The organism is Stutzerimonas urumqiensis (genome assembly GCF_003640395.1).
In the GTDB taxonomy this organism is placed as follows: Bacteria; Pseudomonadota; Gammaproteobacteria; order Pseudomonadales; family Pseudomonadaceae; genus Stutzerimonas; species Stutzerimonas urumqiensis.
Genome location: NZ_RBZQ01000005.1, coordinates 224,947 through 282,133 on the forward strand (window position 1 = coordinate 224,947; position 57,187 = coordinate 282,133).

The window sequence follows — 57,187 nt, forward strand, 5'->3', positions numbered from 1 at the left end:
ATCACCCCGCCGAGGGTCTCGATGCCGAGCGTCAGCGGGCTCACGTCGAGCAGCAGCACGTCCTTCACGTCACCGGCGAGCACCGCGCCCTGGATGGCCGCACCCATGGCCACGGCTTCGTCCGGGTTGACGTCCTTGCGCGCTTCCTTGCCGAAGAACTCCGCGACACGCTTCTGCACCAGCGGCATGCGGGTCTGACCGCCCACCAGGATCACGTCGTTGATCGCACCGACGTCGATGCCGGCATCTTTCAGGGCGATACGGCATGGCTCGATGGTGCGCTCGACGAGGTCTTCGACCAGCGATTCCAGCTTGGCGCGGGAGATCTTCACGTTCAGGTGCTTCGGACCGGACGCATCGGCGGTGATGTACGGCAGGTTGACATCGGTCTGCGTGCTGGACGACAGCTCGATCTTGGCCTTCTCGGCCGCTTCCTTCAGGCGCTGCATGGCCAGCGGATCGCCCTTGAGGTTGATCCCGCTTTCCTTCTTGAACTCGTCGACGAGGTAGTCGATCAGACGGATGTCGAAGTCCTCACCACCGAGGAAGGTGTCGCCATTGGTGGCGAGTACTTCGAACTGGTGCTCACCGTCGACTTCGGCAATTTCGATCACCGAGACGTCGAAGGTACCGCCCCCCAGGTCATAGACGATGATGGTGCGGTCGCCCTTGGCCTTGTCCATGCCGTAGGCCAGCGCAGCCGCAGTCGGCTCGTTGATGATGCGCTTGACGTCCAGACCGGCGATGCGACCGGCATCCTTGGTGGCCTGACGCTGACTGTCGTTGAAGTAGGCCGGAACCGTGATGACAGCCTCGGTCACCGACTCGCCGAGGTAGTCTTCGGCGGTTTTCTTCATCTTTTTCAGAATTTCCGCCGAGATCTGCGGCGGCGCCATCTTCTGGCCGTTCACTTCGACCCAGGCATCGTTGTTGTCTGCCTTGACGATCTTGTAAGGGACCATCTGGATGTCTTTCTGCACGACTTCCTCGTCGAAGCGACGACCGATCAGACGCTTCACCGCGTACAGCGTGTTGTGCGGGTTGGTCACCGCCTGGCGCTTGGCCGACTGGCCCACCAGGATCTCGCCATCGTTCGTGTAGGCGATGATGGACGGGGTCGTGCGAGCGCCTTCGGCGTTCTCGATGACCTTGACGTTGCCGTTTTCAAGGATGGAGACACAGGAGTTGGTGGTCCCCAGGTCGATACCAATGATCTTGCCCATGTAACGCTCTCCGAAATTCTCGAAATCTTCAGATTGATGCGCGCCGATGCTCGGCCGCGACTAGCAGAAACGCTTGACTCCCAAATGGGGGTCGCTGGCTGGAATTCAAGCCTTCTCGTCGATGGTCGGTGGCGCCTCTGCCGGCGCCTTGCTGACAACCACCATCGCCGGACGCAGCAACCGTCCATGAAGCAGATAGCCCTTCTGGAACACCCGGAGCACGGTGCCCGGCTCGGTGTTGGTGCTTTCTTCCATGGCCATGGCCTGATGATGCTCGGGATTGAAGGGCTCGCCATGCGGATCGACCGAGGCCACCTGGTAGCGGGCCAGGGTATCGATGAGCAGCTTCAGCGTCAGCTCCAAACCTTCACGCATGGGCTTGATCGATTCATCGCCCGGGCTGGACAACTCCAGGCCACGCTCGAGACTGTCGACCACGCCCAGCAGGTCGCCCGCGAACTTCTCGAGCGCGAACTTGTGTGCCTTTTCGACATCCTGCTCGGCCCGGCGGCGAATGTTCTGCAGCTCGGCTGCGACACGCAGGGATTGATCCTGGGCGGCGGCGAGCTGCTCCTCTAGCGATTGCACACGTGCCGCGAGATCTTCATTGACGCCGGCGTCGCCGCTCTCGTTCAGCTCGGCACCCTGGTTATCCAGCTTCTGCTCGTCTGCCATGCATTCCTCCTGTCGATACGATACGGGTGTGACCAGCCCGCGCATGGCGGCTATATGGGGATGGGTTTGTCCGGTTCAAGGGCAACGGACGAACGAGCCGCCCCGGCCAGCCGTCGACACGATCGCAAGACGCTTGCGAGGAAAAAGAAAAGGACTGTATAAATAGCCAGTCATCGATACGGGAGCCCGGCCATGCTGGTCCATCTGTCCGTTCAGAATTACGCCATCGTCGAACACCTGGATCTCGAGCTCGAGCGCGGCATGACCGTGGTCACCGGTGAAACGGGCGCGGGCAAGTCGATCATGCTCGATGCGCTCGGCCTCGCGCTTGGCGATCGCGCCGACAGCGGCGTCGTACGGCCCGGCGCGGACAAGGCCGATATCCTGGCCAGCTTCGATCTGGACGACATTCCCAGCGCACGCGAATGGCTTCAGGAGCGAGACCTGGAAGGCGATGGGCCGTGCATCCTCCGCCGCGTGATTACCGCAGAAGGCCGTTCGCGCGGCTACATCAACGGCACGCCATGCCCACAAAGCGACCTGAAGGCGCTCGGCGAGCGCCTGATCGATATCCACAGCCAGCACGAACACCAGTCCCTCCTCAAGCCCGATACCCATCGTCGCCTGCTCGACGAGTACAGCGGCAGCCAGGAACTGGCCCGACAGGTGCAATTGGCCGCGCAACGATGGCGCCAGACGCGGCAGTCGCTCGAGCGTTTGAGCAGCAGCAGTGACGAACAGCGCGCCCGGCATCAGTTGCTGAGCTATCAACTCGAGGAACTGGAAAACCTGGCCCTTGGCGAGAACGAGCTCGACCAACTCGAGCATGAACACAAGACGCTGACCAACAGCGAGCAGTTGCTCGGGGCCTGCCGCCAGGTCATCGAGCTTTGCGGCGAGAGCGATGCGGGCAACGTACTGTCAGCCCTCACCTCCAGCTTGCAACGCTTGACCGCTTTTCGCCAACCTCCCGCCGCCCTGGCCGAAGCCGTCACGCTATTGGGCAGCGCCCAGATCCAGGTCGAGGAAGCGATGGGCGAGCTGAATCGCTTCGTTGACCACTTCGATGCCGATCCCGAGCGCCTCCAGGCACTCGAGGAGCGCCTGGACGCGATCTACACTCTGGCCCGTAAACATCGGGTACAGCCATTCGAGTTGCCCGGCCTGCAACAACGACTGCTGGAGGAGCTGGAAAACCTGAACGCCGATGACGAGGCGATCGGCCGGCTGGAGGAAGAGCTCACGTCCTACAAGCGGCATTACGATGAAAAAGCCGAGCAATTGTCGGTCGAGCGCCAAGCGGCGGCGCAGCGACTCGCCGCCGCCGTGGAAGCCGAAATTCAGCGGCTCGGCATGCCAGGCGGACGGCTCGGCATCGATCTCAAGCCAGCCAGCAACGACGAGCCACAGCCCTATGGCCGCGAGCAGATCGAATTCCTTGTCAGCGCCAACCCTGGCCAACCGCTGCGGCCGTTGAGCAAGGTCGCCTCGGGCGGTGAGTTGTCGCGGATCAGCCTGGCCATCCAGGTCATCACCGCCCAGACCTCACGCGTCCCGACCCTGGTGTTCGATGAAGTCGACGTTGGTATCGGGGGCCCAACCGCAGAGATCGTCGGCCAGCTTCTACGGCGGCTTGGCGAGCGCGGCCAGGTGCTGACCGTCACACACCTCCCACAGGTCGCAGCACAGGGGCATCATCATCTCTTCGTGCACAAGGCACGCGGGACCTCGGAGACCCGAACAGCCGTCTCTACCCTCGATGAGGCCGGGCGCATAGAAGAAATAGCCCGCATGCTGGGCGGCGTAGACCTGACGGAACAATCGCTTGCTCACGCCAGACAGATGGTGATGGATGCCAACGCTTGATGAGGCGGCCTATGCCCTACCGTGCAATGCGTGATGGGAATAAAGGCGACCCGAACAGACCATGCGGCGGCAGGCCGATACGCTGACCCTTTAGATCGGTGACCGAGATCAGCGCTGGTGGTCGGGAAAGGTGTATTCGCGCTGGGTGACAGGCTGATTGTTTCGCATCGGCGACCGCGGCTGCGGTCTCCAAGAGCATCGCCCGCAAGCGGGCTCCTACGAACGTGGTGTATGTGCCCGATGGTTGCCGGGTCCTACGGTGAGTACCTGGCAAGCTGACGAAGCGGCAGCCAAAAATACCCGTATCAATCGATGCAGGCGTTTTTCTATACGTCATCTCCAAGGTGCGCTACGCAGCCAGAGTGCCTGTTTCCGTCAACCTGAAACGTGCAATCAACGTGCTCGGCGCCCACCGGATAATTGGCCTCTTGAGCCAAAACGGATGTGAGCGGTTTTCCGCTCCGATAAAAGCAAACGCCCCGATAAATATCGGGGCGTTTGCTGAATACCGAGGCCTGTGCAGGCTGGTTTTCACACAGCTTGCAAGGCTGTTTCTTATTACCGGATCACTTAACTTTTCTTACGCACATAAAGAACGAGATTGTGATCCACCAGCTCGAAGCCATGCTTCTTGACGATCGCTTTCTGCAGTTCTTCGATGTCCGAATCGAAGAACTCGATGACATCGCCCGTATCGACACACACCATGTGATCGTGATGGCCGCTATCGGCCAGCTCGAAAACCGCGTGGCCGCCATCGAAGTTATGCCGAACTACCAGCCCCGCCGCTTCGAACTGAGTCAGAACCCGGTACACGGTCGCCAGGCCGACATCCTCGCCGGCTTCCATCAGCGCTTTATAGACATCCTCAGCGCTCATATGGCGCTGCTCGGTCGTATCCAGCATCTGCAGGATCTTCACCCGTGGCAACGTGACCTTGAGGCCTGCTTTACGTAGTTCGCTATTCTCAACCATGTCTGCTTTCTCGCCGCTGCTGTTTCGCAGGCTCCTTCATTGCAGGTATCATCCGGGGCTTCGTTGCCCAGCCAAGATAGTGGAAGTCACCTAGCGATGCAAAAAACCAAGTTCCTGCTGGCCAGCCTCACACTCGTGGGCCTGTTCGGACTCGCCGGTTGCTCATTCCCCGGGGTTTACAAGGTCGACATTCAACAAGGCAATGTCGTAACGCAGGACATGATAGACCAGTTGCGTCCTGGAATGACCCGCCGCCAAGTGCGGTTTATCATGGGCAGCCCGCTCATTACCGATACCTTCCATGCCAACCGCTGGGATTACCTGTACAGCATCCAGCCGGGCGGCGGGCAGCGCTTCCAGGAGCGGGTGAGCCTTCAGTTCAACGAGGATGATCAGCTGATCGGACTCAGTGGCGACTTCATGCCCGGCGTCAGCCGCGACGAAGCCATTCTGGGCGAAGACGGAGCCGCCAACCCGACCCCGACAGCCCCCGCGCAACCAACCGACGAGCGTCCCGAGCCCGGTTCGCTGCTGGAACAGATTCAGCAGGACGTGGACGATGTTCGTGCGATTCCGGTTCCCAGCCCAGCGCCGATCGAAACGGAGCCGCGCTAAGCAACCACCGAAGCCCGACGATGTCGGGCTTTTCTTTATGCCGTATCGGCTTCAGCTAGTCGTCGCGACCGCCCCGTATCCGTGCGCGCGCAGCGCGCTGCTTGCGAACCTCCTTGGGATCGGCCCGCAGGGGTCGATAAAGCTCGATGCGATCGCCCGGCTCGAGCACATGCGTCTCGGGACTCGGGAGACGCTTGCCAAATAGCCCGAGTGGCATCGTCGACAGTTCCAGCCCAGGGAACTCGTCCTCCAGCCCGGATCGCTGAACGGCCTCCCTCGCCGTCGTGCCTTGGGGCAGTTGCAATTTCAGCAGCGCCTGTCGATCCGGCAAGGCGTACACCACCTCGATCGCAATCTCAGCCATACAGGGCCCGTGCACGCTCGCAAAAGGCATCGACCAGCGTATTGGCAGCCTGATTGAACAGCGGGCCCAGCGTCATCCGCACCAGGGGGCCGGCATAGTCGAAGCGCAAATCCAGATGAATCTTGCAGGCCTTCTCGCCCAGCGCCTTGAATTCCCAGATGCCGTGTAGCTGCTTGAACGGCCCCTCCTCGAGGGTCATCTCGATTCGCTTGCCCGGCTCGAGCGTATTGCGGGTCAATAGCTTCTGCTTCAACCCGGCCTTCTCGACCGTCATCTGGGCGCGCATGGTCGTTTCGCCGCTTTCCAGCACCTGGGTCGCCGAACACCACGGCAGGAACTCGGGGTAGCGCGCCACGTCGTTCACCATGTCGTACAGCGCCTCGGCCGAGTACGGCAGCAACGCAGAGCGTTGGATATGAGTCGTCATCATCGATCGCCTTATTGCTTGGCCAGTTCGGCCACGAACACCACCAGCACGCCTACCGGCGCCACCACGCGCATCGACCAGTAGACCAATGTGAACGCCAGAGGGCTTCGCATGTTCAGCTCGTCGCGTACGGTATCGCGCGTCAGCACCCAGCCGGCGAAGAGAACGAACGCCAATCCTCCCAGCGGCAGAAGGATGCGGCTGGTCAGGTAGTCGATGCTATCGAAGAAGTTACGTCCCCCTTCGGCGCCCCACTGGAAAAAGTGGAAGCCGTCCTCGGCGAACACGAAGAACTTCGCAGGCGCACCGACATTGAACGACAACACGGTCCCCATGCCGACCAGCCAGCACAGCATCGCCAGGACGGTGGTGATCGCCACTCGGCTCCGGCCGGTGCGCTCGACGAGATAGGCAACCGCAGGCTCGAGCATGGAAATCGACGACGTCCAGGCAGCGATGAGCACCAGCACGAAGAATACGGTGCCCATCACCTGACCGAAGGGAATGCTTCCAAACGCCACCGGCAGCGTGACGAACATCAATCCGGGGCCGGCACCTGGCTCCAGCCCTCCGGCGAAGACGATCGGGAAGAGCGCCATCCCCGCCGTCAGCGCCACCAGCGTGTCGAGAATGCCTACCGTCAGCACCGTCGCCCCGATGGAGGCCTGCCGCGGCATGTAGGAGCCGTAGACCATGATCGAACCGACGCCCACGCTCAGCGTAAAGAATGCGTGGCCCATCGCAGCGAGCAAGCCGTCGAGCACCTTGTCGGGCTGGAAATTGAAGAGGAAATGGAAGCCCTGCATGAAGTGACCGGTCGTGACGCTATAACCCAGCAGCATCAACAGCAGAACGAACAGCAGCGGCATCATCACCCGCAGGCTTTTCTCGAGCCCCGCGACCACCCCCCTGGCAATCACGAACCCGGTCAGCGCCATGAACAGCGTATGCCAGATCGTCAGCCGCCACGGATCGGCAGTCAGCCCCGCGAAGAGTGCGCCGGCTGCGTTGGCGTCGACCGATTGGAAGCGGCCCGTGCCCATGCCGAGAATGTAATCCAGCGACCATCCGGCGATCACGCTATAGAACGACAGGATCAACAACGCAGCGACCATGCCAATGAGAGCCGGCCAGGCAAATCGGGGTGACGCGCCGGCTTCGACCGCCAGGCTGCGCATCGCATTGACCGGACTCATGCGCGCCCGCCTGCCGATCAGCGTTTCCGCGATCATGATCGGCATGCCGACCAGGACGATGCACACCAGGTACATCATCACGAAGGCGCCGCCGCCATACATGCCGGTCATGTAGGGGAACTTCCAGATGTTGCCCAGCCCGACGGCCGAACCCGTGGCCGCCAGAATGAAGACCCAGCGGCTGGTCCAGGAGCCGTTGAGGGAAATCGCGTTGCGCGTCATGACCGGTCCAAAGGAAAAAGGAGCGCCATTCTCCGGAATTACCGACACCGCCTCAAGTTGACACGGTGGCACGGGGCCTTATCGCCAGCGCACGCGCGACTCCCTATAATGCGCCGCCTATGGCCAAACAGAAGAAACATCCCTCCGGGACGATCGCGCTCAATAAAAAGGCGCTACATGATTACTTCATCGAGCAGAAGTTCGAGGCTGGGCTCGCGCTTGCCGGCTGGGAAGTGAAAAGCCTGCGCGCCGGCAAGGCGCAACTCGTCGACAGCTATGTGCTGCTCAAGGATGGCGAGGCCTGGCTGCTGGGCGCGCACATCACGCCGCTGACCACAGCCAGCACCCATGTCATCGCCGACCCCACCCGCACCCGCAAGCTGCTCCTGCACAAGCGAGAGCTTGGCAAGCTGTTCGGGGCCGTCCAGCAGAAAGGCTACGCGTGCGTCGCCCTCGCGCTGTACTGGAAAAAGCACCTGATCAAGTGCGAAATCGCGCTTGCCAAGGGCAAGAAGGAATTCGACAAGCGCCATACCGAAAAGGAACGCGACTCCGCCCGGGAGATTCAGCGCGCGATGCGGACCAAGGGCAAGGAAGACTGATCCGTTCGCGCCCGCTCATGCAGGCGGCCGCGAGCAATGCCTTTCGATCGCAACCACTGTCTTCGACTCTGCCTCTATGAGTCGACCTTCGCCCCGCCTCGACGCAGGGCACGCGCCACCCGTTGCGCCTCCATCTGGCCCTGCGCCAACACTTCCTGTACGTAATCAATGTGCCGGTGCGAAATGGCCCGCGCCTCGTCCGCGCGCCGCTCGATGATGGCCTCGTAGAGCTCGCGATGCTGCTCGATCAGCATGTCGCGGGTTTCTTCGCGCAGTGCGTACATGCCGCCGATGTTCGTGACCACATTGCGCTTGAGCAGGTCGAACAGGCCGCGAATGGTGTGTAGCAGCACCGCGTTATGACTGGCCTCGGCAATGGCCAGGTGGAACCGAGCGTCTGCTGCCCCCTCCTCCGCCCGGGTTGCGGCGCCCTTGGCCGAATAACATGCCTGCAGCGCATCGAAGGCTGCGGTCAGACGCTCGTGATCCAGCGCCGTGGCGCGCAAGGCAGCGTAATACGCACAGGCGCCTTCGAGCGTGTGCCGAAACTCGAGCAGGTCTCGCTGCGCTTCGCTGTTGTTTTCCAGCAAATGAAGCAGCGGATCGCTGAAAGTACTGCCGAGCGATTCCGCCACGAAGGTTCCGCCGCCATGGCGACTGACCAGCAGCCCCTTGGCGGCAAGCTTCTGTATCGCCTCACGCAATGACGGTCGGGACACGCCGAACTGTTCCGCCAGTGCCCGCTCCGCCGGCAACCGTTCGCCCGCCCTGAGCGTGCCCTCGAGGATCATGGTTTCCAACTGCACGACGATGTCATCGGCCAGCCTTCGCTGGCGGACCAAGCCCACTTCCATACGCACCCACTGGTCTTACCACTACGATTGAGGGCGAAGCCTAGTCATCGCCCAGGTACTGCGCAAGCCTGACCGATCGCTACCAAAGTCTAGAGAGGCACTATTGACGCATGAATGACGAGACTCTTACCCTGACGCCTACCTGTTGTTAAGTGGTATTACCAATTTAGCGGCAGGCTTCAAACAAGAACGAAGAGGACTCCCTATGTCAGCTCATGCAACCTGCCACGCTCACAAACACAGACGACAGCCGTCGCGACGGGGAGCCTGACCATGTCCAGCGGCCTACTCGCCTTTCTCGCCTTCGCTCCCATTCTTCTCGCCGCCGTTCTGCTGATCGGCCTGCGCTGGCCCGCCAGCCGGGCGATGCCAGTCGTTTACCTGGCCAGCGCCCTGATCGCGCTGCTCGCCTGGGACATGTCCTTCGGCCGGGTCCTCGCCTCCACGCTGCAAGGCTTGGTCATCACGATCGGCCTGCTGTGGATCATCTTCGGCGCCATCCTGCTCCTGAATACGCTCAAGCATTCGGGCGGCATCACCGCCATTCGCGCGGGCTTCACCACCATCAGCCCCGACCGGCGCATCCAGGCCATCATCATCGCCTGGCTGTTCGGCTGCTTCATCGAGGGCGCCTCGGGCTTCGGTACGCCGGCCGCGATCGCCGCACCACTGCTGGTCGCCATCGGCTTCCCGGCGATGGCCGCGGTGCTGATGGGCATGCTGGTACAGAGCACCCCGGTCTCCTTCGGTGCGGTCGGCACGCCGATCATCGTGGGCATCAACAGTGGCCTGGACACCGCCACGCTCGGCGCGCAGCTGGCGGCGCAGGGATCGAGCTGGCCGGTCTTCCTCCAGCAGATCACCACCAGCGTCGCCATCACCCATGCGCTCGTCGGCACGGTGATGCCGCTGATCATGGCCGCGATGCTGACCCGCTTCTTCGGCAAGGAGAAAAGCTGGAAAGCCGGGTTGGAAGTAGCACCGTTCGCGCTCTTCGCCGGGCTGGCATTCACCCTGCCCTACGTGGCCACCGGCATCCTGCTCGGCCCGGAATTCCCGTCCCTGCTGGGCGGACTGATCGGCCTGGCGATCGTCACCACCGCCGCACGGTTCAAGTTCCTGGTACCCAAGACGGTCTGGGATTTCGCTCCCGCCGACACCTGGCCGAGCGAGTGGGTCGGCAAGGTCGAGATGAAACTGGACGAGCTGGCCGCCCGCCCGATGAGCGCCCTGCGCGCCTGGATGCCATACGTGCTAGTCGGTCTTCTGCTGGTTCTCAGCCGGGTGTTCCCGGAGGTCGGCAGCGCGTTGAAATCCGTTTCCATCGCATTCAAGGACATCCTTGGCCAGAGCGGCATCAGCGCCAGCATCGAGCCGCTCTACCTGCCGGGCGGCATCCTGGTCGCGGTCGTGCTGATCACCTACTTCCTGCATGGCATGCGTCCGCGTGAGCTGGTCGCCGCCGTCAAGGAGTCGAGCCAGGTCCTGCTGAGCGCCGGATTCGTCCTGCTGTTCACGGTTCCGATGGTGCGCATCCTGATCAACTCCGGCGTCAATGCCAGCGACCTGCCGAGCATGCCGATCGCCATGGCGCGCTACGTCGCCGACAGCGTCGGTGCGATCTACCCGCTGCTGGCGCCCTCCGTCGGTGCGCTGGGCGCCTTCATCGCCGGCTCGAACACGGTCAGCAACATGATGTTCAGCCAGTTCCAGTACGGCGTGGCCCATAGCCTCGGCGTTTCCGGCGCCATGATCGTCGCGGTCCAGGCCGTGGGAGCGGCCGCGGGCAACATGATTGCGATCCACAACGTCGTCGCCGCCTCGGCCACGGTCGGCCTGCTCGGCCGGGAAGGCCTGACCTTGCGCAAGACCGTTTGGCCTACGCTGTATTACGTGCTGATGACCGGCATCATCGCGATGATCGCCATCTACGCGATGGGGGTGACCGATCCCCTGGTCGGCATCTGAGGCGCAGCCCCTCGCGGCGACGCGAGGGGTGGTGGCGCGGTCGAGACGCCAGGAGCCGCTGGCACGCGAAACATCATCGGGGCGATCCAACCGCTCGCCCCGCTCATCCTGAAACCGGTGTGACTACATGATCATTTCATCCTCAACCGATTACCGCGCCGCGGCCAAGCGCAAGCTGCCGCCGTTTCTCTTCCACTATGTCGACGGCGGCGCCTATGCCGAATACACGTTGCGCCGCAACGTCGACGACCTGGCCAGCATCGCCTTGCGCCAACGCGTGCTGCGCAACATGTCCGAGCTGAGCCTGGAGACCGAACTGTTCGGCGAGCGGCTGTCGATGCCGGTGGCCCTGGCCCCGGTCGGCCTCACCGGCATGCTCGCCCGGCGCGGCGAGGTCCAGGCGGCGCGCGCGGCCGATGCGAAAGGCATTCCCTTCACGCTCTCGACCGTCTCGGTCTGCCCGATCGAGGAAGTCGCGCCCGTCATGCAGCGACCGATGTGGTTCCAGCTCTACGTGCTCAAGGACCGCGGCTTCATGAAGAACGCGCTGGAGCGGGCCAAGGCGGCGGGCGTCACCACCCTGGTGTTCACCGTCGACATGCCAACCCCGGGCGCTCGCTATCGCGACGCGCATTCCGGGATGAGCGGCCCGAACGCCGCCATGCGTCGCATGTTGCAGGCGATGACGCACCCCTTCTGGGCCTGGGACGTCGGCCTGCACGGCAAGCCCCATGACCTCGGCAACATTTCCACCTACCGGGGCCACCCGACCGGCCTGGAGGATTACATCGGCTGGCTCGCGGCCAACTTCGATCCGTCGATTTCCTGGAAGGACCTCCAATGGATTCGTGATTTCTGGGACGGCCCGATGGTGATCAAGGGCATCCTCGACGCCGAGGACGCCCGCGATGCGGTGACCTTCGGCGCCGACGGCATCATCGTCTCGAACCACGGCGGCCGGCAGCTCGACGGTGTGCTGTCCAGCGCCCGGGCGATGCCGGCGATCGCCGATGCCGTGAAGGGTGACCTGAAGATCCTCGCCGACTCAGGCATCCGCAACGGCCTGGACGTGGTGCGAATGATCGCGCTCGGCGCCGACGCCGTGATGCTCGGTCGCTCCTTCGCCTATGCGCTGGCGGCCGATGGCCAGGCGGGCGTCACCAACCTGCTGAACCTGATCGAGAAGGAAATGCGCGTGGCGATGGTGCTGACCGGCACCAAGTCCATCAGCGAAATCGGCCTCGATTCGCTGGTTCGCGAGATCGACCAATACCAGACGATCCGCCACGTCGACTGACCTGGGGCCGCGCGCTGCCGCGGCCCCATGCCTACCTTCCCCGGAGAGTCCGCATGCATGCTCCTGCCCTGCCGGCCGCCTTTCTGGCCGGTGTCGAACGGTCGATCCCGCGCGAACGACGCTTCGACGATCACCTGTCCACACTGGCCTACGGCACCGATGCCAGCTTCTACCGGTTGATTCCCAAGCTGGTGGTGCGGGTCGAATCGGAAGACGAGGTGGTCGCCCTGCTGAAGCTCGCCGGCGCCCAGGGCGTACCCGTGACGTTCCGTGCCGCCGGTACCAGCCTCTCCGGGCAGGCGGTCAGTGACTCGGTCCTCATCGTGCTCGGTGAACACTGGAATGGCCGGGACATTCGCGACGACGGCGCGCGCATCCGACTGCAGCCGGGCGTCATCGGCGCGCAGGCGAATGCCTGGCTGGCGCCGCTGGGCCGCAAGATCGGACCGGACCCCGCCTCCATCGCCACCTGCAAGATCGGGGGCATCGTCGCCAACAACGCCAGCGGCATGTGCTGCGGCACCGCGCAGAACAGCTACCACACCCTGGCGGGCATGCGGCTGGTGCTGGCCGACGGCACCGTGCTGGACACCGAGGATGCAGCCAGCGTCGCGCGTTTCAGAGAATCCCACGCTTCGCTGCTCGACCAGTTGGCCACGCTGGGCCGGGAGACCCGCGCCAACACGCCACTGGCCGACCGGATCCGGCACAAGTACCGGTTGAAGAACACCACCGGGCTGTCACTCAATGCACTCGTCGACTACGACGAGCCACTCGACATCCTCACCCACCTGATGGTCGGGTCCGAGGGAACCCTCGGTTTCATCAGCGCGGTGACCTACGACACCGTGCCGGAGCACCCCTTCAAGGCCAGCGCCCTGATCGTCTTCCCGGACGTGGAAACCTGCTGCCGCGCGGTGCCGGTGCTCAAGCAGCAGCCGGTGGATGCGGTCGAACTGCTCGACCGTCGCAGCCTGCGTTCGGTGCAGGACAAGCCGGGGCTCCCGGCCTGGGTGAAGGCACTTTCCCCGACCGCCTGCGCGCTGCTGATCGAGTCCCGCGCGGCCACCCACACGCTGCTTCACGAACAGCTCGACCAGATCCGCGCCGCGCTGGCCGGGTTTCGCGTCGAGCAGCAGGTCGATTTCAGCGAAGACCCGGTCGTCTGCGGCCAGCTGTGGGCGATTCGCAAGGGAACCTTCCCGGCCGTCGGCGCGGTGCGCCCGACCGGCACCACCGTCATCATCGAAGACGTGACCTTCCCGGTCGAACGGCTGGCCGATGGCGTCAACCGCCTGATCGGTCTGCTGGAAAAGCACCGGTACGACGAAGCGATCATTTTCGGCCACGCGCTCGAAGGCAATCTGCATTTCGTCTTTACCCAGGGGTTCGAAGACCCGGGGCAGATCGACCGCTACGACGCCTTCATGCAGGACGTTGCCCACCTGGTCGCCGTTGAATTCGGCGGCTCGCTCAAGGCTGAACACGGTACCGGGCGCAACATGGCGCCCTTCGTCGAGCTGGAGTGGGGCAGCGAGGCCTATCAGCTGATGTGGCGCATCAAGCGCCTGCTCGACCCGAGCGGCCTGCTCAACCCGGGCGTGGTGTTGAGCGATGACCCGCAACTGCACCTGAAGCACCTCAAGCCCATGCCTGCCGCCGATGAAATCGTCGACAAGTGCATCGAGTGTGGCTTCTGCGAACCGGTGTGCCCGTCCAACGGGCTGACGCTGACCCCGCGCCAGCGCATCGTGATGTGGCGTGACCTGCAGGCGCGGCATCGCGCCGGCCTCGATACGACGCAGCTGGAGGCCGACTACGCCTACCGCGGCCTCGAGACCTGCGCGGCAACCGGGCTCTGCGCGCAACGCTGCCCGGTCGGTATCAATACCGGCGACCTCGTGCGCAAGCTGCGCAGCACAGGGGCCGACAGGACGCACACGGCGAACTGGCTCGCCGATCATTTCGCGACGGCGCTCAAGGGCACGCGATTGATGCTGCACGTCGCCAACGGCGCGCACCTGCTGATGGGCACGCGCCTGCTCGGCCGGGCCTCGGCGACCGTCACGCGTGCAAGCGCCGGCAAGGTCCCCCAGTGGACACCCGCCATGCCGCAACCGCTCTACAAGCTGGCGCTGCCGCGTCCTGTCGAGAACGACAAGCCCCGCGTCGTCTACCTCGCCTCCTGCGTGTCCCGTGCCATGGGCCCGGCGGCGCGGGACCCGGAGCAAACGCCCCTGATCGACAAGACCCGCGCGCTGTTGGAGAAGGCCGGCTACCAGGTGGTCTTCCCCGACAACCTGGACAACCTCTGCTGCGGCCAACCCTTCGCCTCCAAGGGTTATGCCGAGCAGGCCGACCGCAAGCGGCAGGAGACCCTCGACGCCTTGCTCAAGGCGACGCGCGGCGGACTCGACCCGGTCTACTGCGACACCAGCCCCTGCACGCTGCGCCTGGTCCAGGAACTGGCCGACGAACGGCTCGACGTCTATGACCCGGTGCGCTTCATTCGCATGCACCTGCTCGATCGGCTGGACATCACGCCTCAGGACGCGCCGGTAGCGGTGCATGTCACCTGCAGCACCCAGCACCTCGGCGAAGGGGCTGCGTTGGTCGAGATCGCACGGCGGTGCGCACGGACGGTCGTGGTACCCGAAGGCATCCATTGCTGCGGTTTCGCCGGCGACAAGGGTTTCACCACGCCGGAGCTCAACGCCCATGCGCTGCGCAGGCTAGACGAGGCGGTCAAACAGTGCAGCGAAGGCATATCCACCAGCCGCACCTGCGAGATAGGCCTGACCCGCCATGGTGGCGTGGATTACCACGGGCTTGTCTACCTGCTCGACCGCGTCAGCAGCCCGCGTGCCGCACCGGCCGGCTGACCGAACGGTGTTGCGGCTTACACAGGAATGAAACACTCGCGGCGCGCGGCAGTCCCATTCTGTGAGCCCAGCACGCGAGGGCTCCATCCGCCCTTCCGATTCGCGCCATTGGCGCCGGCGAGGGTTCCCGAAATGCATGGAGGACTCACGATGAACCGTTTAGCCTTGCTCGCAGCCGCCGCGCTGCTCGCCAGTCCAGCCGCCTTCGCCGCAGACGAAAACCTCTGCCAACTCAACATGCAGGAGCTCGACGATGCGCTGGCCACTGACGTCACCATCGGCACTCCCGTTGAAGGCGAAGTGAAGGAATTGATGAAGCAAGCCAAGCAAGCCCAGCAAAGTGGCAACATCGAGGAATGCATCGTCCACACCACCAAGGCGTTGCAGTTGCTCGAACTGCCCGGCAGCAGCAGCGACACCGCCGGCGCAGGGTCAGGCGCCGGTAGCTGATCCGTAAAAGGCCTAGGCCAACGCACCGTTGGCCTTGCGTCTTGAAAACCGACGAGACGATGCCATCTTCACCTCTACGGATTCGACGCAGCCTTCTCATTGCCGTAGACTGCGCCGCCTGAACACCACCGCTTTTGGGGCCGATTAGGATTCGACGCCGGTAACGAAGCTCTAGGTGCATGCCGAGTTGGTAACAGAACTCGTAAATCCACTGTTGCAAACTTATAGTTGCCAACGACGACAACTACGAAGGGTACGCGCTAGCCGCCTAACCTTCATCTGGTCGCTTCGGCGCCAGCGGTCACTAGGGGATGCCTGTAAACCCGAAATGACCGTCAGATAGAACAGGATCGCCGCCAAGTTCGCTGCAGACGTAACGGCTAAATCTCATGCAGCTCGCCCAAAGCGCCCTGCCCATCGGGCCGCAATGGGTTAACTCAATAGATCGGGCTAAGCATGTAGTACCGACAGTGGAGAGCTGGCGGACGGGGGTTCAAATCCCCCCGGCTCCACCAAATAGCTGTTTAGATTTGTCTCAGACAGTCTGAGAAATACCCCAAGAAGCCCGCCCAGCGCGGGCTTTCTTGTTTTTGGCTATATCCCCTACTCCTATGCCTTCCTTTCGTGCGTCCCGCAGAGCGCATTAAATTACGGGACCTCTATACGCGCGCACCTGAGCGCGCGAATAGCGCGATGGTTAACACGACAATAAGCGGGTTAAAACGGTAGACCCTGCTGTTCGGAGGGTTGCTGGCGCTTCATGTCCTCCCCAAAGCCGGCCAACAGCGCGGCAGCTATTGTGCCGACAAGGTAGCTCATTGTCCGGCTCCGGAAATCACTGACCAACGATATGGAACTCATCACATCCAGCCTGCGCAGAGCGTCTCCGCCTGAGCTAACACAAGCTGGGCAGCCTCTTCCTGCTGGTCCGGCGGATATTTGTATTTGCGCAGGATGCGCTTGACCAACAGCCGCAGCTTGGCGCGTACGCTCTCGCGGTTGCTCCAGTCCACGGTCACGTTCTGCCGCAGGTTGCTAGTGAGCTCGTGGGCGATTTTGGCCAGGGTTTCGTCACCGAGTTCGCGTACAGACGCCTCGTTGTTGGCGAGCGCGTCATAGAAGGCCAGTTCGTCTTCACTGAGGCCAAGCTGCTCACCGCGGCGGGCGGCCGCAGCGAATTTCTTGGCCATTTCGATCAGCTCTTCGATGACCTGAGCGGTTTCGATGGAGCGGTTCTGGTAACGAGTGATGACGTTGCCCAGCAGCTCGGAGAACTTCTTCTCCTGCGCCAGGTTACTGGCAAAGCGGCTCTTGATCTCTCCTTCCAGCAAACGCTCCAGCAACTCGACGGCCAGGTTACGCTCCGGCAGGTTGCGCACCTCGGCGAGAAACTCCTCGTCGAGCAGGCCGATGTTGGGCTTGTCCAGCCCGACCGCCTCGAACACATCCACCACTTCACTCGATACCACGGCATTGCCGATTATCTGCCGTACGGCCAGGTCGCGCTCCTCGTCACTGTGCTTCTTCCGGCTGAAGTCGCGCTTGGTCAGCATCACCTTGATCGCCTGGAAGAACGCCACCTCCTCACGCACCGCCTTGGCTTCATCCAGCGTGCTGCAGAGGGTGAAGGCCTTGCTCATGGCCAGTGCGGTATCGGCGAACCGCTTCTTGCCATCCTCGAGGCCAAGTACGTGGTTGGCGGCGCCGGCCAGCAGCTTGTGGCCGCCGGTGAGGTAGTCGGAATAGTCGAAACCGAACATCAAGCCACGCAGCACGTCGAGTTTTTCTTCCAGCACCGCGTAGGCTTCATGCGCATCGACCGTGGGCCGGCCGCGGCCCTTGCTCGCGGTGTATTCCTTCAGCGCCGCCTTCAGCTCGTTGGCGATACCGATGTAGTCGACCACCAGCCCGCCCTGCTTGTCCTTGAACACCCGATTGACCCGGGCGATCGCCTGCATCAGGTTGTGGCCCTTCATGGGCTTGTCGACATAGAGCGTGTGGACGCAAGGCGCGTCGAACCCGGTCAGCCACATGTCACGGACGATCACCAGCTTCAGGGAATCGGTCGGGTTCTTGAAGCGTTTTTCCAGCCGCTTTTTCATCTGGCCGTTGTAGATGTGCGGTTGCAACAAAGCCTTGTCCGAAGCACTGCCGGTCATCACGATCTTCACCGCGCCTTTCTCAGGATCGGCGTCGTGCCAGTCCGGGCGCAGCCGAACGATCTCGTCGTACAGGTGCACGCAGATATCGCGGCTCATTGCGACCACCATCGCCTTGCCGGGCATCTGCCCCATCTTCACAAGGTCGAGGTTGCGCGCCTCGAAGTGTTCGACCAGGTCGGCCGCCACGCTGCGAATCCGTGGCTGCGCCCCGACCACCTTCTCCAGGGCGGCCCAACGGCTCTTCAGCCGGGACTGCTGGTCCTCTTCTTCGTCTTCAGCCAACTCATCGACCTGCGCGTCAATAGCGGGCAGCTCGCTTTCCTTGAGCGACAGCTTCGCCAGCCGGGATTCGTAAAAGATGGCCACCGTCGCGCCATCCTCCTTGGCCTGCTGCATGTCGTAGACGTGAATGTAGTCACCGAACACCGCGCGGGTGTCGCGGTCCTCGCTGGCAACCGGCGTACCGGTAAAGGCAACGAAGGTGGCGTTCGGCAAGGCGTCGCGCAGATGCTGGGCATAGCCGACCTGGTACCGGGTGGTCCGGTACGTGCCAGACGGCTCGGCGGCCATCGGCACCGTCGTGTCCGCTGAGGCATCATCGGCCATCCCGCCGGTCGCCTTCATTTGCGCCCCGAATCCGTACTGGGTGCGATGCGCCTCGTCGGCGATGACCAGGATGTTGTGACGCGTCGACAGCACCGGAAAGCTGTCCTCGTCCACGCCCGGCATGAATTTCTGGATGGTGGCGAAGACGATGCCGCCACTCGGTCGGTTGGCCAGTTTTTCGCGCAAGGCGCCGCGACGCTCGACCTGCACTGGCTGCTCGCGCAACAGATCCTGCGACAGGGAAAACACGCCGAACAACTGGCCGTCGAGATCGTTGCGGTCCGTGATCACGACGATGGTGGGGTTCTCCATTGCCGCTTCCTGCATCACGCGCGCGGCGAAGCAGGTCATGGTGATGCTCTTGCCCGAGCCCTGGGTATGCCACACCACCCCGCCCTTCTGCGAGCCACCCGGACGCGAGGCCAGAACCACCTGTTCGATTGCCGAGCGCACTGCATGGAATTGGTGGTAACCGGCGATCTTCTTCACCAGCGCTCCGTCCTCCTCGAACAGCACGAAGAAGCGCAGGTAATCCAGCAGGCGCTCCGGCGCGAGCACACCGCGAACCAGCGTCTCCAGCTCGTTGAAGGCTCCGAGTGGGTCTACCTGCTCGCCGTCGATGGTGCGCCAGCGCATGAAGCGCTCGTAATCGGCCGACAACGAACCCATCCGCGCCTCGCTGCCGTCGGAAACCACCAGGATTTCGTTGTAGTGGAACAGGTCGGGAATCTGCTCCTTGTAGGTCTGCAACTGGTTGAAGGCCTTGTAGAGGTCGGCATTCAGATCAGCTGGGTTTTTCAGCTCCAGCACCACTAGCGGCAGGCCGTTGACGAACAACGCCACGTCCGGTCGGCACTTCTTGTGCCCCACCACGGTGAACTGGTTGACCGCCAGCCACTCGTTGGCGGCGACCGCCTGCCAATCGATCAGCCGTACGAAATCGCCGCGCGTCTCGCCGTCCTTCTGGTATTGCACCGGCACACCGTTGACCAACAGCCGATGGAACAGACGGTTGGCCGACAGTTGTGCCGGCACGCCCAGCTCCAGTACCTGACGCAAGGCATCCTCGCGGGCAATGGCAGGTACCTGCGGATTCAACCGCCCAATGGCCGAGCGAAGATGCTCGGCCAGCACGACTTCGCGATAGCTGCCGCGTGCGGGCGCAGCGCTCTCCGGGGCGATGTCCGGCTCATACACATGGGTGTAGCCCACCTCGCTGAGCCAGCCGAGGGCTTCCTGCTCCAGTTGGTCTTCGGTCATTACTGCTCGATCCGTGTTGCCGCCACAGCGGCGCCTATCCCTATCGGCCTGGCCCGATCAATCCAATACCTGCCAGTGCCCACCCTTGTTCGCGCCTACTCGCCGCAACCGTCCGGCGGCTTTCAGTTTCGCCAATTGCTTCTCGACCGCCCGCGACGACAAGCCCAGCCGTTGCGCCGCTTGCCGGGCACTCAGTTCGGGCCCCTGCTTCAGCAACTCGAGTAACCGCTCGCTCGAGCCTCTAGCCGAACGTTCTTCCGAACCTTGTTCCGCACTTTTTTCCGTACCTGCTTCCGATCGCAGACCGATCTGCAGCGCGTCATGGAGCGCAGCCAGCATAAACAGCGCGAACGGCGTAGCCTCGGCCAGACGGTCCGCCTCCGCCAGCGCTGCGTAATATTCGTCCTGCCGATCCCGGATGACGCTTTCTACGGGCAACCAGGCGAGCACCGGCCTCCAGCGGCTGAGCAATAGCGTTTGCCAGAGCCGCCCCATGCGCTCTTTGCCATCGGCGAAAGGATGGATGAATGCGAATTCGTAATGGAAGACGCAACTGGCGATCAGCGGATGCAGGTCTGTCTCCGCCAACCAGCCCAACAGGTCGTCGACCAACTGCGGTATTCGGCTTGCAGGCGGTGCCAGGTGCAATAACCGCTCGCCACGGTAGATACCCACGCCACCGCTACGCAACCGGCCAGCGTCATCAATCAGTCCCCGCATGAGCAACTCGTGGGCCTGCAACAGGTGTTCGCGTCGAGTTGGCTCCCAGCCTGGCATCGCCTCATAGGCGGCAAACGCATTGCGGACTTCCTGGATTTCGCGCGGTGGCCCCAGCACTGGCTTGCCATCGATGACGGCCGTCACCTGTTCAACGCTCAGGGTGTTGTTCTCGATGGCCAGCGACGCCTGAATGGTGCGGATGCGGTTGCCGCGGCGAAGCTTCGGTGTCAGCGCCGCCTCATGCCTGGCTGAAAGCCGCCCGACCAACTCGCCGATTTCCGCGACGCACGCCAACATGGTGGCTGTCAGCGTCAGGGGTGGCTGGTATCCCGTCATGCGCAGGCCTCCGAAAACAGCGTAGCCAACTCCGGCTTACCCGCGACGCTGCTCGTCAACTCCAGGCGACCCTCCTCCAGCTCGAACGGCACGACCCAGAGCGTCAGCTTGCCTTGCTCGAAGACAAAGGGTTCGAGCGGCGCGCGAAAGCGCTCGGTCGAGGGATAGATCAGTACCAGCTCGCCTTCGCCCGGCAGGTAGCGATGCCCGTAGGCAAACAGCTGGTAGAAATCAGCCTGGCTCAGGCCGTAGTGGTTCTTGCGATCTCCCGCGTTGAGCAGCTTCCACTTGGTATCCAGGACCCAGGTCTGTTCGCCGTCTTTGAGCAACAGGTCGGGCCGGAGCTGGAAGAAGTCATCCGTATCATGCGTGCAGAGGTACTTGCTCCGGCGCTGCGGCAACAGCTGGGCACCGGCAGGCAACTCCGCCCGCAACAGAACCTCCACGTATTGCTCGAACAACCGCTCCATGGGGAACAGCAGGCTGATACCCCGCCAGTCGCCCGTCACCGACAATGGCGACTGCTCGCCGAGGATGAGTTCGCACCAGGGCCTTACCGGCGCGTAATGGGCCATCAGCCTGTCGTTGCGCCACTTGTTGAAGTCCTGCCGCAGGTCACGACTGGCCGGAATCTCCTGCAACAGGCTGCGCAATTCGTGCCCCAGGCGCCAGTTGCCCGGCTCCTGCGTGCTCTGGCAAACCTTCTCCAGCGCCCGCTTGAGCAAGCGGTTCTCGGGCCGGTCCGGCAGAAGGATATCGTGGCGAATCTGGAAATGGTGCTGGCGACCGGGGGGCTGGCGCATCTGCCCCACCACATTCAGTTGCCCGCGCAGAAAGCGCTGTTCTTCCTCAACCCGCTGGTAGTCGAAACGCAACCCACGCTTGACCAGATAATCCAGCGCCTCGAGAAACTGGCGCATCACCCATTCGGACAACGGCGCGTCGAACAGCTGCAGGTCCGCCGCGCCTACCTTGCGATTCGGCAATCGCAGCGCGGCCTGGATCATCCGCTGCAACAGCGTGCGGCTCTCTTCCCGGCAGCCGTCGCGCTCGGTGTGCTTGGGCAGGATTTCCAGCCGCGTGCCGCAGGGCGTTTCGATCACGCCAACATAGCTGTCCAGCTTCAGCGCCCGGCTGCCGTCCTGCTGCACCAGCACCGAGGCGCCGCCACGGCTGAACGAGACGCTGAGTTCGCACAGATAGTCGAAGGCGCTCTGCGGCACCCGGGCACGGTCCAGCGAGCCTGCTTCGACCGGGTCGGTCGTCAGCCGGGCGTATTCGCGGACGGTGATGATGTCGTTCAACCCTGTTCGCCTATGGCCGCGATCACGCGCGCGCCCAACTGTCGGGTAGTCAGCGGTGCGCCCTGTGCGTTGACAAGCTCGACGCACAGCTTGGCAGCCAGCTCGCGCAGGGCTGGCTTGGTGACCGGCTCACACTTGCCTGCCCGCCACACCTGGATAGACCCGGACACCAGCCGTTTGACGGTGCAACCGTCGTATTCGACCTGCTCCTCAGCGGATTCCTGCAGAACCGACTCTGCATCGGTGATGCCGCGGTAAGCTTCTGGCCGCTCGAACGCTTCCTCATTGACGCACCAGGGCAGGCTGTGTGCTGGCAGGTCTACCGCTGGGCCCAGAAGCGCAGCCGTATCGAGCTTTCTCTGGTACACGAAACAGTCCGATGCAGCCTTGCGATGGTCATTCAACACCCACTGGATGCGCTGCCAATCCTCGAAGAAGTACTCCTGAAGCAACGGCAACACCTGGTTACGAAAGATGTCCGCCAGCCGCTCAAGGCGCGGATCGTTGACCAGCGGCATGAAGTAGGCATGGCCCAGGCAGTGATCACGGTCGAGCAGCAATTCGATGCGCTGGTTCATCACCTCCAGCAGCCGACCGATATCCACCCCGGCCACTGTGCAACCCTCGAGCAGATCCGGCTGTGGCGGCATCTCGCGAAATACGAAACGACGGCGCAGCGCGATATCCAGCCCAGCCAACGAGCGGTCGGCGGTGTTCATCGTGCCGATCAGGTAGACGTTGTCCGGCACGCTGAACGGCTTCTTCGAATACGGCAGTTCGACGCTCAGCGCCTCGTCTGCCCCCGCGCGTTTGCTGGGCTCGATCAGCGTGATGAGCTCACCGAAGATACGGGATACGTTGCCCCGGTTGATTTCATCGATGATCAGCACATGGGGCTTGCGTTCGGCGGCTTCCGGTGCCACCGGCCGTACCGGCTTCACCCCCTGCTTGTCCAGGTAGCTCACCAGATCCGCCCAGCTGAAACGCGCCAGGTGATAAACGGTTTTCAGCGTGAACTGGCGATTGTCGTTGAGCGGCTGGATTGGCTGGTACACGTCGCGGTACACCCAGTTCACCGGGCGCACGTGCTGATAGTCGCCAATGACCCCGGCCGGCACCTGTTGCTCATAGCGATAGTCACCGGTCACCACCCCGACCGCGCCGATCTCGTCGGCCGAGTGGATGCACAGCAGCACATCGCCGACGCTGATACCCTCCGAGAAGTATTGCAGGGTGCCCTTGTCCCCTGCGCCCAGGCGTTCGTAATACTCGGTCAGCGCCGGTTTGTCGCGAAGATCACCGGTCTCGCCCCAGCCTATGCGCGCCTCGCCGTGCTCCAGGCAATAGCTTTTGGTTGCCGACGCGCCGGTGCCGTTGATGGAGATCTTCCAGATGCGCGGGTTGCTGCGCACGCCTGCGTCCGGCTGCGTCCCATGGGTGCGGGCGTCGTCGCAGATGCGCTTGAACACTCCGGGTTCGACGTTGTAGGCCAACTGGCCTTCATCGCCGGTTTCGGCGCGCAACCCTTCCACGAAGTCCTCGTAGCTGAAGCTCTGGTGGAAGGTGACTAACCGCACCTGACCGACCTTGGCGAAGGCATCGAATCGGTTCTTGAGTGCGCGGCGATCTTTGCGATGCTCGGCCAGAAAAGCAGGGTCAAGAATCTCAAGCGCCGTATCAATCGTGGCGAACGTCTTGCCAGTGCCAGGCGGGCCGAACAGTATCTGATTGAGTGGCTGGTTTTCGGGCTGCCTAGGCGCAGCGCCCACGGCCTCGTCCGCCACAACCGGGCCATCAGCCTGTAGCGCTTGTTGATAACTAAGCCATTGCTTCAGCCCGGCATGAATGTTTGGACGATTCTGCGTCGCATCTCCGATTTCAGAAAACTGCCCGCCGGGACCATAGTGGCCGTAGATCTGGTGCAGTACGTCAAGGTTGTTAACCAGGAATACGTCCTGCCCGTAGTGTTTGCTGACCATGTTCAAAGCTGAAACATAGCTATTGGCAGTATTAACGGTCTTTCCCGAGTTGAGCATCCAAGCCTTGAATTGCTTTACGACGTCCTGGTTCATTTGGCTTCCTTGGATTCAGCGCTGGGGAAAAGCCCTATCCGACCGGAGATCAGCCGGGGCAGGAGCGTGTCGCGCAGTTGGGTGAGGGCTTGGGCTTGGGCGTGATTAGCGGCAATTTTCTGCTGCACGACGTCCACTAGTTCAGCGAACACGTTAGCCACCTCGGCAGTTGGTACGACCACAAGGTAACGACCGAGAACGTCGTTCTGGATACGCTGCCGTCCGCTGGTACCTGACATGCTCTGAATCGCATGATCACGGAAGGCAGGATGACGTGATAGCAGATACCCGTGATACGCAGGCAAAGGCTCCTTTGGCCGCAAAACGACAAATTCGGTTGAGCCCCAACCAACTTGGCCAGCTCTTAGAAAATCAACGAATGCGGTTTTGCCATTTTCAAGACAGGGCGTGATTCGTGCGAGCAAGGTGTCGCCGTTGACGAACTTGCTACCCGAGCCCATCTCTCGGTCAGTCGAGCCATGAACCGTATGGCCCTGCGTACCGACACTCGCCATGTCGACATACGGGGCTCTCTCACCTTTCCTGAGTTTACGGACGGGATTTATTTCATACGCGTCCGCAAGAGTGTGAAAGCTCCACCCCTTCGGCACCAACCCCAGCCCGGACTCTTCGAAGCTATCGGGGAACAGGGCGGCGGTGGTGGCGTCCATGCCTTCCGGCTGGCGGCCTTGGGCCTTGGCGCGCACGGGGTCGAAATCGACGAACCAGGATTTGAACAGCGCCTGGGCGATGGCTTCCAGGGTGGCGTTGGTTTCGCGTAGCAGGGTGATGCGGTCGTCGAGAGTCTTAAGGATCCGAGCGCCAGCTTTCTGCTGATCAACGGGCGGTAGTGAGACCCGAACCTTACGCAACTCGCTTTGCTTGATTCCAACAACAGTTGTACCAGTTGCCCGAGCTCTCAGTTGATCAAGCATTTCCTCTGTCTGCAGCAAATACAAAAGGTAAGTGTTATCCAGCACCCCTTTTTTGCCTCGCAAAGTAACTACGCGCTGAGCAAGAGCAACCTTCTCAGGCCCCAATTGGGCAGCTTCCCCCAGAGGTGCCTCAACAGTAAGCACCACGTCCCCTTCCAATGGAACTCCACGGCGCATCCATGAGTCGTAGTTGTCTATCGCAATAAATTCAGTCGGTGTCTCGATTCGACCGCCTTTGATGATTTTCGCGGTAATGAGTGGAATCCCCGAACTGGTTTTCGCTGGTGTTTTGCCGCGGTAGTCGATCAGTGCGTCTAGGCATTCTTCTAGTGGTGCAGAGGTCCACTCAGAACTCATACCCCAGCCCCCCCAGCTTCTGCCGAATCAACTGATCCAGCTCCGCCCCCTTCCGCATCTGCTCGCCCAATTGCGTGGTGAGCCGCTGCATCTTCTCGGCAAAGGCTTCGTCGTCATCCTCCACCGCTTCGGCGCCGACATAGCGGCCCGGCGTCAGCACATGCCCGTGCTCGGCAATTTCGGCCAGGGTTACGCTGCGGCAGAAGCCGGGGATGTCCTGGTACTCGGGCAGGGCTTGTTGCCCCTCACCCCGGCCCTCTCCCCCGAGGGGAGAGGGGGTGTCCAGCGGCTCGCCACGCCAGGCGGCGACGGTTTGGGCGATGCGGTCGATATCGACATCTGTGAGTTCGATCTGTACGCGGCTGACCGAGGTGCCGAGTTTGCGGGCATCTATGAACAGCACCTCGCCGGCGCGGGATGTGCCCTCGCCCTCACCCCCGCCCTCACCCCCAGCCCCTCTCCGGGGGGAGAGGGGAGTTGTTTGTTCTTGCGCAGGAACCACAGGCAGGCGGGGATCTGGGTGTTGAAGAACAGCTGGCCGGGCAGCGCGATCATCACCTCCACCACGTCGGCCTCGACCATCGCCTTGCGAATCTCGCCCTCGCTGTTCTGGCTGGAACTCATCGAGCCGTTCGCCAGCACGATGCCGGCACGGCCGTTGGGCGCCAGGTGGTAGAGCATGTGTTGCAGCCAGGCGTAGTTGGCGTTGCCGGCCGGCGGTGTGCCGTAGGCCCAGCGCGGGTCGCCTTCGAGGCTGCCGTGCCACCAGTCGCTGATATTGAACGGTGGGTTGGCTAGGATGAAGTCGGCGCGCAGATCCGGGTGCTGGTTGCGTACGAAGGTGTCGGCCGGCTCCTTGCCGAGGTTGAAGTCAATGCCGCGGATCGCCAGGTTCATGGCCGCCAGGCGCCAGGTGGTGGGGTTGGATTCCTGCCCGTAGATGGACACGTCCCCCAACTTGCCGCCGTGGGCCTCGATGAATTTCTCCGACTGCACGAACATGCCGCCCGAGCCGCAGCAGGGGTCGTAGACCTTACCGACGTGCGGGTTGAGCACGGCGACCAGCGTCTTGACGATGCTGGCGGGCGTGTAGAACTGCCCGCCCTTCTTGCCCTCGGCGCTGGCGAACTGGCCGAGGAAGTATTCGTACACCTGCCCGAGCAGGTCGCGGGCCTTGTTGGCGTCGCCTCCGAAGCCGATGGTGGAGATCAGATCGATCAGCTCGCCAAGCTTGCCGTCCGGCAATTGGGCTCGGGCGTAGCGCTTGTCGAGGATGTTCTTGAGCCTGGGGTTTTCCGCTTCGATCGCGGCCAGGGCATCGTCGATGCGCTTGCCGATGTCGGCCTGCTTGGCATTGGCGCGCAGGGCTTCCCAGCGGGCCGCTTCCGGCACCCAGAAGACGTTCACTTCGCGGTAGTAATCGCGATCTTCCAGCTCGGCGGCGAGCATCTCCGCGTCGCCGTCCAGGTAGTAGTCGTCCTGCTCGTCGGCGAACCGCCGCTCCAGTTCGGCACGGCGTGCGGCGAAGCTGTCGGAGATGTACTTGAGGAAGATCAGCCCCAGCACGATGTGCTTGTACTCGGCGGCATCCATGTTGGCGCGCAGCTTGTCGGCAGTGGCCCAGAGGGTTTTCTCCATCGCTGCGAGGCTGGTAGCAGGCTGCGGCTTGGCGGGTTTGGCCTTGGTTGCAGCTTGTCCCGGATAGCTTGCCGGCGCCTCAGCCATGCCCTCCTCGCGACGTTTGCGCGCGTTGTCTAGAGCCTGGTCCGCTAGGCTGAAGCTAGTGATCGAAGCGCGGGATACGGAACCGCCGCGCCCGCGCCCTTTGCGCAATGCTCCCTGTGCTATCAGCTCATCACGAGCAGCGCGGAACTGCCCCTCACTCAACCCAGCGAACTGGCCTTGCAGGCGCGATAGCAGCGTTTGATTGCCGATGCTGCTGCCATCGGCGGGAACGACCGCAAGCAATGCCCGAGACAACGTGGCCAAATCTGTCATGCGTAACTCCTCGTGCGCTTCCATCCAGTAGAAACGCCGGTAAATAACTTGTGATACGACTTTAAGCGGACCGAAGGGATGGTGCGTAGATCTGTACTGACTGAACGAGTAAGAGCGGAGGGCCATCCCTGGAACTACAGGCCTGCCATGCTTCGAAGCCGCCACCTTACCCTTTGCGTTTGCGCGGCTAAAGTTGGCAATAAATCTTTGCCTGTCTTACCCGCTAGGCACGCTGCATAAGAGAAGAAACCAACGGCCAGCACTGCAGCCCTCGGCTTAGGCTAGTGGCTGTATGGGGTGCGCTGAGCGGTTTCTAAGGCTGTATATCTAAACATGTAAACTTTCCGGGTCGAACCTCAGAATGCTCAACAGGCCTTCCATAACCCTGCTCATCCTTCCCAGCCGCAGCTTATAGCCTGAGCGTGAAACGCCGATTCACAAGCCAGTTACATGGAATTGCCCTACTCAAGGGCAAGAAGATATGCGCTTTAACTAAGCAACGATCCGACGCCGGCTCAGATGCCTAATAACCCGACCAGGAAGTCAGGCATTGAAGGCCGGCAGCACTAATATCGTTTGAGGCAAATCGGTTGCGCACCTTGAAAAAGTGATGGCGCTGAACGCCGTGATGATCGGAGCGCTGGTTGCCTCGCTGATGATTCCCGTGATGGGGTGACTGCCGACAAAATCGGCCGCAAACAGGTATACATCGCCGGCATCCTCGGCATCGCCCTGTATGTCGTGCCTTATTTCAAGCTGCTGGATACCCAAAGTATCTGGGGGATCTCGCTCGCCACTCTGGTTGGTTTCGGTGCTCTTTAGGCGCCGGTGACCGCTGTGCTCGGGACCCTGTCGTCCGAAATCTTCTCTACTCGAGTGCGCTACACCCGTATCACTCTGGGCTACCAGCTCGCGCCGCACTGGCCGGAGGCACTGCGCCATTGATCACCACCTGGCTGCTGGCCAAGTTCGAGGGGAGCTGGCATTCCGTAGCCATCCCACACCCGCCAGGTGAAAAACCCATCCGCTTCGGCCGCTACCCGCGCATCGATGGCTTCACCGAACCTCATTCGGGCCGGGACGTTGCACGGCTGAAGCGCTGACCCGACACCGCAGGATGGAACAGCGGCTGGATCTTGTTACCGGCCGGGTCGAGCAGATGGAAGCTGCGCGCGCCATCGCCGTGGTCGAAGGGTCGGTCCAGCAGGGTGATGCCGAGGGCCTTGAAGTAGGCGTACCAGGCGTCGAGTTCTTCGACGCTGTCGACGATGAAGCCGTAATGGTCGACAGCCTGCTCGCCTCTGGCCGGCACCTGGGCACGGCCGAGCGATAGGTTGTCGTTGCCGCAGGTCAGGTAGACGAGGTCCTCGTTCGCCCGGTGCAGCACCTCCATGCCCAGCACGTCGACGTAGAAGCGCTCGCACTCCTCCAGATTGGGCACCAGCAATGCCAGGTGGCGCAGCCCGTTGAGTCGGCCCGGTCGTTTGGTCATTCGATTACTCCATTGTGTATACAATCTGCGCGAATTTAAGCCACAAGGAGTAAGCCATGTACAGCACTCTGCTAAAGACCCGTCCTAAGCCGGGGAGCCGCGCAGCGTTCCTGTCCGCCATGCGCACCAATGCCGCCGCGTCGGTGCGCGACGAGCCAGGCTGGCTGCCTGTGCTTCGATGTCCTGCTCGACCGCAGCGACGAGAATCTGGTCTGGCTCTACGAGGTCTATGTCGACGAAGCGGCGCTGGATGCGCACATGCAGACGGCGCACTTCCTGGCCAGTCGGCCACAGGTAGAGCCCCTGATCGTCGGGCAGGAGGTCATCGAGGCGGACGTCGCGCTGCTGAATCCGGCGCGCTAACGTTAGCAACCGGCGCCGGAGCACTCGGGCCAGGCGGCGTCATCACTGACGGATACCCGGAGGTCGCCGGCCAGCGGCGCAAGACGCGGGACCCGAACACGGCTTGTAATAAGATGCCTGCCGCTCAGTCGGGCGGTCATGGCTATCATCTGCCGCTCACGACGTTCAAACGCCTCTCGCATGCCAACCTCATCGGAACCTCCCAGTTGTCCCTCCTTCCCGAAAGAAGGTCCGTACGCTGAAGTCCGCTCCCTGCTAGCGCCCTCGACGCGCCTCGGGCGGAGCTGCCGCCCCCCTGCTTGTCGCCACCGAGTCGCTTCCGCCCCGGCCGGCAGGCCAGCTGCCAGACGATCCTGTGTAGACAGCATGCCGCCGTCCGGCGACCGAGCCCGGCCATGCGCTTTTCGAGGTCATCGAGACGTGCCGAGTCATGACCGGATCGTTCGCGATCGCCCGCCGCGTGGCGCGCTCGATCAGTGCCGAGCGATCGACCGCAGCCCCCGCACGCAAGACGCCGCCGAAACGGCGCCGGTTGGCCCCGCGATGACGCTCTTCGATTGTCACGAACACATGCTTAGCGTGCGAAGGCACGCAGGAGAACTGGATTGGAATTTTTCGCGCTGGGTCTGCTGATCGTCCTTAATGGCCTGTTCGCCATGTCGGAAATCGCCCTGGTGGCCGCCAGAAAGGCCCGGCTGACGAGGCTCGCCGCCGATGGCGATTCCGCCGCAGCGGTCGCGCTCAAGCTCGGCGAGGACCCGACCACGTTTCTGTCGACCATCCAGATCGGCATCACGTCCATCGGCATCCTTAACGGAATCGTCGGCGAGGCCGTTCTTGCCGAGCCCTTGGCCAACTGGCTGCAAACCCTCGGCGTGCCGACCGCCACCGCCAGCGTAGGCGCGACCGCGGGCGTGGTGATCGTGATCACCTACGTCTCCATCGTCATCGGCGAGCTGGTACCCAAGCGAATCGGGCAGCTCAACCCGGAGGCCATAGCCCGTCTGGTCGCCCGGCCGATGGTGACGCTTTCTTTTCTGACCCGGCCGTTCGTGGCGCTGCTGGCCTGGTCGACCCACACCCTCCTGCGGGTGATGGGCGTTCGCCAGACCGGCACCTCCATCGTCACGGAGGAAGAGATCCACGCCATGCTCGAAGAAGGCTCCGAGGCTGGCGTCATCGAGCAACATCAGCACGAGATGGTGCGCAACGTCTTCCGTCTGGATGACCGCAAGCTCGGCTCGCTGATGGTGCCGCGTTCGGAGCTGGTCTACCTAGACGTGCGCAGGACGCCGGAGCAGAACATCCAGGTGATGATCGACTCCGAATATTCCCGCTTCCCGGTTTGCGATGGTGGGCTGGACAACCTGCTCGGCGTCATTCATGCCAAGCAGGCCTTTAACCGCTTGGCCAAAGGGCAGAAACCCGACTTCACCAAGCAGCTGCTGCACTGCGTGTACGTGCCGGAAACGCTCACCGGACTGGAGCTGCTGGACCAGTTCCGTGCCAGCGGCATGCAGATGGCGTTCGTCATCGACGAGTACGGCGAGCTGGAGGGCATCGTCACGCTTCAGGACGTTCTCGAGGCGGTGACCGGCGAATTCACGCCCGTCAATGCCGACGATGCCTGGGCCGTACAGCGGCACGACGGCTCCTGGCTGCTCGACGGCGCGATCCCGATCCCGGAGATGAAAGACTGCCTGGCGCTCAAGTCCGTGCCCGAAGAGGACAAGGGGCGCTATCACACCGTCTCCGGCATGGTCATGCTGCTGCTCGGTCGAATGCCCGCCACCAGCGATCGCGTGCAATGGGACGGCTGGGTTTTCGAGGTCATCGACATGGACGGCAAGCGGATCGACAAGGTGCTCGCGACGCCGGCGCCAGCGGACGACGAACTCACGGACGCGCCGCCGCGTACCGGCGAAGAGCCGGGACCAGCGGAACCGCACTAGCACCAGCCAGCCTTGCGCCCTCTCGGCTCGGCCTGATGAGATAGGCCGGCCGGGGCTGCCAATGGCGGCGCTTGTCGCCCTGGCTGGTGGCCCACCGAACGGGCCTTTGGCCGCCGCACCGGCAACCTCGGAACCCTTGCTGGAGCTGTACGTGGACAGATTCGAAGAGATGCGCGTGTTCGCTGCCGTGGCGCAGTTGCAGAGCTTTTCGGTCGCCGCCCGGCAACTGAGGCTGTCCCCGCCCCGCGTGACGCGGGCGGTCGCGGCGCTCGAAGCGCGCCTGGGCGTCGCCCTGTTGCAGCGGACCACGCGCCAGGTGCGGCTCACGGAAGCCGGACGCCGTTATCTGGAGGACGCGCAGCAGGTACTCGCGCAGCTGTCTGAGGCCGAAGCCGCCGCCACCGGCAGTCACCTGACGCCACGCGGTCTGCTCCATGTGACGGCGCCGGTGCTGTTCGGCGAATACTTCGTCACCCCCCGGATCGTCGAATACCTGGCGCGGTATCCCGAGGTGCAGGTTCGCGCCGAGCTGATCGATCGGCCGGTCAATCTTCAAGAGGAAGGCATCGACGTGGCGGTGCGCATCGGCCACGTCCCCGAAGGTTGCCAGCACCTGACCCTCCGCGTTGGCGAGGTGCGGCAGGTGGTGTGCGCGAGTCCCGATTGGCTGGCCCGACATGCCGAGCCGACGCACCCGCGCGAACTGGCGCACCTGCCGACGGTGGTCGCCGACGGCGGCCATCTGGGCGGCCAATGGGGGTTCGAGGAACAGGGCAAGCGTATCGAGGTGACGCCATCGCCACGGCTGCGCATCAGCGCCAACCACGCCGCGCTGGCCGCCGTCGAAGCAGGCGCCGGCTTTACCCGGCTGCTGTCGTACCAGACGGCCGCGAGCGAAGCCGAAGGCCGTGTGCGACGTGTCCTGAAGGATTTCGAGCCGCCGGCCTTTCCCATCAACATCTGGGTGACGGCGGGCCGGGGGCGAGCTGCCAGCGTCCGAACCTTCGTCGACTTCCTGGCCGAGCGGCTGCGTGCCGAGCCGGCGCTGGCGTATCGAAACTGACGATGGTGCCGACTCCGGAATCGTCGCTGCACTTCGAGGCCCTGGTGGCGTTGGCTGCCGTGGCCAGGCACGGCAGCGTGCAAGCCGCCGCAGCTGCCATCGGCCTGTCGGCGCCGCGCCTCAACCGCCTGCTTCGCATGCAGGAGCAGCGCCTGGGTATCGCGCTGGTCGAGGCGTCAGCCCGTGGCATGACGCTGACCGACGCAGGCGAGCGGCTGCACAGACACGCTCAGGCGCTGCTCCACGCGGTGGCCGATGCCGAAACCAGCGCCCGTCAGGAGCACCGCGGACTCGACGGCACCTTGCGCGTGCAGGCGCCCCAGGCCTTGCTGGTGCCGCTGCTGGTGCCCTTGGTGCTGCGCCTGCAAGACGCCCATCCCGCGCTCGGAATCCAGCTGCTGACCGACGAGCATCCGAGCCTGATCGACGCGCCGCCGCACCTGCGCCTGATGCCCGGCCCGCTGCCGCCCTCCCTCTATGCCCGGCCCGTGGGCGCGCTGCGCATCGGCCTGTTCGCCAGCCCCGGTTACCTGAGCCGGACCGGGCATCCCCAGGGCCTGAACGAGCTGGCCGGCCATGCGCTCGTCCACTGCCCGCGCGAAGGGCAGGCACCGATGTGGCAGCTGGCCGGTGGGCACTGCCTTCGCTTCGAGCCGCGGCTCAGCGTCAATGCCAGCGCGGCGGCGTTGCGGGCGGCCATCGAGGGTGCGGGCATCGTGCGCTGTTACGGGCTGGAGGCGCGCAACGCCTGTGCGCATGGCCTGCTCGAACCCGTCGCCGAACCGCTCTGGCCGCCGCCCCAGCCGCTGGCCCTGACCTATCACCTCGGCCTGCGGGCTCCGGCCAGCGTCAGGGCCTTTCTGGACCTGGCGACACCCTGGCTGCGTGATCAATTGGTCGGCTGATTATTTCAGCTGTGGCAATTTTCTTTTGATCGCGATGGCCATTCTTGCAGTGCTTCACTTTGCGCAGGATAGGTGACGTCGCTTCACCGCCGTGAAGCTCACCCCGTCCAAAAGGAGCCACGCATGTCCAACCCCATCAAGGTTTATCGCCACGCGCTTTCCGGCCACTGCCATCGCATCGAGCTCATGCTGTCCCTGCTCGGCCTGCCGGCCACCTTCATCGATGTGGACCTGGCCGCCGGCGAGCACAAGACGCCCGGCTTCCTGAAGCTGAACGCCCTCGGACAGGTGCCGGTACTCGATGACCAGGGCACCCTCCTGGCGGACTCCAACGCCATCCTGGTCTACCTCGAGCGCCGCTACGGCAACGGTCGCTGGCTGCCGCACGACCCGCTCACCCAGGCGCAGGTGCAGCGCTGGTTCTCCGTCGCCGCCGGTCCGCTGGCGAACTCGGCGATGAAGGCGCGGCTGGTCACGGTCTTCGGCGCGCCGTTCGATCCGGAGCCGTTGATTGCCGCGGCTCACAGGCTGTTCCAGTTCATCGACGCGCACCTGGCGAGCCAGCCCTTCCTCGCCGGCGATCAGGCCACGCTCGCCGAGGTGTCCCTGTACAGCTACATCGCCCATGCGCCGGAGGGCAACGTTTCGCTGGAACCCTACGCCCATCTGCGCGCCTGGCTGCGCCGCATCGAAGCGCTGGAAGGCTTCGTACCGATGGGCGTGACCCGGGTAGGCCTGATGCGCTGAGCCGATCCCCAGCGACCTGACGCATCGATGCGGGCGATCCCCGCGAGGAGTCGACGTGAACGACCTGACCACGGCCCTGCCCTGGCATGAAGGCGAGCGTGCCCTGCAACGCCTCGTGGGGGTGGACCAGCAGATGGCGGACCTCGGCCGCCGGGTGCTGCGGCCCTTCCTGACACCGCAGCTGCAACACTTCTTTCCTCAGCTGCCCTTCGTCGCGGTGGCGGCGGTGGACGCGGACGAATGGCCCTGGATCGGCCTTCTCGAAGGGACGCCCGGCTTCGTCCACACACCCGACGAGCGACACCTCGCACTGAATGTGTCGCCCGCACCGACCGATCCCCTGGCCCCGCTGCTGCGGCACGGCGCCAGCCTGGGGCTGCTCGGCATCGAGCTGCCGACCCGTCGCCGTAACCGGGTCAACGGCGTGTTGCAGGGCGCCGCAGGTCGATGGCAGCTGGAGGTGGTCCACGCCTTCGGCAATTGCCCGAAGTACATCCACGACTGGTCGACGATGGAGCCGGTGGACGTGCGACCCGGCCCGGTGCTGGACATTCGCGACGCCACGCTCGATGCGCTGCCCGAACCGGCGCTCGCGCATATCGATCGGGCACTGACGGCGTTCGTCGGCAGCTATGCGCGTACCGAGCGTGGCGTCGAGGTCGATGCGTCCCACCGCGGGGGCCTACCGGGGTTCATCCGGCGTCAGGGCCCGGACCTGATCCTGCCCGACTTCGCCGGCAACCGCTTCTTCAACACCCTGGGCAACGTCCTGGAGAGCGGTCGCGCGGCGCTGGTCATACCGGACTTCGCCAGCGGCGACCTGCTGCACCTCACGGGCGAGGCGCGCCCAGTGGACGAGCGATACGCCGGGGGGCGCTATCCCGGCGCGGAGCGCTACTGGTGCCTGACACCGCGCCATCTGCTCTGGCGACCGGGCGCCTTGCGCTGGCGCAGCCATGCCGGCGCCGTCGCGGCCGAAGCGGAGCCACAGGGGCCTTGGCAGCCACTGAACCCATCGTCTTTGCAGCCGGTCCGCGTGGCGGCTGTGATGCAGGAGACGCCCGACATCCGCTCCTTCCATCTGCACGGCGATGCGCTGGCCTCCTTCGAAGCCGGGCAATTCATCACCCTGCACGTGCCTCGTCTGGACGGGACGCCGCTGGTGCGCAGCTACACCCTGTCCGGCAGCCGCCGCGAGACAGGCTATCGCGTCAGCATCAAGGCCGACGGCGAAGGCTCTCGCTACCTGCATCGGGCATTGCAGGTCGGCTCCGAACTGGTCGTCAGCAGACCGGCCGGCTCCTTCACCGCCGGCGCCCCGGACCGGGCGCACTGGGTGCTCCTGGGCGGCGGTATCGGCATCACGCCCATTCTGAGCCTGGCCCATGAGTTGACCGGCGCCGGCCGTGGCCCGGTGACTCTGATCCAGAGCGTGCGCACGGTCGTCGAAGCGCCGTTCGCCGCGGAATTGCTCGCGCTCAGGACCCGAGGGCTGCGCCTGAAACGCCACGTCACCGGAGCGGCCGAACCGCTTCCCGACGGCTGGACCGCTGGACGGGTTTCGCTGGAACAGGTTCTCGCGGGGCAGACACTGTCGGACGTGCAGCTCTATCTCTGCGGGCCCGCCGCCTTCGTGCAGCGCTACCACCAGGACGCCCTGGCGCTGGGCCTCTCACCCGCACAGGTCCATACCGAGGCGTTCGGTCCCTCGGCCCTGGAGCCGACGCATGACGCACCGGTGGCCGAGCGTCCGATAGCCGTGCGGTTCGCCCGCTCGGACGTGGTCGCCCACTGGCAGCCGGGCGAAAGCGTGCTGGAGACGGCCGAAGGCGCCGGACTGCGCCCTTCCTACGGATGCCGTAGCGGAAGCTGCGGCGAGTGCGCCTGTTCGTTGCTGCGCGGCGAGGTGTCCTACCCGCTCGGCATCTCGGCCCCGACGGGCAAGATCCTCCTGTGCAGTGCCCGCCCGACCGCGAATACCGAACCGCTCGCGATCGATCTCTAAGGACCTGGCATACCGTGACGAACTGCCCGCGACCATCGCCGGCATACGGTTCGCCGCGTCCGCTCCGCGCCGTTGGCGCAGCAGATGCATACAATAGTCGATGGCGGCGACCGTTCCGGCCGAGCTGACGGCATTGCCGTCAGCGACGTAGCGCACACCCGGGCGGAAGTGACCGCAGGAAATCTCGGGCAAGAGGCCCGCGCACAGGCGCAGGCCGGAGCAGCATGGGACGGACGGTCTAGGCAGCCAGATAGGCTTCGGTCGAGATCACGTTAGCGTAGCCAAACTTCAAAGCCGCCATCATGGCCGCATGCACCTGAGCCGCCGGCACCTGCACACCTTCGAATTCCAGGTCCAGCGTCGCGCAGGCGTCGTGCAGCACGGTTACCGCATAGCCGAGATCCGCAGCGGCACGAACCCCGGCATCGACGCACATGTGGCTCATCGCACCGACGATCACGACGTCTTCGACGCCGCGTTCGTCGAGCAACTGCGCGAGCGCCGTTTCACGGAACGAGTTCGGGTAGTTCTTGACGATGACCGGCTCGCCTTGCTGCGGCGCGACGGCAGACTGGATCTCGACATTTGGCGTGCCCGGAACGAACACCGGCCTGCCGCCGTGGACGGACTCATGCCGGACATGGATGACCGGGATGCCCTTGGCGCGCGAGTCGGCAATCACCTTCACCGCGTTGGCGACGGCGGCCTCGATGCCGGTCAGGGGCAGGTTGCCCGTGGGTAGGTATTCGTTTTGAAGGTCGATTACGACCAATGCACGCTTGCTCATGGCTGACTCCCTGGTGATGGTGTCTCTGAACGGGTGACGCCATCATTGGCCATCGGGCGCCGGGCGCGAAGTGGCGGGATCGACATCTTCAGGGGTTGTATCGACACATGACAGACAGACCGGTCATCGAGATAGGGATACTGCTTTATCCCGGTGCGCAGCTGGCGACGGTACTCGGCCTGACCGATCTGTTCGCGATTGCGCAACGGATCGCCAACGAGCGAGCCGGGCCGACAGCTCCGGCGCTGCGCATCAGCCATTGGCGGAAGCAGAGCCCCACCGAAGCGCCGGTGCGCATCCAGGATTCGCTGCCCGGCATGGCCACGACGCCGGCCGTGTTGATACTTCCGCCCAGCCTGGAAGAGCCGATCGGCGCGAGCGCAGCGGCACCTTACACAGCGTGGCTGCGTGAGCAGCACGAGAATGGCGTCACGCTCGCCTCCGTGTGTGCCGGCGCGTTCCTGCTTGGCGAAACCGGCTTGCTGTCCGGCCGCACCATCACGACGCACTGGCACTACGTCGAGCCATTCGCCGAGCGCTTCGCCGACGTGCGGCTGGATGTGGACCAGCTCCTCATCGACGCCGACGACATCATCACCGCCGGCGGTGTCATGGCCTGGACCGATCTAGGCCTGCGGCTGGTGGATCGGTACCTCGGTGCCTCGGTCATGATCGACACCGCCCAGATGCTGCTGGTCGATCCGCCGGGACGCCAGCAGCGCTACTACAGCGCCTTTGCCCCACGGTTGGCGCATGGCGATCACGCCGTGCTGGCCGTTCAGCGCTGGCTGCACGAGACAGGCGCCAAAGGCGTGGCCCTGGCCGAACTGGCCCAGCGCGCCGGCATGGAGGAGCGCACCTTTCTGCGCCGCTTCCAGAAAGCGACCGGCATGACCACGACCGAGTATTGCCAGCGACTGCGCGTGGGCCGCGCCAGGGAGATGCTTCAAGCGGGCCGGCTTCCGATCGAGCGGATCGCCTGGGAGGTTGGCTATGGCGATCCGGGCGCGTTCCGAAAGGTCTTCGCGCGCATCGTCGGGCTAACGCCCGGCGAGTATCGACGGCGTTTCAGCGCCCCCTCCTAGCCCCCTCCGAAACCGGGACGGTTGAAGCACCGGAGGTCTTTCACGAGGCGCTGCTGAAAGGCCTGGAAAGCGCGGGTTAACCGCCACTCGCCGTCCGAACAGGGCGCCGGCTAGCCCGGCATCGGCAACCGCGCTTCGGATGGCGAACGGCCGAAGTATTCGGCGACCATCGCGAAGGCACGTCGCCGGGCCTCGGTCAGGGCGTCGTCCCCGAGAGCGGTCCCCTCGAGGGTGAAGCAGTGCAGGCTGTTCAAACCCACCGTCGCCAGGGCGGCCTGGAGGTAGGGGCGCAGGAAGTCGGGCTGGCGCGCCCGGGGCCCGCTGATGTAGCCACCGGACGAAACGGCCACATATACGGGGCGGTCGCGCAGCAACCCTCGTTTGCCCTGCGGGGTGCTCTCGAAGGTGCGCTGTATGCGCACGACGTGATCGATCCAGGCCTTCAATGACGACGGAACGCTGTAGTTGTGCATCGGCGTGGCGATGACGAGGATGTCCGCCCTGTCGAGTTGATCGATCAGCCTGTCGGAGCGATGAAGCGAGTCGCCCGGATGGGGCACGCCGGCGCCCCTCGGCGAGGCGAGCATCCGCGCATAGCCGCCGTCGACAGGGGGCACGTCGTTCAGGTCGACGCTCGACAGCTCGAGGCGCCGATGGCCGCTCTGCGCAGACAGCGCATCCAGGATGTGTTCGGACAGGCGCAGGCTTTCCGACTCGGCGCCCCGCGGGCTGGCCGCAAGCCGAAGAACGCGAAGGGGGTGCGGGGTCGTCATGGCGGTGGTTCCGTGAGCGATGGGTATCGGGAAAAGTCGCGGCAGCGCTGAGCGGCCTGAAACGCCGTGGTCTGCGCGTGCGGGCTCCGGGTGGAGCGGACGGCGGCATACGGCATCTCAACCGGCAGCTCGGTGCCTTCATGCGTGCATGCTAGGCCACGGATGCCACAATGGATCGGACCATGAACGGACTTATGGACTGGGCCATGAACCGACCGTCACCCTTCATCTCCACGGCACTCACCGATGCGGGCGCTCCGCTCTATCGGCAGCTTTACGACCGCATTCGCGCGGCGATCGCGGCGGGCACGCTGGGGCCGGGCGATCGGCTGCCCTCGGCCCGGGCGCTGGCCAAGGAGCTCGGGGTCGCCCGCGGCACCGTCGAGCTGGGCTACTCGCTGCTGGCCAGCGAAGGCTTTCTGGTTGCCCGTGGGCAGGCGGGCACGGTGGTCAATCCGGCCTTGCAGCTCGCGACGTCGTCCCTCGCACCGCCGACCGAGACGCCGCCGGCGCAGGAGGCGCCAGACCTCTTGTGGCGACCTCAGGAGCTGCTGCCCTTCCAGATGGGCGTGCCGGCAATGGATGCCTTCCCCCGCAAGATCTGGGCGAGGTTGGGTGCCCGCTACCTTCGCGGAATGCGTCCGGCCGACCTCGACTATCCGCCGCCCCATGGCCTACCGGCGCTGCGAAGCGCCATCGCGTCGTACCTGCAGGTCGCACGCGGTATCGACTGCGCGGCTCACCAGGTTTTCGTCACCAGCGGCTGGCGCCACAGCCTGCTGCACGTCGCCCATACATTGCTCCGCCCGGGCGGGCATGGCTGGGTGGAGGACCCTGGCTATCCGCCGGCCCGGCAGATTCTTCGCCAGTTCGGTATCGAGCCGGTGGCGGTCACGGTCGATGCGCAGGGCATTAACGTCGAGCAGGGGGTGTCGCGGGCGCCCGATGCGCAGGTGGCGGTGGTCACGCCCGCGCACCAGAGCCCGCTTTCGGTGTCGATGTCGCTGCCGCGCCGGCAGGCATTGCTCGACTGGGCCGCACGCCATGACGCCTGGATCGTGGAGGACGACTACGACGGCGAGTACCGCTACGCCAGCCGCCCCCTGCCGGCGCTCGCCAGCCTGGACCGCAATGGCCGGGTGCTCTATGCGGGCACGTTCAGCAAGGTGCTGTATCCGGGGATTCGCCTCGCCTATCTGGTCGTGCCGGCGGCGCAGGTAGCGGCCTTCGAGCGGACGGGGCGTGCGCTGTTCGCCGCCTCCACGCCGACGATGACCCAGGCGCTGGTGGCGGACTTCATCGCCGAGGGGCACTTCGCACGCCACATCCAGCGGATGCGTCGCCTGTATGCCGAGCGCCGCGCCGCCACCATCGCCGCACTCGAACGAGGCCTGGCGGGGCGGCTGCGGGTGCAGCCCGCTCCCGGCGGCATGCACCTGGTGCTGCGCCTGCCCGGTGACTGCACCGACCGTCCCCTGGCCGACCAGCTCCTGGCAGAAGGCTTCGCCGTCCAACCGCTGTCACGCTGGCGGGCGGGCGACAGCGGCGAATCGGCCCTGCTGATGAGTTTTACCAACTGCGCCTCGGCGGAGCAGGCGCAACGGCTGGGCGCACTGATCCGCCAGGCGCTGTGAGCGCACAGGCCTCAGCTGAGGTTGGCCTCGGTCAGCCCGATTCGCTTGTCGGCGCTGCCCGGGACGGCGCGGGCCGCCACGCTCAGGCGATTCCAGCCATTGATCGACACCACCAGGAACGTCAGGTCCGACAGTTCCTGCTCGGAAAACTGCTCGCGCACGCTGGCGTAAAGCGCATCGGACACCCCATGCGGCGACAGCTGGGTCAAGGCTTCCGTCCATTCCAGGGCGGCCCGTTCACGCGGTGAAAACAGCGTCGACTCGCGCCAGACCGCGACGTGATGGAGGCGCAGCTCGCGCTCGCCGTGGATCTTGGCTTCCTTGACATGGATGTCCACGCAGAACGCGCAGCCATTCATTTGCGACGCCCGAAGCGTGATCAGATGGGCCATCTCCGCAAGAAAAGGGGTTTTCTTGGTCAGGAGCACGGAAAGCTCCCCCAGCTTGCTCGAAGCCTCAGGGGACAGGGCGAAGTAATCGAAGCGTTGGCTCATGGTCGTCTGGCTCATGTCGAATGGATGAAATCGGCCCGTCTGCACCGCAGAACAACCGAGGCCTGGCGAAACGAACTCTAGTCAAGGCATGCCGTACGACACAGAGCCAAGATCGGCGCTTTCGACTGGGCCATGAAGGCAGGTCTCGAGGCAGCAGAAACGCCGTCGGCCATGCGACGGCAGGCGCCAGACTGCGCTCCGTCGCGATAAGCCGCTAAACCCTCAGCAACCCACGGAAGCCCCTCGCCGCGTAGTAGGACTGCGCCCCGTTGTGATAGACGAAGACGCAGTCGTAGCGGCGGTCGCAGAAGAGCGCGCCACCGAGCTGGCGGATGGCGGGCGGCGTCTGGATCCAGCTGGAGGTCTTGGTATCGAAGCGGCCGAGTGTCTGCAGGTGCCGGTACTGCGCTTCGGTCAGGAGTTCGATGCCCAGCTCGGCCGCCAGGCCGATCGCCGAATGGGCGGGTTTGTTCTCCTTGCGCGACGCGAGCGCCTGTGCGTCGTAGCAGAGGCTTCGACGCCCGGCCGGGCTCTCGGCGGAGCAGTCCATGAAAACCAGCGATCCGTTGTCGTCGTCGAACGACACCACATCCGGCTCGCCGCCGGTCCGCTCCATCTCGGCGAGGGCGCGGCGCTTTTCCGGCGAGGCGTCCAGCCGGGCGTGCACATCGGCCCAATCGACTCCTTCATGCCGATGCCCGTGGGTTTCGAAGCGCGCCCTCAATGTCTCGAGCAGGTCGTTCTCGTTCATGCCGTCCTCTCCGTTGCGGTGGGTGCGTCCCTCGGCCCGATTCGACAGGCCGCTCGCCGGGACAGACAACGAGCCTAGCACCGGAGCGAAGCCGGTCACCGGCCCCCGACCGGCGCCTGCTCCGCCATCAGCCCGGCGACCCAATCGATGAACACGCGCAGCGTGGCGCTGACATGCCGGTTAGGCCGATAGGCCACGTACATCGGCATCGGATCGAGCTGCCAGTCAGCGAACAGGGGCACCAGTTCGCCCGTTGCCAGATGGGGCGCGGCCATGTAGTTCGGCAGCCACAGGGCGCCAAGACCGGCCAGCCCGGCGGCGAGGTAGGCGTTGCCATCGTCGACCGCCAGCACGTAGCGGCCCAGCACGTTCAGCCGCTCGCCATCACGGTGCATGGCATACGGCGGCACCCTGCCGGCACGCGCCCAGAGAAAGCCGACGATACGGTGATGCTCAGCCTCCAGCTCCTGCGGATGCTGCGGCATGCCGGCGCGTGCCAGGTAGCTCGGCGCGGCATAGACCCTGAGCCGCAGGTCGCCGATGTGCCGCGCTACCAGCGACTGGTCGATGAGTTCGCCGCCGCGCACGACGCCGTCGACGTTCTCGTCGATCAGGTCGACCCGGCGATCGCTCACGCCCATGTCGAGCTGGATGTCCGGGTAGCGCGCATGGAAATCCGGCAACGCCGGAATCAGGATCAGCCGGGCGAACGGGCTCGGCACGTCCACCCTCAATCGCCCGCGCGGTGCCGCCGCCGCACTGGAAAGGCTGGTTTCGGCGTCGTCCAGGTCGGCCAGCAGGCGCACCACGCGCTCGTAATAGGCGGCGCCATCGGCCGTGACCCTGACCTTGCGCGTGGTGCGGTTGAGCAACCTGACCCGCAGCCGCGCCTCGAGCTGTTGCACCAGGTGCGTCACGCTCGTCTTGCTCATGTGCAGGGTATTGGCGGCCTTGGTGAAGCTGCCGGTCTCCACCACGCGGGCAAAGGCTTTCATCGCATCGAAACGGTCCATGTCGGCTCCAGTGGGTCGGGATTGTTTGGATTATGCAAACAGTGTTGGCTGGACGTGCGCGTTTATCCAGCGCAGAGGCCTCACTAGAGTCTGTGCAGGTTCGGCGACCGGCCGAGCCCTCTCAATGGAGGCAACCCATGACTACGCGCGACGTCGTTTTCCCGCCTGGACGCCAGGCGCTGTACGAACGCAACCGATACTCGCCGGCCATCCGCGCCAACGGCTTGCTGTTCGTTTCCGGGCAGGTTGGCAGCCGCGAGGACGGCTCGCCGGAACCCGAACTCGAGGCACAGGTGAGGCTCGCCTTCGAGAACCTCAACGCGATCCTCGCGGCCGCCGGTGCCAGCTTCGAGGACGTCATCGACGTGACCGTCTTCATGGTGAACCCGGACGCGAACTTCGAGCGCGCCTGGGCGGTGGCGGCCGAGTACTGGGGCGAGGCGCCCTACCCGACCCTGACGGGCATCGGTGTCACCTGGCTGTATGGCTTCCAGTTCGAGATCAAGGTGATCGCGCGGCTGCCCGAGGCGAGCTGAGCGAACGGCGCCGGGCGCAGGCCGGCAGCGCGACGCACATCCCGCCCGCATCCGCGGGCCTTCTACAGCCGGCTGAATCGCTGCCGGTACTCGGCCGGCGTCAGCCCCGTCACCGCCTTGAACATGCGCCGCAGGTTCGAGTCGCTGCTGAAGCCCAGCTCCAGGCTGATGGTGGTGACGGGCGCCGAAGTCAGCGTCAGGCGCTCGCTGGCCTGGTTCAGCTTGATGCGCCGCGCATAGGCGGCGACGGCCTGGCCGGCTTCGTCGCGCACCCGGCGGGCGAGCGTGCGCTCGGTCATGCCCAGCCGGGACGCCAGCATCGACACGGTGATCTGTTCGGCCGGCAGGCCTTCGACCAGGGCGTGCAACCGCCGCACCAGCGTGCTGGATTGCTCCATCAGGCTCACGCCCTGGAACGCCGGATGGGCGAGCGCCGGGCGCGGCAGGACCATGAGCCTGGCGAGGTCGCGAAACGTCTCGGCATCGACGATCTGCTCGATCAGGTGCTGGGCGATAGGCAGGTAGCCGTTCACGCCCGAAGCGGTCGCGGTGCGGTCGTTGAACACGCCGCTCTGCTCGCTCTGCCAGTGCACCTTGGCGAAGCGCTGACGCATGCGCTCCGCCAGCCACCAGGTCACGGTGGCGGACTGACCGTCGAGCCGACCGCTGGCCGCCAGCAACGCGACGCCCGTGCAATAGCTCCACAGACCACACCGCCGGCCGCGAGACGCCAGCACGGCGATCAGCTCGGTCTGGGTCAGCAGCAGTTCATCCACCTGTGCCGGCGATTCGGCCCAGAAACCCGGTACCAGCACCGCGTCCAGCGGCGTGTCGCCCAGTGCACCGGTCGCCGCCAGCGTCACGCCGTGCGTGCAGTCGACCGGCCCCGCCCGCAACGCGACGTAGCGCACCTGGAAACGCGAGCGCCCAAGGCGACGGTTGGCGGCATGCAGAAGATCGGCGAACGCGAGCAGCCCGGCCGGCATGCAGCCCGGGTACAGCAGCAGCCCGATGCGAATGAAATCAGTCATGGCAGGAAATGAATCGACTCTGTCCGTTGCGGCCATTATGGCGCTGGCACCGGAGCGGCACCATGAGCGCATCGTCCCGAGGGCTCATCATGAACATCCAGCAACTGCGCAACGCCACGCTCCTTGTCGAACACGGCCGGCATCGCCTCCTCGTCGATCCGATGCTGGCGGCCAGGGGCACCCTGCCGCCCCTTCGCATCTTCGGCGCGCGGCAGCGCAACCCCATCGTCGAGCTGCCCGCGTCGGCCGCTACCGCGCTCGAATCGGTCACCCATTGCCTCATCACGCACTGCCAGAAGGGCCATTTCGATCACCTCGACCGGGCTGGCAAGCGGTGGCTGCGGGAGCGGCAGATTCCGGTGATCTGCACCCCGCGCGATGCGCCCTACCTTGCCGAGCGCGGGTTGAACGTCCAGCCCTTGCCGGCGCGCCATGCGCAGCCGAGCCCGTTTCTCGGCGGCACCCTGCGCACGGTTCCCTGCGTCCATGGCCGGGGGCTGGTGGGCCGGTTCATGGAGCATGGCGTCGGCTATCTGATCGAGTGGCCAGACGCGCCGAGCCTCTACATGGCCGGCGACACCGTGCTGACGCCTGCCGTGCGCGATTTCGTGCGCGAACACCAGCCGGACATCAGCGTGGTGCCCGCCGGCGGCGCGCGGTTCGACCTGGGTGGCGACATCATCATGGGTATCGAGGAGGTCATCGCATTCGCCGGTCTCTCATCGGGGTGGGTCATCGCCAATCACCTCGAAGCGATCAGCCACTGCCCCGTCACCCGCGACGCCCTGCGCGCGGCGGCGCGAAAGGCCGGCGTCGATGATCGCCTGCTCGTGCCCGCCGACGGCGAGACGCTGACGTTCGGCACGGCGCCGGTCAGTCGGCGACACGACGCGCCGACAGCGCCCCGCGCGCAGGCCGTATGAAAGCGACTGCGCGCGATCATGCTGAGAATTCGGGTTGCCTGGAGGGGTTCGTCTGAATGGCGCCGGTCAGAACAACCGGTTAGTCGACGCCTGGCGACCAACCGGACGGCCCATGCCTTGCGCAAACTAAGGGCCTAAGTTGCACGAAGCCGGGAACGGCGCGTGAAGTTCCAAGCGACTAGTGAAACGATCGACTGGGTGAATCCTTGCAAGGGACAGGCGGCCAGGCGGGTATCGCCTGCACGGAGATGGCGTCGCCGTGCTGCGGCTTCGTAAGTGCAAACGGAGAACTTGCTAAAGATGCGCAACGATGTCGCGAAAAGAACAGCAGGAAAGTCCACATGAAGAGGCCGTCCGGCCCTCCGTCCTTCTGCTAGTTCGCAGCGGTCGGAGCGCGGGACGGCCCGGGTAAAACAGGGAAATCAGCTCAGCCAGCTTTCGACTTCATTAGCGCCGAATTCGGCTTTCCAGGCCTTGAGGACCTTGTGGTTGCCGCCTTTGGTTTCCACCACTTCACCGGTCTTGGGGTGCTTGTAGCGCTTGACCGCACGGGCCTTGCGGCGTGCGCGCTCGGGCTGGGCGTCGGCGGGCTTGGTTTGGGAACGATCGGGAACCAGGATCGAGAGAACATCGCGAGGCGCCTTGTCGTATTGCCCCATCAGTTCCTTGAGTTTCTGTTCGAATTCGATTTCGCGTTGCAGCGTTTTGTCGTTCTTTAGCGTTTCGAGTTCGGCCAGTTGGGCTGCCAGTTTCTGTTCCAGTGCGCGAAATTCAGCGAGTCTCGACATTTCTACCTCCGTTGGGGAGGTGCATATTTACGCTTCCGCCACAATTAAGGCAAGCAGCCTTTATATGAACCGCACAACTAAGTTAACCAAGTAACGTCGGGCCGATTAAAACCGGGCCGGACTAATTCTCCGGCTGTCGAAACAGTGACGCTGTGCTTCAGCGTATGCCGGCGGGCCTGAGTCGATGACGCCGTGAATATAAAGAAGCCCCACGCATGGGGCTTCATCAGGCGATAGCAGTCGGATCAACTCACCAGCGGCTGCAACCCGAGAATGTCCAGCGTCACATCGAGCTGGTTCATCGACAGCGGTGTGGCGTAGCCGCTGTAGGTGAAGTGCGGGCGGTCGGTGTTGTTGAACGCGAAGAACTCATCGTCCTCGCTGGCGTCCGGAATCTGTGCGAGGTCGTTGTCGACTTCATCGAGCGAGCGATGCAGGTTGTCGCGCAGCACGCCGAGACGATCGGCCGGCATGGCATTGATCCAGTCGACGAACGCCTGCTGGTCCGCCGCGTCATCGAGGTCGAGCCCGCGGCTGTTGGCATAGCGCTCCAGCAGCGGCAGCACGCTGTAGCCTTCGCCGCTCTGGTCCGACAGCGCCTGGGCGGCGGTCTCGCTGAAACCGGCATGCCGGAGGAAGCCGATCGTGATGTCGGTCTGGTACTCGTTGGCCTTCTTGACCTGGTCATACTTCATGTGGATCCCCGTGCCGACCAGCACGATGCCCGCCCCGATCGGCCCCCAGAGGCTGCCGGTGCCCACCGCCGCCATCACACCGCCAACGCCGGTCGCGGTATAGATCGCCGCGCCCGCCGGATCGTTGTTATCGGCAGCCATCTTGGCGTTGTAGAAGTCGAACGCCGACGTCAGCACGCCGAGGATCTTCACCGGCATGCGGTTGCTGCCCCCCACCAGGTTGTCCAGCGTGCCGCCCCGCTCGATCATGCCGGCGCCCATCAGCACCTCGGTGGTCTTCTGCGCCACGCCGGCGGCATCGAGCGTCACCTTCAGGCCCGTCCACAGGTTGGGATCGTTCTGGTAGTTGGCGTGCGAGCTGAGCGTCGTGGCGGTGCTGCCGATGACGCCGAGCAGCCGCAGCACCTGACCCGGTGCCGTCTCGCGGTTGAAGGCGCGTATGCCGTCGCGGGTGGTGGTGAGCCTTTCGAATTCGGCATCCATCCGCTGCAGGCGTGCCTGCGCCTGGGCCGGTGTTTCCCCCGGTTGCGCCAGCGCGTCCTTGACGATCTTCAGCGCCTTGTCGAGATCGCCGTCGGAGATGCCCAGCAGGCGCCCGGTCGCCTGGGTATCGAAGCGATCCAGAGCGTTGTGCACGCGCTGGACGCTGTTGGGATTCGACGGGTCCAGCTGCGCCAGCTCCGGCACCACGGTGCGCCGGATGATCTGCGTCGCGGTTTCCTCGACGAACTTGCGACCGCGGTCGGTCAGCTTTCCGTACTGGCCGACCAGCCGCATGCTGCTCGGGTCGGTGAGCAAAGAAGGGTCGGCATCGAGCGCCACGCCCATCGCGATCGTCGTTTCAGGCGTATCGAACGACTGGATCAGTTGGCGCGCGAAATCCCGCTCGGATTCGTTCTCGATGGTCTGCAGGCGTGTTTCCAGGTCGCCCTCGCCTTCGAACAGGCCGGGGTAGCGCGCCTCGATCGAGGCGAGGTTATCGAGCAATTGACGACCGTCCTCGGCCACCTGGGCGCGAAGGTTGTCGGCCTTGGTCTGCCAATCTTCCTCGCCGGGCTTGGCGCTCTCCACCTGGCCCTCGATGTAGCCATCCACCGCTTCGGCGAGCTGCGCATCGGTCATCACCGAGCCGCCGTTCTGCTCCAGCCAGTTCAGCTCGGCCAGGTGATTGCCGTAGGCCCCGATGTCGGCGCGCACGCGGGCCTGGTTCTGCTCGAGCCCCGCCAGGATGCCGCCTTCGGTCACCATCGTCGGCATCTCGCCTTCGTAATGACCGACCAGCGACAGCGGGTAATTCAGGCTGCCGCCCTCGCCGAGATACGGGGCGAAGGCATGCATGTGGTAGAAGCCCATCGCGCTGAAGCGGTCGAGCGTGGTCGCGTCCGCCTGCGGATCGAGGCGCCCGGTGAACTGGAGCAGGTGGTGGGTGCCCTGCATCTGCGTGCGCAGGGCGCCGAAGTCGCTGTGGATCGACTCGGCGAACGCCTCTTCCAGCCCGGGCAGCACCGCCTCGGCGAGCTCGCTGGTCAGTTGCGGATCGAGGTCGGCGCTCATCTCGTCGAGCCGGCGGAACAGCTCGTAGCTCTTGTAGACATGCGGATCGACCGCATCCTCGTGCGCTTCGGTCAGCGCGCTGAGCGCCTGGTCGGCGGCGCCCTGGACGATCTCGCGCGCACCCGGCGAGCGCAGCATGGCCTGCCGCACCTCGGGTGAGGCGGTCTCGAAGCCGTCGTTCAAGGTCGCGAGGCGATCCAACGGATCGGTCTTCGCCTGCGCAGCGGCCACCCGCTCGCGGGCTTGCGTCTCGATCGCGCTGCCGGCATGCGAGGACGGTTCCAGCACGATGCCCTGGGCGTCGGCGCCCTGCTCGATGGCCATCTGCGCCGGGCCGGCGTCGGTCCAGTCCTCGTCGAACAGGCGCTGCGCGGCCGCCTTGCGCTCGCCTTCGGGCAGCGCACCGAGGTACTCGCCGACATCCGCCACCAGCGTGTCGATCTCGGCCTGATGGTCGGTCGTGCCGGCATCGGCGTATTCGATGGCGTTGCCGCGCGTGTAGAGGTCGTCGAGGAACAGCGCTTCACCGTCCGGCCGCTGCGCCAGCTCGGTCGGCGACGGCGGCGGCAGGAACAGCACCTCGCCGGTCTCGATGTGGTCGAGGTTGTCCACCTGCGGGTTGAGCTGCGCAACCTCGGGCAAGGTCACCTCGTGGTCCGCGGCGATGTCGTTCAAGGTGTCGCCGCGCTCGACGACCACCAGCCGCTCTTGCGGTTGCTGCCGGTCCAGGCGCGGATCGTCCGAGGCCCTGGCGCGGTCGCCCACGGCCTCCTGCACGGCCTGGCGAAAGCGCTCGCGCTCTTCCTGGGCCTGGGTCTGAAGGTTTCGCAGCAGGCGCCGGGCGCCGGAGTCGTCGATCAGCAGGGCCATGTGTTCCTCCCAAGTCTTCGGTGATGCCCATACGGGCCGGATGGACGGGCGTGCACGCGGCGCACGCTCATATCAATCGCGCAGCGACCAGAAGGTCCGCCACGCGCTGGAAATAACGGTCGGGTACCGGCGCGCCGGCCGGCGTGCGCTTGCCGATCGCCTCGGCCAGCGCCTGATCGGTCGCCTGCGGCAGGCCGAGCTGCGCCGCGCGGGCCAGCGCGGCGTGCGACTGCTCGGGCGCGGCGCGAAACACCACCACCGGCACCGGCGTCTGGCCACGCACGTAGCGCAGGCCGACGAGCCAGCCGCCGGCCTGGCCGACCAGCAGCGTCGCCTGCTCCAGCCCCAGCCGTGCGCCGGGCGTCTGGAAGTCCTGCCGCAGCCGCCTGCGTTCGCGCTTGATCTGCGGATCGCCTTCCATGTCCTTGTGCTCGCGCTTCTGCTCGCTCTTGGTCATGCGCATCTCGCGGCCGAACAGCCAGCGCTGGATCAGCAGGTCCGCCGCGCCGACCACCAGAAAGGCGATCAGCGCGGTGATCACCAGCGGCGTCAACAGCGAGACGAAGGAGGAATAGACGCAGGCGCCGCCGCAGCGGGACGACTCCATCAGCGCCTGCAAGCCCAGCCGGTAGACGATCACCAGCGCCACCGACACCGCGAGCAACTTGAACAGCGTCTTGAGGAATTCGGTGATGCTGCGCATCGAGAACAGCCGCTTGAAGCCGGCGACCGGATTGATGTGCTGCACGTCCGGCTTGATCGGCTCGGTGGTGAACACCATGCCGCGCATGGCGGCCACGTTGGTGAGGATGACCGTCGCGACCGTGGCGACCAGCAGCGGCAGCGTCGCGGCCACCAGCAGGCCGATGGCCTCGGCCTGCACGCGCGGCCAGACGGTCTCGAACGGCTCGACGTAGATACGCCCGACGGTGATCAGGAACTGCCGCGCACGCCCCTCGATGCGCTCGGCCAGCGCCACCACGCACAGCGTGCAGACAAGCATCGCCATGCCGGTGACCAGGTCCTGGCTCTTGGACAGCTGCCCCTTCTGCCGCGCATCGCGCAGCTTCTTGTCGGAGGCTGGCTGGGATTTTTCCTCGCTCTTGTCGCTCACGGCCGCTGAAGGTTCCGGTCACGCGACGCGCACGGCCCTGCCTGGTCGCCGCGTCGGTACGGGGGTCGTGCCTTCCGGGCGCGACACTGACGTAAGGGCGGACTCAGGGCCCGGCCGTCGACCGGTCGTTCTGCTGGCTATAGAGGTTGCTGGCGAGGCTACCGGCGAGGCTGCCGGCCGTGTCGTCGGCCACGCGCGTGCCCAGCGGCTGGACGCTCATGGGTGTCTCCTTCGGGATGATGAGGCCGGACCGCACGACTTCATCCCGAAGCCGACTCAAGCTCACGCAAGACGGCCATCCGGCCGCTTTTCGGACGACTCTGCCGCAGCGGCATGACATGGGTATTGCACCGACATGACCGTCACGGCCACGGCCTCGTTCAGAGCGGCAACAGCGCCCGGCTGGCGTCGAGGAAGCCCTCGAAAACGGCGTGCAACCGGCCCAGCTCGTCGAGCATGAAGGGCACCAGAAAGGCGGTGTAGAGCGTGAGCAGGAAGGCGAACAGCAGGTTCTTCACCGGCAGCGACAGGTCGAACACATGCAGCTGCGGCGCCATGCGCGACAGGTAGGCCAGCAGCAGGTCGGCGACCAGCAGGGCGATCACCAAGGGCGCGATCATCAGCACGCCGATGGCCATGAGCCGATCGAGCACATGCAGGATCTGCAAGGCGGTGGCCTCCACCAGCACCGGCACGAAGGCATCGGCCGGCCACAGGGCGTAGCTGGCGTAGAAGCCGTCGAGCATGGCGGTGAAGCCGCCGGTGGCGAAGAACAACGCGATCAAGGCGACAGCCAGGAAGGTCGAGGTCACGCTCGCCTCGCCGGTGCCGAGCGGGTCGAGCAACTGGGCCATGGTCGAGCCGCGTTGCAGGTCGATCAGCTCGCCGGCCACTTCGGCGGCCCAGAACGGGATACCGAACAAGAGCCCGATCGCTACGCCGATCACCACTTCCTTGAGGATCAGCCCCGAGAGCATCAAGGCCGACGGCGCCTCCAGCCCCGACAGCGCGACGAACGCCGGCGGCGCGACCGGCATCGCCACTACCACGGCCACCGCCGAGCGCAGGAAGCCCGTCAGCCCGAGCCGGTTGAACGCCGGCGTGACCATGATCAACCCCAGCGCCCGCGCCACCGCCAGCCCGAAGGCGCCGAGCAGCGGGTACGCCAGATCGAAGAAGGCCGTCGCCAGTTCGGTGTTCACCGCGAGCCCTAGCGCGTCCAGGCGGGAAAGCGGTCGAGCATCTGCCCGGCCAGGTCGACGATCTCCCCGCCGAGCAGCGGCCCGGTGACGATCAGCACCAGCAGCACCGCCACCAGCTTGACCGCCTGCGGCAGGGTCTGGTCCTGGATCTGCGTCAGCGCCTGCAACAGGCCGACGCCGAACCCGACCAGGATCGCCACCCCCAGCGCCGGGGCCGAGAGCAGCAGCACCAGCAGCGCGGCGTCCTTCATCAGCGCAACGAACGCAGCCTCGCCCACGTCAGCCCCCGTAGCTCAGGATCAGGCCGTGCATCAGCCGCGACCAGCCGTCCACCGCGACGAACAGGAAGATCTTCAGCGGAATCGAGATCAGCGTCGGCGACACCATCATCATGCCCATCGCCATCAGCACGTTGGAGACGATCAGGTCGATCACCAAAAACGGGATGTACAGCAGGAAGCCGATCTCGAACGCCCGTGTCAGCTCCGAGCTGACGAAGGCCGGGATCAGCACCATCAGGTCGTCGTCGCGCAGGTCGGCGCGCGCCTCCTCCGACCAGATGTCGCGCGTCGCATCCATGAAGAAGGCCCGCTCGCTCGGCTCGGCGTAGCGCGACAGGTGCGCCTGCAAGGGCTCGCGCAACGCGCCCGCGGTGGCCTTGACCTCTTCGACGCTGTCGAGCGCCAGCGGGCGGTTCTCCAGCTGGCGGAACAGCTCGCCGGCCAGCGGCGTGGTGACGTAGACCGCGAGGATCAGGGCGATGCCGTAGAGCACCAGGTTCGGCGGCGTCTGCTGCACGCCCAAGGCGTTACGGATGAGGAACAGCACCACCGAGATCTTCAGGAAGCCGGTGAGCGTCACCACCGCCAGCGGCAGCAGGCCGATGGTGGCGACCAGCAGGATGATGCCGAACAGGTTCGGCTCGAACTCATTCATCGGCGGCGAGGCTCGTCAGGCGCACGCCCAGGCCATCGCCCAGCCGGACCAGCTCGCCGCGGCCAATGCAGCGCCCGTTGACGCAAAGCCGCACCGGCTCGTCGAGCGGCCGATCGAGCGCCAGCACGCTGCCCTCGCCCAGCGTGCGCACCTCGCCGAGCGGCAGGTCGAGCCGCCCGATTTCGCAGACCAGTTGCAGCGGCAGCCGGTCGAGCGCCTCGTCGGTCAGGCTGGCGGTGCGTGGGGTGTCGTGTGGGGCATCCATCGGTTGCGGCTCCATGAACGGCGAGAAAAGGGAATCGGCCAAGGGCGGGTCGGTGTCAGGCGAGAGGCCGGCGCAGAGGCGAATCGCGGCAGGGCCGGCGCGTTCGCAAGCAGTCTGGAACCGGTCGGCGAGCCTCAGCCGGTGGCCGCCGACGGGACGCTCGAGCATCACCACATCGCCCGGTCGAAGGCTGCGCAGCTCGGCGAGATCGAGCCATTGCCAGCCGGCTTCGATCACCGCCGGCAACGGCAGGCTGTCCAGCGATCGAGGCGCGGCCGGTAGCGCGTCCAGTGCATCGGCCAGCAGGCCGGCCGCGGTTTCGTCCAGCTCGAGCCAGGCCTGCCCGGCGCCGATGCACAACCCGATGCAGACGGGCAACGGCCGTTGCGGCGCCTGCGCAACGAAGCGGACCGGCCGCCCGCCGTGCGCCTCGAACCGCTGGATCGGCGCCAGCAACGCGTGCTCGACCAGCAAGCCACGCCAGGCCGCCGGCAGCGCGGCCCAGCCCTCGCCCGCCCATTGCGCCAGCGTCTCGGGGCTCAGGTGCAGGCAGGCGTTGGCCTCGCCGATCGTCAACGGCAGCGCGATGGCACCGCTCGCGCGCGCGAGCGGCGCGGCCAGCCGAACCGGCAGCGGCCCGTCCGGCAGGTCGAGTGCAACGGCTTCGCGGCGACGGCACAGCCGGCGCAGCAGCGCCGGGGCGGCCGCATTGAGGGCAGGCAGGGTCGGGAGGAAGGGCAGGCAGTCGGGCGCTCGCTCGGGCAGGGTCACACGGGTTCCTTAATGGCGGTCTCGGGTCCAGTCGTCCTGCGCCGGCCGTTCGGCGTCGTCCTCGTCGCGGCGTTCGGCCTCTTGCCGGGCGCGGTGATTGAGGTGCAGCCGGTGGCGCTCGATGGCTTCGCGGCGCTTGCGCTGGCGCAGGTGCGTGCGGGCCAGCGCCGCGCGCTGCGCATCGGCATCGGCCTGCTCGCCCTGCGCCTGCTCGATGGCGGCCCGGTACATCTCGGCGTCGGCCTCGGCGGTCAGCCGGCGGGCGTATTCCTTCTGCAGGGTGGCCATGTCCAGCCGCGTGGCGAGGTAATGGAGCGTGGCCGATTCCTCGGCTTCGAGTTCGGCGCGAAAGCCCCGGTAAGCCGCTTCGGCCTGTCGCAGCCGTTCGGCGGCCTCGCGCGCCGCCTGCGCCTGGCCGGCCACGGCGGCGGCCGCCCGGCGTTCGCGCAACTGGCGCAGGGCGAGCAGGCGGTCGAGGGTGGTATCGCTCATCGCATCAGCTCCGTCAGGGCGCGCTGGGTGTCGGTGAAACCGGACGGCGCGGCCAGATCCTGCCGCAGGAAGGCGTCGATGGCCGTGTGGCGGGCAATCGCGGCATCCGTCTCGGGATCGCTGCCGGCGCTGTATTCGCCGACCTGCACCAGCAGCTCGACCTGCTCGTAGCGGGCCAGCGAGTCGCGAACGCGCGCCGCGACCTGCCGGTGCGCCGGTCGCACCACGGCATCCATCAAACGGCTGCGGCTCCTGAGCACATCGATCGCCGGGAAGTGGTTGCGCTGGGCCAGCGTCCGGCTGAGCAGGATGTGGCCGTCGAGGATCGACATGACTTCCTCGGCGACCGGGTCCTGGGTGCCCTCGCCTTCGGTCAGCACCGTGTACAACCCGGTGATCGAGCCGCTGGCGGCCGGGCCGGCGCGCTCCAGCAGCCGCGGCAGCGCGGCGAACAGCGACGGCGGGTAACCGCGCCGGGTCGGCGGCTCGCCGGCGGCAAGGCCGATCTCGCGCTGCGCACGGGCAAAGCGCGTGACGCTGTCCATCAGCAACAGCACGTGCCGGCCCTGATCGCGAAAATGCTCGGCCAGCGCGGTGGCGGCGTAGGCGGCCTTGACCCGCTCCATCGCCGGCCGGTCGGAGGTGGCGACCACCGCCACCGTGCGGGCGCGGGCCTCGGCGTCCAGGTGCCGCTCCAGCAGTTCGCGCACCTCGCGGCCGCGCTCGCCGATCAGGCCGAGCACCACCACGTCCGCCTCGGTGCCGCGGATCATCGCGGCCAGCAGCGATGACTTGCCCACGCCGGCCTCACCGAACAACCCCATGCGCTGCCCGCGCGCCAGGGTCAGCAACCCGTCGATGGCGCGAATGCCCAGCATCAGCGGCTGGTCGATGAGTTGCCGGCTGAAGGCCGCCGGCGGTTCGGCGTGCACCGGGCAGCGCGGCATGGGCGGCAGGCTGGCGCCCGGCGGGCCGTCCAGCCATTCGCCCAGCGGGCTGATGGCCTTGCCGAGCAAGGCGTCGCCCACCGGAATCTCCAGCACCGTGCCGGTCGGAATCACCTGGGCCCGCGTCGAGAGGCCGTCCAGCTCGCCGATGGGCGTGAGGATCGCCTCGTCCTCGGCGAAGCCCACCACCTCAGCCGCCACCTGCCGCTGCGTGACCGGATCGCGCAGGTAGCAAAGCTCGCCGATTCGCGCCATCGGCAGGCTGGCATGCACCATCACCCCGCGAACGCGCAGCACGCGGCCACGCATCGGTCGCGGCTCGGCCTGCTCGACGCGCGCATTCAGGCGCTGCACCAGATGGTCGAGCGACGGCCGCACGGATGGCTCGCTCATGCCGGCACCTGCGTGCGATCGGTCATCAGTGCGCGGGCGATGGCCTCGAGCTGGGCCTCGGCGTCCAGCTCGACCTCGGTCATCGCGCCGACCAGCGTCGCCTGCGCGCCGTGCAGGTGTGCATCGCCGATCACATCGGGTGCCGCATCGCCCAGGCGCTCGGCGAGCCGGCGTTGCACGGCGGCCACCCGCTCGGGCGCCACCCGCAGGCTCAGCGCCTGTTCGTCACGGAAATCGGCCAGCGCACGGGCGGCCAGCGCGGCGATGCGCTCGGCATCGTCCAGGCCATCGATGACCTGTCGAACGATGCCGAGCGCCAGTTGCGCCAGTTGATCTTCGAGGCCGGCCAGGTAGCGGTCGACATCCGCCTGCGTGCGCGCAAGCAGCTCGGCCGCGGCGTCGGCGCCCTGCGCACGGCCTTCGGCGTAGCCCTGGCGCCGCGCCGTGTCGGCCTCGGTCATCGCGCGTTCGCGCACCTGCGCGGCCTGCTCACGGGCGGCCTCGATGAAGCCGAACCCGTCCTGCCAGGCGCGGGCTTCGGCAGCGCGCAGGAGGCGGCCGGCCGGGCGGGTCGGCAGCGCGTTCATGCCGCCTCCCCGGCCGGCGCCGCCAGCCAGTCGACCGCGACGGCGCGCACGAGCGCAACGCGGCGGTCCCGGTAGTCATCATCGACAGCGCCGCCGGCCTCCAGCCCACGCAGGCGCATCCAGTGCTGCAACGACGCGGGCAGCGTGGCGAACCAGGCCGCCAGGCAGGCGGCGCCGTCGGTCTCGACGAGCACCTCGAGCAGGTCGGGGTCGTCCTGCTCGGTGCTCGACCACGCCAGCGCCCGGTGCCTCAGCGCAAGGGCACACAGCGGCCTGCCGAACCGCTCGTTCAAGGCCTGCACCTGCGGCGCCTGGATCGCCCGCGCGAAGGCCTGCGCCTGGCACACCACGCCGCAGGCGCGCCGCAGACCGGCGAGCTGGGCGTCGGTGGCACGCAGCAGCAGGCGATCGCCCGGCGCGTCCACCGCGGGCAAGTCGCCCGCGTCTCCGGCCAGCAACCGGAGCAGCCGATCGTGAAAGCGCGGCTCGGCCAGCAGCGCGTCCGTCTGCGCGATGTGAATGTCCGCGGCGTCGCCGCCGAGTTGCCGCCGAATCAGGGTCTGCACGTCGAGCAATGCCAGCCGCTCGCCGGCCGAAGGCGGCCAGCTGTCCCCGTCCATCGCCGCACTCATGCGCGAGGCGCCAGGGTGTAAACGCGCGCACCGCCGGCCGGGCGACGCATCAGCCAAATGCAGCCGCCAGCGAGCGCCAGCACCGCCAGCAGCAGCCCGCCGAACAGCAGGCGCGCCTGATCGAGGCTGGCCGCTTGCAGCGTGATGCCGAGAAAGCTCACCAGCGGTTCCGCCGTCGGGGCGACTACCGCGGGCGCCGCCACCGGGATCACCGAGACGCCTTCGTAGGTCAGGCCGGAAATGCCGTTGGCGACCAGGGTCTTCACCTGCGGGATCAGGCGATTGATGTCCAGGTCCGGCTCGTGGCGAATGAACACCGAGGCCGAGGACGGCACCGAGTCGCGCTTGAGAAGGTCGTTGTCCGGCAGGACCACGTGCACCCGCGCCGAGAGCACGCCATCGACCTGCGAGACGGTGTGCGACAGCTCCTGGCTGAGCGCATAGATCATCTGCGCCCGCTCCTGCACGGGCGAAGACACCAGCCCGTTGCTCTGGAACACCTCGCCCAGATTGGCGAAGTCCTGCTCCGGCAACCCGGCGTCCTCGAGCAGCGCGACGGCCTCGGCGAAGCGGCGCTTGTCCACCGTTACGGTCAGCAGCCCGTCCTTCTGCACGACGCGGTCGGCGGCGATGCCGCGTTCGAGCAGCGTCGCCACCATGCGGTTGGCCTCGCGCTGCTGGAGGTTGGTGTAGAGGTCGGTATCGCAGCCCTGGATCAGCAGCGCGAGCAGCAACAGGACGGTCGGCTTGATGCGCATCACTGGCCTCGCAACAGCGTGTTGGCTGCGCCGGAAATCTGCGTGGCGCCGCGCACCACCATCTGCGTCTCGATGGCGTGATCGAACATGCGGCTGAGCGATTCGGCGACCTTTTCCAGTTGCGCGTCGGCCATGCGCGTCGGCGCCGCCTGGCCGGCCGCGTCCGCTCCCGGTGCGGCGGAGGCATCCAGCTGCTCGGCGCGGATCGCGAACTGGCGGGTGCGCTCGAGAAAGCCGTCGAGGCCGTTCACCAGCCCTTCGCC

At 65.4% G+C, this 57,187-nt stretch carries 50 protein-coding genes, 1 other RNA gene and 2 pseudogenes (2 of these 53 running past the window's edge); 18 read left to right on the forward strand and 35 right to left on the reverse strand.

Annotated features, from left to right (window positions below; translation table 11 throughout):
• Window positions 1-1,223 carry the 5' portion of a molecular chaperone DnaK gene (gene dnaK / locus D7325_RS11845; protein ID WP_120995933.1) on the reverse strand. 703 nt of this gene lie to the left of the window's left edge, so 1,223 of the gene's 1,926 nt are visible here — the first part of the coding sequence; it begins with the start codon at window positions 1,221-1,223; its stop codon lies off the left edge, out of view.
• Window positions 1,224-1,328: 105 nt separating this feature from the next.
• A complete protein-coding gene (gene grpE / locus D7325_RS11850) occupies window positions 1,329-1,898 on the reverse strand; it encodes a nucleotide exchange factor GrpE (RefSeq protein WP_120995934.1) in 570 nt (189 codons plus the stop codon).
• A 192-nt stretch (window positions 1,899-2,090) separates the two neighbouring features.
• Here grpE and recN point away from each other — a divergent pair, with 192 nt between their 5' ends.
• Window positions 2,091-3,764, forward strand: coding sequence for a DNA repair protein RecN (gene recN / locus D7325_RS11855; protein WP_120995935.1), 1,674 nt, complete (start codon window positions 2,091-2,093; stop codon window positions 3,762-3,764).
• Between the two features lie 570 nt (window positions 3,765-4,334).
• On the opposite strand, the gene fur is transcribed toward recN, so the two are convergent.
• Window positions 4,335-4,739: a ferric iron uptake transcriptional regulator gene (gene fur, locus D7325_RS11860; RefSeq protein WP_120995936.1), complete on the reverse strand. Its 405-nt coding sequence runs from the start codon at window positions 4,737-4,739 to the stop codon at window positions 4,335-4,337.
• A gap of 96 nt (window positions 4,740-4,835) precedes the next feature.
• On the opposite strand from fur, the gene D7325_RS11865 reads away from it, so the two are divergent.
• Window positions 4,836-5,354: an outer membrane protein assembly factor BamE gene (locus D7325_RS11865; protein WP_120995937.1), complete on the forward strand. Its 519-nt coding sequence runs from the start codon at window positions 4,836-4,838 to the stop codon at window positions 5,352-5,354.
• Between the two features lie 55 nt (window positions 5,355-5,409).
• Here D7325_RS11865 and D7325_RS11870 read toward each other — a convergent pair whose 3' ends face one another.
• From D7325_RS11870 to D7325_RS11880, 3 genes are read right to left on the reverse strand one after another with little or no spacing between them, the layout of a single operon-like run.
• Complete coding sequence (locus tag D7325_RS11870; RefSeq protein WP_120995938.1) at window positions 5,410-5,718, reverse strand: RnfH family protein; 309 nt, start codon at window positions 5,716-5,718, stop codon at window positions 5,410-5,412.
• On the reverse strand, window positions 5,711-6,145 hold the full coding sequence (locus D7325_RS11875; protein ID WP_120995939.1) for a type II toxin-antitoxin system RatA family toxin: 435 nt from the start codon (window positions 6,143-6,145) through the stop codon (window positions 5,711-5,713). The genes D7325_RS11870 and D7325_RS11875 overlap by 8 nt, the downstream gene beginning before the upstream one ends.
• 11 nt (window positions 6,146-6,156) lie before the next feature.
• Window positions 6,157-7,563: a sodium-dependent transporter gene (locus tag D7325_RS11880; RefSeq protein WP_120995940.1), complete on the reverse strand. Its 1,407-nt coding sequence runs from the start codon at window positions 7,561-7,563 to the stop codon at window positions 6,157-6,159.
• A gap of 119 nt (window positions 7,564-7,682) precedes the next feature.
• Between D7325_RS11880 and smpB the strand changes: the two genes are divergently transcribed.
• Window positions 7,683-8,165, forward strand: a complete 483-nt coding sequence (smpB, locus tag D7325_RS11885; protein WP_120995942.1) for an SsrA-binding protein SmpB — start codon at window positions 7,683-7,685, stop codon at window positions 8,163-8,165.
• Between the two features lie 74 nt (window positions 8,166-8,239).
• On the opposite strand, the gene D7325_RS11890 is transcribed toward smpB, so the two are convergent.
• The gene (locus D7325_RS11890; protein ID WP_120995943.1) at window positions 8,240-9,019 is read right to left on the reverse strand and encodes an FCD domain-containing protein; all 780 of its coding nucleotides are present in this window, start codon (window positions 9,017-9,019) and stop codon (window positions 8,240-8,242) included.
• A 273-nt stretch (window positions 9,020-9,292) separates the two neighbouring features.
• Here D7325_RS11890 and D7325_RS11895 point away from each other — a divergent pair, with 273 nt between their 5' ends.
• The 5 genes from D7325_RS11895 to ssrA all read left to right on the forward strand — a co-directional run bounded on the left by D7325_RS11895 (window position 9,293) and on the right by ssrA (window position 16,131).
• Complete coding sequence (locus D7325_RS11895; protein ID WP_120995944.1) at window positions 9,293-10,987, forward strand: L-lactate permease; 1,695 nt, start codon at window positions 9,293-9,295, stop codon at window positions 10,985-10,987.
• A 127-nt stretch (window positions 10,988-11,114) separates the two neighbouring features.
• On the forward strand, window positions 11,115-12,284 hold the full coding sequence (gene lldD, locus D7325_RS11900; RefSeq protein WP_120995945.1) for an FMN-dependent L-lactate dehydrogenase LldD: 1,170 nt from the start codon (window positions 11,115-11,117) through the stop codon (window positions 12,282-12,284).
• Between the two features lie 53 nt (window positions 12,285-12,337).
• Entirely contained in the window at window positions 12,338-15,166 is a 2,829-nt protein-coding gene (locus tag D7325_RS11905; protein WP_120995946.1) for an FAD-binding and (Fe-S)-binding domain-containing protein, read from the forward strand.
• Window positions 15,167-15,316: 150 nt separating this feature from the next.
• Window positions 15,317-15,616, forward strand: a complete 300-nt coding sequence (locus D7325_RS11910; RefSeq protein ID WP_120995947.1) for a hypothetical protein — start codon at window positions 15,317-15,319, stop codon at window positions 15,614-15,616.
• Window positions 15,617-15,752: 136 nt separating this feature from the next.
• Window positions 15,753-16,131, forward strand: a transfer-messenger RNA (tmRNA) gene (gene ssrA / locus D7325_RS11915).
• A 345-nt stretch (window positions 16,132-16,476) separates the two neighbouring features.
• Here ssrA and D7325_RS11920 read toward each other — a convergent pair.
• The 8 genes and pseudogenes from D7325_RS11920 to D7325_RS11955 all read right to left on the reverse strand — a co-directional run bounded on the left by D7325_RS11920 (window position 16,477) and on the right by D7325_RS11955 (window position 28,858).
• Window positions 16,477-19,644, reverse strand: a complete 3,168-nt coding sequence (locus D7325_RS11920) for a type I restriction endonuclease subunit R (protein ID WP_120995948.1) — start codon at window positions 19,642-19,644, stop codon at window positions 16,477-16,479.
• 57 nt (window positions 19,645-19,701) lie between these two features.
• Entirely contained in the window at window positions 19,702-20,700 is a 999-nt protein-coding gene (locus tag D7325_RS11925) for a Fic family protein (protein WP_120995949.1), read from the reverse strand.
• Complete coding sequence (locus tag D7325_RS11930; protein ID WP_120995950.1) at window positions 20,697-22,004, reverse strand: McrC family protein; 1,308 nt, start codon at window positions 22,002-22,004, stop codon at window positions 20,697-20,699. Before D7325_RS11930 ends, D7325_RS11925 begins: the two co-directional genes overlap by 4 nt.
• Window positions 22,001-24,076, reverse strand: a complete 2,076-nt coding sequence (locus D7325_RS11935; RefSeq protein ID WP_245962071.1) for an AAA family ATPase — start codon at window positions 24,074-24,076, stop codon at window positions 22,001-22,003. Before D7325_RS11935 ends, D7325_RS11930 begins: the two co-directional genes overlap by 4 nt.
• Entirely contained in the window at window positions 24,073-25,368 is a 1,296-nt protein-coding gene (locus tag D7325_RS11940; protein WP_120995952.1) for a restriction endonuclease subunit S, read from the reverse strand. The genes D7325_RS11935 and D7325_RS11940 overlap by 4 nt, the downstream gene beginning before the upstream one ends.
• A pseudogene (locus D7325_RS11945) lies at window positions 25,358-27,366 on the reverse strand (class I SAM-dependent DNA methyltransferase). The gene D7325_RS11940 and the pseudogene D7325_RS11945 overlap by 11 nt, the downstream one beginning before the upstream one ends.
• Window positions 27,367-27,909: 543 nt before the next feature.
• Window positions 27,910-28,308, reverse strand: coding sequence for a hypothetical protein (locus D7325_RS11950; RefSeq protein ID WP_120995953.1), 399 nt, complete (start codon window positions 28,306-28,308; stop codon window positions 27,910-27,912).
• 124 nt (window positions 28,309-28,432) lie between these two features.
• Window positions 28,433-28,858, reverse strand: coding sequence for a VOC family protein (locus D7325_RS11955; RefSeq protein ID WP_120995955.1), 426 nt, complete (start codon window positions 28,856-28,858; stop codon window positions 28,433-28,435).
• Between the two features lie 129 nt (window positions 28,859-28,987).
• On the opposite strand from D7325_RS11955, the gene D7325_RS11960 reads away from it, so the two are divergent.
• The 6 genes from D7325_RS11960 to D7325_RS11990 all read left to right on the forward strand — a co-directional run bounded on the left by D7325_RS11960 (window position 28,988) and on the right by D7325_RS11990 (window position 35,893).
• Window positions 28,988-29,221, forward strand: coding sequence for a putative quinol monooxygenase (locus D7325_RS11960; protein ID WP_425452300.1), 234 nt, complete (start codon window positions 28,988-28,990; stop codon window positions 29,219-29,221).
• A 605-nt stretch (window positions 29,222-29,826) separates the two neighbouring features.
• The gene (locus D7325_RS11970) at window positions 29,827-31,173 is read left to right on the forward strand and encodes a hemolysin family protein (protein WP_120995958.1); all 1,347 of its coding nucleotides are present in this window, start codon (window positions 29,827-29,829) and stop codon (window positions 31,171-31,173) included.
• A 151-nt stretch (window positions 31,174-31,324) separates the two neighbouring features.
• Window positions 31,325-32,236, forward strand: a complete 912-nt coding sequence (locus tag D7325_RS11975; protein WP_120996144.1) for a LysR family transcriptional regulator — start codon at window positions 31,325-31,327, stop codon at window positions 32,234-32,236.
• A gap of 2 nt (window positions 32,237-32,238) precedes the next feature.
• Window positions 32,239-33,141, forward strand: coding sequence for a LysR family transcriptional regulator (locus tag D7325_RS11980; RefSeq protein WP_120995959.1), 903 nt, complete (start codon window positions 32,239-32,241; stop codon window positions 33,139-33,141).
• Between the two features lie 123 nt (window positions 33,142-33,264).
• On the forward strand, window positions 33,265-33,888 hold the full coding sequence (locus D7325_RS11985; RefSeq protein WP_120995960.1) for a glutathione S-transferase family protein: 624 nt from the start codon (window positions 33,265-33,267) through the stop codon (window positions 33,886-33,888).
• 55 nt (window positions 33,889-33,943) lie between these two features.
• Window positions 33,944-35,893, forward strand: a complete 1,950-nt coding sequence (locus D7325_RS11990) for a 2Fe-2S iron-sulfur cluster-binding protein (RefSeq protein ID WP_120995961.1) — start codon at window positions 33,944-33,946, stop codon at window positions 35,891-35,893.
• A gap of 30 nt (window positions 35,894-35,923) precedes the next feature.
• On the opposite strand, the pseudogene D7325_RS19295 reads toward D7325_RS11990, so the two are convergent.
• A pseudogene (locus tag D7325_RS19295) lies at window positions 35,924-36,061 on the reverse strand (GlxA family transcriptional regulator); the annotation flags it as partial.
• A 70-nt stretch (window positions 36,062-36,131) separates the two neighbouring features.
• On the reverse strand, window positions 36,132-36,680 hold the full coding sequence (locus tag D7325_RS12000) for a cysteine hydrolase family protein (protein WP_120995962.1): 549 nt from the start codon (window positions 36,678-36,680) through the stop codon (window positions 36,132-36,134).
• A gap of 107 nt (window positions 36,681-36,787) precedes the next feature.
• Here D7325_RS12000 and D7325_RS12005 point away from each other — a divergent pair, with 107 nt between their 5' ends.
• On the forward strand, window positions 36,788-37,765 hold the full coding sequence (locus tag D7325_RS12005) for a GlxA family transcriptional regulator (RefSeq protein ID WP_120995963.1): 978 nt from the start codon (window positions 36,788-36,790) through the stop codon (window positions 37,763-37,765).
• Between the two features lie 110 nt (window positions 37,766-37,875).
• On the opposite strand, the gene D7325_RS12010 is transcribed toward D7325_RS12005, so the two are convergent.
• The gene (locus tag D7325_RS12010) at window positions 37,876-38,538 is read right to left on the reverse strand and encodes an FMN-dependent NADH-azoreductase (protein ID WP_120995964.1); all 663 of its coding nucleotides are present in this window, start codon (window positions 38,536-38,538) and stop codon (window positions 37,876-37,878) included.
• 206 nt (window positions 38,539-38,744) lie between these two features.
• Here D7325_RS12010 and pdxR point away from each other — a divergent pair, with 206 nt between their 5' ends.
• Window positions 38,745-40,172 (forward strand): MocR-like pyridoxine biosynthesis transcription factor PdxR, encoded by a 1,428-nt coding sequence (gene pdxR, locus D7325_RS12015; protein WP_218565184.1) that lies wholly within the window; start codon window positions 38,745-38,747, stop codon window positions 40,170-40,172.
• A gap of 11 nt (window positions 40,173-40,183) precedes the next feature.
• Here the strand turns inward: pdxR and D7325_RS12020 are convergent, their stop codons facing one another.
• From D7325_RS12020 to D7325_RS12030, 3 genes are all read right to left on the reverse strand, one after another.
• Window positions 40,184-40,666, reverse strand: a complete 483-nt coding sequence (locus D7325_RS12020; protein ID WP_120995966.1) for a carboxymuconolactone decarboxylase family protein — start codon at window positions 40,664-40,666, stop codon at window positions 40,184-40,186.
• 214 nt (window positions 40,667-40,880) lie between these two features.
• Window positions 40,881-41,417 carry a DUF4256 domain-containing protein gene (locus D7325_RS12025; protein WP_120995967.1) on the reverse strand — a complete coding sequence of 179 codons (537 nt, stop codon included), beginning with the start codon at window positions 41,415-41,417 and terminating at the stop codon, window positions 40,881-40,883.
• Window positions 41,418-41,512: 95 nt separating this feature from the next.
• Window positions 41,513-42,430, reverse strand: coding sequence for a LysR family transcriptional regulator (locus D7325_RS12030; protein ID WP_120995968.1), 918 nt, complete (start codon window positions 42,428-42,430; stop codon window positions 41,513-41,515).
• A 137-nt stretch (window positions 42,431-42,567) separates the two neighbouring features.
• Here D7325_RS12030 and D7325_RS12035 point away from each other — a divergent pair, with 137 nt between their 5' ends.
• Window positions 42,568-42,966, forward strand: a complete 399-nt coding sequence (locus tag D7325_RS12035) for a RidA family protein (protein WP_120995969.1) — start codon at window positions 42,568-42,570, stop codon at window positions 42,964-42,966.
• A gap of 62 nt (window positions 42,967-43,028) precedes the next feature.
• Here D7325_RS12035 and D7325_RS12040 read toward each other — a convergent pair whose 3' ends face one another.
• Window positions 43,029-43,997: a GlxA family transcriptional regulator gene (locus D7325_RS12040; protein WP_120995970.1), complete on the reverse strand. Its 969-nt coding sequence runs from the start codon at window positions 43,995-43,997 to the stop codon at window positions 43,029-43,031.
• Between the two features lie 89 nt (window positions 43,998-44,086).
• Here D7325_RS12040 and D7325_RS12045 point away from each other — a divergent pair, with 89 nt between their 5' ends.
• Window positions 44,087-44,920 (forward strand): MBL fold metallo-hydrolase, encoded by an 834-nt coding sequence (locus tag D7325_RS12045; protein ID WP_120995971.1) that lies wholly within the window; start codon window positions 44,087-44,089, stop codon window positions 44,918-44,920.
• 422 nt (window positions 44,921-45,342) lie between these two features.
• Here the strand turns inward: D7325_RS12045 and D7325_RS12050 are convergent, their stop codons facing one another.
• The 13 genes from D7325_RS12050 to D7325_RS12110 all read right to left on the reverse strand — a co-directional run.
• Window positions 45,343-45,708, reverse strand: a complete 366-nt coding sequence (locus D7325_RS12050; RefSeq protein ID WP_120995972.1) for a histone-like nucleoid-structuring protein, MvaT/MvaU family — start codon at window positions 45,706-45,708, stop codon at window positions 45,343-45,345.
• Between the two features lie 245 nt (window positions 45,709-45,953).
• Complete coding sequence (locus D7325_RS12055) at window positions 45,954-48,827, reverse strand: LysM peptidoglycan-binding domain-containing protein (protein WP_120995973.1); 2,874 nt, start codon at window positions 48,825-48,827, stop codon at window positions 45,954-45,956.
• 67 nt (window positions 48,828-48,894) lie between these two features.
• Window positions 48,895-49,941: an EscU/YscU/HrcU family type III secretion system export apparatus switch protein gene (locus tag D7325_RS12060; protein WP_120995974.1), complete on the reverse strand. Its 1,047-nt coding sequence runs from the start codon at window positions 49,939-49,941 to the stop codon at window positions 48,895-48,897.
• A gap of 380 nt (window positions 49,942-50,321) precedes the next feature.
• On the reverse strand, window positions 50,322-51,143 hold the full coding sequence (gene sctT / locus D7325_RS12065) for a type III secretion system export apparatus subunit SctT (protein WP_120995975.1): 822 nt from the start codon (window positions 51,141-51,143) through the stop codon (window positions 50,322-50,324).
• A gap of 8 nt (window positions 51,144-51,151) precedes the next feature.
• The gene (gene sctS / locus D7325_RS12070) at window positions 51,152-51,421 is read right to left on the reverse strand and encodes a type III secretion system export apparatus subunit SctS (RefSeq protein ID WP_120995976.1); all 270 of its coding nucleotides are present in this window, start codon (window positions 51,419-51,421) and stop codon (window positions 51,152-51,154) included.
• A 1-nt stretch (window position 51,422) separates the two neighbouring features.
• Window positions 51,423-52,079, reverse strand: a complete 657-nt coding sequence (sctR, locus tag D7325_RS12075) for a type III secretion system export apparatus subunit SctR (protein ID WP_120995977.1) — start codon at window positions 52,077-52,079, stop codon at window positions 51,423-51,425.
• A complete protein-coding gene (sctQ, locus tag D7325_RS12080; protein WP_120995978.1) occupies window positions 52,072-53,115 on the reverse strand; it encodes a type III secretion system cytoplasmic ring protein SctQ in 1,044 nt (347 codons plus the stop codon). Before sctQ ends, sctR begins: the two co-directional genes overlap by 8 nt.
• Before the next feature lie 9 nt (window positions 53,116-53,124).
• Window positions 53,125-53,607, reverse strand: a complete 483-nt coding sequence (locus D7325_RS12085; protein ID WP_120995979.1) for a hypothetical protein — start codon at window positions 53,605-53,607, stop codon at window positions 53,125-53,127.
• Entirely contained in the window at window positions 53,604-54,947 is a 1,344-nt protein-coding gene (locus D7325_RS12090; RefSeq protein ID WP_120995981.1) for a FliI/YscN family ATPase, read from the reverse strand. The genes D7325_RS12085 and D7325_RS12090 overlap by 4 nt, the downstream gene beginning before the upstream one ends.
• Window positions 54,944-55,534: a type III secretion system stator protein SctL gene (gene sctL / locus D7325_RS12095; protein ID WP_120995982.1), complete on the reverse strand. Its 591-nt coding sequence runs from the start codon at window positions 55,532-55,534 to the stop codon at window positions 54,944-54,946. The genes D7325_RS12090 and sctL overlap by 4 nt, the downstream gene beginning before the upstream one ends.
• Window positions 55,531-56,166 (reverse strand): hypothetical protein, encoded by a 636-nt coding sequence (locus D7325_RS12100; RefSeq protein ID WP_162988040.1) that lies wholly within the window; start codon window positions 56,164-56,166, stop codon window positions 55,531-55,533. Before D7325_RS12100 ends, sctL begins: the two co-directional genes overlap by 4 nt.
• Window positions 56,163-56,924 carry a type III secretion system inner membrane ring lipoprotein SctJ gene (gene sctJ / locus D7325_RS12105; RefSeq protein WP_120995984.1) on the reverse strand — a complete coding sequence of 254 codons (762 nt, stop codon included), beginning with the start codon at window positions 56,922-56,924 and terminating at the stop codon, window positions 56,163-56,165. Before sctJ ends, D7325_RS12100 begins: the two co-directional genes overlap by 4 nt.
• Window positions 56,924-57,187: the 3' portion of a hypothetical protein gene (locus tag D7325_RS12110; protein WP_120995985.1), read on the reverse strand. Its footprint extends 123 nt past the window's final position; 264 of the gene's 387 nt are visible here — the last part of the coding sequence; its start codon lies beyond the right edge, outside the window; it ends in the stop codon at window positions 56,924-56,926. Before D7325_RS12110 ends, sctJ begins: the two co-directional genes overlap by 1 nt.

Coding starts and splice junctions, on each gene's coding strand:
- grpE (WP_120995934.1), bottom strand. CDS start 1,898: ATGGCAGACGAGCAGAAGCTGGATAACCAGGGTGCCGAGCTGAACGAG.
- recN (WP_120995935.1), top strand. CDS start 2,091: ATGCTGGTCCATCTGTCCGTTCAGAATTACGCCATCGTCGAACACCTG.
- fur (WP_120995936.1), bottom strand. CDS start 4,739: ATGGTTGAGAATAGCGAACTACGTAAAGCAGGCCTCAAGGTCACGTTG.
- D7325_RS11865 (WP_120995937.1), top strand. CDS start 4,836: ATGCAAAAAACCAAGTTCCTGCTGGCCAGCCTCACACTCGTGGGCCTG.
- D7325_RS11870 (WP_120995938.1), bottom strand. CDS start 5,718: ATGGCTGAGATTGCGATCGAGGTGGTGTACGCCTTGCCGGATCGACAG.
- D7325_RS11875 (WP_120995939.1), bottom strand. CDS start 6,145: ATGACGACTCATATCCAACGCTCTGCGTTGCTGCCGTACTCGGCCGAG.
- D7325_RS11880 (WP_120995940.1), bottom strand. CDS start 7,563: ATGACGCGCAACGCGATTTCCCTCAACGGCTCCTGGACCAGCCGCTGG.
- smpB (WP_120995942.1), top strand. CDS start 7,683: ATGGCCAAACAGAAGAAACATCCCTCCGGGACGATCGCGCTCAATAAA.
- D7325_RS11890 (WP_120995943.1), bottom strand. CDS start 9,019: ATGGAAGTGGGCTTGGTCCGCCAGCGAAGGCTGGCCGATGACATCGTC.
- D7325_RS11895 (WP_120995944.1), top strand. CDS start 9,293: ATGTCCAGCGGCCTACTCGCCTTTCTCGCCTTCGCTCCCATTCTTCTC.
- lldD (WP_120995945.1), top strand. CDS start 11,115: ATGATCATTTCATCCTCAACCGATTACCGCGCCGCGGCCAAGCGCAAG.
- D7325_RS11905 (WP_120995946.1), top strand. CDS start 12,338: ATGCATGCTCCTGCCCTGCCGGCCGCCTTTCTGGCCGGTGTCGAACGG.
- D7325_RS11910 (WP_120995947.1), top strand. CDS start 15,317: ATGAACCGTTTAGCCTTGCTCGCAGCCGCCGCGCTGCTCGCCAGTCCA.
- D7325_RS11920 (WP_120995948.1), bottom strand. CDS start 19,644: ATGACCGAAGACCAACTGGAGCAGGAAGCCCTCGGCTGGCTCAGCGAG.
- D7325_RS11925 (WP_120995949.1), bottom strand. CDS start 20,700: ATGACGGGATACCAGCCACCCCTGACGCTGACAGCCACCATGTTGGCG.
- D7325_RS11935 (WP_245962071.1), bottom strand. CDS start 24,076: ATGAACCAGGACGTCGTAAAGCAATTCAAGGCTTGGATGCTCAACTCG.
- D7325_RS11940 (WP_120995952.1), bottom strand. CDS start 25,368: ATGAGTTCTGAGTGGACCTCTGCACCACTAGAAGAATGCCTAGACGCA.
- D7325_RS11950 (WP_120995953.1), bottom strand. CDS start 28,308: ATGGCGCAGTGCCTCCGGCCAGTGCGGCGCGAGCTGGTAGCCCAGAGT.
- D7325_RS11955 (WP_120995955.1), bottom strand. CDS start 28,858: ATGACCAAACGACCGGGCCGACTCAACGGGCTGCGCCACCTGGCATTG.
- D7325_RS11960 (WP_425452300.1), top strand. CDS start 28,988: ATGCCGCCGCGTCGGTGCGCGACGAGCCAGGCTGGCTGCCTGTGCTTC.
- D7325_RS11980 (WP_120995959.1), top strand. CDS start 32,239: ATGGTGCCGACTCCGGAATCGTCGCTGCACTTCGAGGCCCTGGTGGCG.
- D7325_RS11985 (WP_120995960.1), top strand. CDS start 33,265: ATGTCCAACCCCATCAAGGTTTATCGCCACGCGCTTTCCGGCCACTGC.
- D7325_RS12000 (WP_120995962.1), bottom strand. CDS start 36,680: ATGAGCAAGCGTGCATTGGTCGTAATCGACCTTCAAAACGAATACCTA.
- D7325_RS12005 (WP_120995963.1), top strand. CDS start 36,788: ATGACAGACAGACCGGTCATCGAGATAGGGATACTGCTTTATCCCGGT.
- D7325_RS12010 (WP_120995964.1), bottom strand. CDS start 38,538: ATGACGACCCCGCACCCCCTTCGCGTTCTTCGGCTTGCGGCCAGCCCG.
- pdxR (WP_218565184.1), top strand. CDS start 38,745: ATGAACCGACCGTCACCCTTCATCTCCACGGCACTCACCGATGCGGGC.
- D7325_RS12020 (WP_120995966.1), bottom strand. CDS start 40,666: ATGAGCCAACGCTTCGATTACTTCGCCCTGTCCCCTGAGGCTTCGAGC.
- D7325_RS12025 (WP_120995967.1), bottom strand. CDS start 41,417: ATGAACGAGAACGACCTGCTCGAGACATTGAGGGCGCGCTTCGAAACC.
- D7325_RS12030 (WP_120995968.1), bottom strand. CDS start 42,430: ATGGACCGTTTCGATGCGATGAAAGCCTTTGCCCGCGTGGTGGAGACC.
- D7325_RS12035 (WP_120995969.1), top strand. CDS start 42,568: ATGACTACGCGCGACGTCGTTTTCCCGCCTGGACGCCAGGCGCTGTAC.
- D7325_RS12040 (WP_120995970.1), bottom strand. CDS start 43,997: ATGACTGATTTCATTCGCATCGGGCTGCTGCTGTACCCGGGCTGCATG.
- D7325_RS12045 (WP_120995971.1), top strand. CDS start 44,087: ATGAACATCCAGCAACTGCGCAACGCCACGCTCCTTGTCGAACACGGC.
- D7325_RS12050 (WP_120995972.1), bottom strand. CDS start 45,708: ATGTCGAGACTCGCTGAATTTCGCGCACTGGAACAGAAACTGGCAGCC.
- D7325_RS12055 (WP_120995973.1), bottom strand. CDS start 48,827: ATGGCCCTGCTGATCGACGACTCCGGCGCCCGGCGCCTGCTGCGAAAC.
- sctR (WP_120995977.1), bottom strand. CDS start 52,079: ATGAATGAGTTCGAGCCGAACCTGTTCGGCATCATCCTGCTGGTCGCC.
- D7325_RS12085 (WP_120995979.1), bottom strand. CDS start 53,607: ATGAGCGATACCACCCTCGACCGCCTGCTCGCCCTGCGCCAGTTGCGC.
- D7325_RS12090 (WP_120995981.1), bottom strand. CDS start 54,947: ATGAGCGAGCCATCCGTGCGGCCGTCGCTCGACCATCTGGTGCAGCGC.
- sctL (WP_120995982.1), bottom strand. CDS start 55,534: ATGAACGCGCTGCCGACCCGCCCGGCCGGCCGCCTCCTGCGCGCTGCC.
- D7325_RS12100 (WP_162988040.1), bottom strand. CDS start 56,166: ATGAGTGCGGCGATGGACGGGGACAGCTGGCCGCCTTCGGCCGGCGAG.
- sctJ (WP_120995984.1), bottom strand. CDS start 56,924: ATGCGCATCAAGCCGACCGTCCTGTTGCTGCTCGCGCTGCTGATCCAG.